Raw genomic sequence first — 55,974 nt, forward strand, 5'->3', positions numbered from 1 at the left:
TGAAGGAGGCCGGTGTGGTATCCAAGCGACCCGACCTCCCAAATCTAAAGATTGAAAAGCGAGGGAAGTAGCGCGGACACTCCCATGCTGACCTGACCGAAGGCACGCCCAAAATGTAGACGTCTGCTTTGCCTTCTCAAGCTAGGAGTGTGCAGGCGGCGCTTGCGACAACCACAAAGCGGACTGCTGGGGCCGGAAGAAGCTGTCGTATTTCCGCCCCGGTGCGATCCGATACTTCACAACTTTTTCACTTTCCAATTGGGGGGCCATAGCAAATGAACGAAGAGACCGGCGTTCAGAAGTTGGTGCGCACGCTGCGTGCTCGAGCACCTGATGACGCAGCTGAATTGCTCGCTAGAGAGTCTCCCGAGTTCATCCGCGACACACTAAAGCTGTTGCCGGACGGGCACGCCCGTAAGGTGGCCGAGCATTTGCCACTGCATATGCGGCCCATCAGCTCTCATGACGGTGAGATGGGTTTCGCGATCCCCGAGTCGCTCGTCGACGTGATGGACCCGATCCCCGCCAGCGTTCCTGTCGGGACGACGGTTGCTGCCGCGGTGGAAGCTGTCAGAGGCGCCCAGGTGCCGACCGAGCTCACTTATCTCTACGTCACGGACGAGGGCAATAGACTGGTTGGGCTGGCGGTCCTGCGCGATCTGATGCTGAGCGAACCCGATGCGATTGTCGATCACATCATGCTGCCCAGGCCGTTCGCTCTTGATGTCGGTCTCTCTTTGAGTAACGCATGCAAAGCGGCGGTACGGCGTCACTATCCTGTCTATCCGGTGGTGGATGCGGAGAACCGGCTGCTCGGGCAGGTTCGCGGCTGGCGATTGTTCGAGCAGCAAATCATCGAGATTTCCGCCCAGTCTGGACAGATGGTAGGCCTCCAGAAGGAGGAGCGCTCTTTTACGCCGCTGTTTTCAGCCTTCCTGAAGCGTCATCCGTGGCTGCAGTTGAATCTCCTGACGGCCTTCATGGCCGCATTCGTGGTCAGTTCGTTCACAGGCACGATCGAGAAGATCGTCGCTCTGGCGGCGTTTCTCCCAGTCTTGGCCGGGCAGAGCGGAAACACCGGCTGCCAGGCACTGGCTATGACGCTGCGTGGCCTTGCCCTGGGGGATGTGGACAAACGACCGAAGCTGCACTTGGTGATGAGAGAGGGCGCGCTCGCGGCCGCCAACGGCGCGCTCGTCGGCGTTGTTGCGGCTGCGGCGATGTGGTTCTATGCCTCGAGGCAACCGGCGTCGGCGGCGCAGGCGCCGATGCTGGCACTTGTGATCCTGCTTGCCATGTCCGGATCGTGCCTCATGTCCGGCATCTCCGGCGTGCTGATCCCGTTGGGCCTGCGCCGGGTAGGCGCCGATCCGGCGGTCGCCTCGGCGATCTTCCTCACCACCGTGACCGATATTGTAGGCATGGGCCTGATGTTGGGGCTGGCAACCATGCTCGTGCTCTAGACTAGCAAGCTGCGTGCGGTGACGCGTCCCTGGGAGTTGGGGCAATGAGCTGACCTCGCGTTCAAAGAAATTGCAAGACCCGGGCCGAATCGCACACGCGTCGTGAGAAGCACCTTCCGGCAGCTCTCCGGCCTCTTGCGAAACGCGACGGAAGGCCTTTGGAAAAGCCGTGGGTGACCTTGAAGCCTGGTGACCAGATACGCAGAATCGCCCACCCAATATTAATCTTGTCGGCTGTGCGATCCACTACTGATGAGATTTGAGTTTGTTAAGCCTTGGGCCAAATACTTCAATCACGTGCAGCAATGTCGAGAAGAGTTTTTGACAATCAGCGCATCCGAAATAGGAATAAACCCGATATCTTGTTGCGCAGCTGCAACAGCTGCTGAGGACTCGCATAAGTCCGGCGACCGTTCAGTCGCCTTTTTCTTGCAGTCGTGCTAAATCTCTCGCACTAGTCGGGTTTGGGGGTGGGTTCTCGGCATGCAATCTTCGTTTCGAACGATCTTCGGCGTCGCCGCAGCGCTGCTTTGTGCCGGCGTGTTGCCGGCCGGCGCACAAGGTCTTTTTGGGGCCTATGACGATGCGTTTGCGGCCCGCATCGCCAGTCCGGCCGACAACGGAACGCTCGCCCAATTCGTCACGGTTGCGGTCAATGCTGGGCAATACGATCAGGCGATCTCCTCGATCGAGCAGTATCTGATCCAATACCCGCGCGATGCGCGCGCCCGGCTTGCGGCCAGCCGGTTGTATTATCATGTAGGGTCCTATGAATTGGCCCGGCGGCAGGTGCAGTACGGCATCGAAGTCGGAGGTCTGACCGCAAGTGAGCAACAGGAAGCTGTTCGCCTGCTCGCCCGCATCGAGCGCGCGTTGCGTGGCGTCACCTGGGAACTCGCCCTGACCGGCGGCGTATTCAGCGCATTCACCGATTTTGAGCCAGGCGGGGCGCAGGACGACGACAGCTTCGTCTCGCCTTACGGGCAGGCGGAAGGTTTTGTGCGGTGGGACCTCGGCACGCCAAGTGCCGACGCGCTCGTTCTTTCGGGGTCGTTGACCGCGACAGAGCGTCTCTTCACGGAAGACCTGTCGGTTCCGGGTGGCGAGAAGACTTTTATCCACGGCAACGCAGCGATTACCTGGGACAAGGGACTGCCCAACAGCGGGATCGATTCGCTGCGCCTGCTGCTTTCCGCGTTCACCGTTACGGATCGTTTCGACAGCGATATTTACGAAACCGGTATCGGCCTCAGTGGACGTTTCGTCGTTCGCCCGACGGTCGAGACGACGCTCTTCGCCGGTGGCGGCTACATCGATCTAAGCGCCTCGCAAGGCGTTTTCGCGGATAGCAGGGTCTTCTATGAGGCAGGCGGCAGCTACCGCTTCCGCAATGGCCAGGCGCTCGGCTTGCGCTTTGTCGGCTCGAATGACTTCGCTTCCGGATCGGGCGAAATCAGCCGCAGCTATACGGGCGAGGTCCGCTATGGCGGCCTGTTGATGAACGTATCGGATTTTTTCGCATGGTCGCACCAGATCGCCTTATCGGCCGGCCACAGCGACACTCCCGATCTGTCCGTCGGCATCGGCACAAATATCAAGAGCGACTTCTGGCGCATTGCCTCGGAAAGCGATTTTCAGCTGACGGAAGCGCAGAAGATCAGCGTCGATCTCGCCTACCGCAAAACCAACTTCGCCCTCGCCAACCGCGACCGAAAATCGTTCGAAATGCTCATGAGCTATACGTTGACGCTCAATTGAAAGAGGCCGCGATGAGGTATCATCAGATCGTCATTTTTATCGCCTGCCTCGCCTTCGCGGCACCATCCGCTGCTGAGACGGTCGGGTCGATGACGGCCTATCAGACCATCATCGTCCGCAATAACGGCGGGACGATGAACGTTGGCGCCGGCGTCGAACTCGGCGACCAGTTGCGCAGCAATCCCACCGGTCTCGGAATGCTGGTGTTCCGGGATGAATCGAGCGCCAAGATTGGTCCAAACACCAGCCTGACCATCGATGAGTTCGTCTACAATCCGGGCTCTGGGTCGGGAAAGATCGACATCGGGATGAACAGCGGCCTGGCCCGTTTTTATGGCGGCCAGGTTTCGAAAGGGGGCGTCATGCAGGTTGCGACGCCGCACATGGTGCTCGGAGCGAGAGGCGGCATCATCGAAGTGCTGGTGGCAGCCGGCCAGACCGTCGGCATATTGCGCGCCGGCCGCATGACCTGCACGATCAATGGCAAACGGCTGGTCATCACGAACCCGGGCTACGCCTGCACGTCGGACGATGGCAAGCTTCTGGCCGGCTACGGCGGCATCGACGCCTTCCCGATCTTGGACAGTATCGACCGGATAGCGGGAACCGGCCTGCCGGGCGCACCGGGTCCTGGGTTGGACGTAAGCGCAATTTGTGCGTCGGCTCTAGGCTCCTCGATCAAAGTCTGCGGGTCCAGGGACGGCGCACTGCCAGGAGTGGTCATGGAATTCCCTGACAGCCCAACGCCACCTGCGGGCAGCGGGGGCCGGCGGGGCGAGTGTGAGGGTGAGGGTTGCTGCTACTACTACAACTGCGATTAGGCCTGGCTGCACGAGATGAGCCACTCGGTCGGTAGGCGCTGGGCTGATTGGCGGCAAGCCGGCAGGCGCAAAATATCCGGCCTTTTGGTCGTGCTCCTGCTGCTCGCTTGCCATTTGGCTTTTGACGGGCCGTTGTCGCGCCTGCGTGAGCGGACGTACGACTTTTATCAGTTTCTCGCCCCACGCCAGGCGACGAGCAATCCTGTCGTGATCGTCTCGATAGACGACGACAGCCTCAAGGCACATGGGCGATGGCCCTGGAACCGTGGCCTCTTGGCGGATCTGGTCGATGGCATCACGCAATCCGGCGCGGCGGTGGTCGGGCTTGCGCTGGTACTCCCCGAGGCTGACACCTCGCCTGAGGGCATGGCCGGAGACAAGCGCCTGGCAGCGGCGCTGTCCAAAAATCGAACGGCGCTTGCCGTCAGCCTGGGCAATGAAGCGACGGTTTCAGAAGCAGAACCCAAAGCCGGCTGGTCGATCGTCGGGCAAGTACCCGATACACTTCCCGGCTTCACCGGTCTTACCGGGTCGCTTGCCGAATTCTCGAACGCCGCCGCAGGCCTCGGCGTGATTCGCACCTTGCCCGATCCCGACGGCGTACTGCGCCATGTGCCGCTGCTCTGGCTTCGCAATACCCCTCAACGCGCGCAGCTGTGGCCGTCTTTCGCACTCGAGCTCCTGCGCCTTTACGCTGGACAGGACGGTTACACAGCCCGGATGAATGCAGCCGGGTTCGACGCACTCAGGATGGCAGGCGCCATTGTGCCGCTCGAGCCGGAGGGGAGCATCCGCCTCTGGGAAACCGCCACGGACACGCCTCGCCTGTCTGCCAGCACTATCCTTTCGGGCCATGGCGATCCGCGGCTGCGGGACGCCATCGCCATTGTCGACCTGTCGGCTGTGGGCCTGACGCAGTACCTGCCCACGCCGACGAGTCCAGCGCGACCAGGAGCGGAGATCCACGCCGATGCGATCGGCCAGATGCTTGCCGGGCGCTTCCTGGCAGAGCCAGCGCACGCGCGTATGCTCGAGCGGCTCTGGTTTCTCCTCAGTGCCCTCGTTTTCATCGGGGTTTCCGGAGTGCTCGCCGGGCGTGTCGTGCTTGGCGCCATCTCCCTGGCGCTGCTGGCCCTCACGCCGTTCGTGTTCGGCGCTCTCGAGTACAGCCTGCAGGGTGCACTCTATGACCCGCTGCAGCCGGCGCTTGCAACCATCATGGTTGCGGGCTTCGAAGGCTATGTCCTCTACAGGCGCAGCGAGCAGCGCCGGTCCACCCTGACGCGACAGTTCTCCCAATATCTGTCGCCCTCCGTGGTGCAGCGCCTCGCAAGCTCGGACACCGAGGCAATCCTGTCCGGCGAGAAGCGCGAGATCACAATTTTGATCAGCGACATACGTGGCTTCACGACCATGAGCGAACAGCTCGACACCCAAGAGATCGCCAAGGTGGTCAACCATTTCCTCGGCATTGCGACCGATGAGATCCTCAAGCGCGACGGCACCATCGACAAGTTCATGGGCGATGCGGTGCTGGCCTTCTGGAACGCACCGCTAGATCAACCCGATCATCGTGAGCGTGCGCTCGACGCGGGCCTGGCCCTTATCGAGCGGGTGAGGCGCGAAGACGCCGCCTTCACCGCGGATGGCCATCGCTCCATCGAAATCGGCGTCGCCATCGAGACCGGCATCTGCTCGGTAGGCAATTTCGGCTCCGAACGGCGCTTCGATTACACCGCGATCGGCTCCCCCGTGAACCGCGCGGCACGGCTCGAATCGACGACCAAGAAGCTGGGCATCCCCCTGGTGCTTGGACCCGGCTTTGCGGCAGCAGCATCGATGCCGGTCGTCCAGGCGGGCGCCTTTGAGCTCCAGGGTTTCAAGGGCGAGGTGCCGGTTTTCACCGTTCCGGAGATGCAAGCTGCTCAACAAGGTATGAGCCGCGAAGTAGAGAGCCAACGTGGTGAGCAATCTGGCGCCCCCGCCATGGTGGTTGGTTCGCCGCCATCCGTGCAAATGGCGCCGCTTGACCTGACACCCCGAACCCGGAGCATCCGCTGATCGGATCCAGCGGATCGCAAGATGCAATTGTCACGGGCACAGACGGACATCTTGTTTCGGCGACCATCGAGGGATGCGACGGCTTGCGTCACTCGTCCTTGAAAGTCACCTTCATATGTTTGTGCACCATTGAGGCGAGGTCCTCGGCATCCCAGTTCGTTAGCCTGATGCAGCCGTGAGAGAAGGTCTTCCCGATCTTGCCGGGTTCGGGCGTGCCGTGAATGCCGTAGCTTTCGATGGAGAGGTCGATCCAGATTGATCCCACGGGATTGTTAGGGCCGGCAGCAATGGTGAAGGGCCGCTTGGTTTTGACTCCCTTGAATGCAAAATCGGGATCGTAGTGATAGGTCGGGTTGTGCACCACCCTTTGGATCTCTGCCTGCCCACTTGGTGCCGGCTTCTCGTCGCTCCCGATCGAGGCAGGGTAGACGGCAAACGCTTTATTGGAGGGGTCGAGCACGCGCACCTGATGAGCGCCTTTGTCGACTTCGACGCCGGCAATGGTGGCGGGAGGTTCACCCCGGCCAACATCTGGTACCAGCAGCGTGGTTCCAGCTTTCCTGAATCCGGTGCCTGGGTTTAGCCTCCTGAGCAATGGTTCGCTCACATGGAAGCGCTCCGCCAGCTTCTCGATCGAGTCGTGATAGCCAAGCCTTCTCAGGCGAGCCATCCTCTCCATGCGCCCCGGAATGCGTTTGGTGAAGGGGCCGCGTACATCTTTGCGGGTCAGTTCATAGGTGACCAGAGCTGGGCTGGTGGAGGTTGCCATCAGCTTGTCCCAAGTCGCCTGGGTGAGCTTGCCATCTGGCGCCAGTCCGTTCGACGCCTGGAAGGCCTTGACCGCCTTGGCGAAGTTCTCTCCAAGGCGGCCGTCGATGAGCCCCGGTGAGAAGCGCGCACGATCCAAAAAAATTTGCGCCTTCAGCACGGCAGGATCGAGCCCTTTCGGACCGCCGGCGGAGAATTGCGCCTGATTTACCGCGGCTAGATCCAGCTTGGCCGCCTCCGTCCCGCCGCATGCGAAGGCGAGTGCAATGGCGAGGAGGAGAAGGAGCCTGATCATCGATGTCACTCCTTACGTTAAATCGCACCTGATCTGTCTCTATGACGCGCTGTGGCAGATCTGGTTCCATTCGCCGGTAGGAGGATCATAGGCAACCAGCCTTACGCCGCCGACCGGTCCGCGACGTTCGATGCCCATGCCTTGCCCCTCACGAGAGGCGTTGCTGGCCGCGCAGATCGGCAGTGTAAAAATGGTCTGGCCATCTTGACGTGAGCTTCTACCTTCAAAACTGCCCAATTACCTGGACCGGCAGTCAAATGGTCTCAGGGCAGCAATGAGGAGATGCGCTGGGAACCCGGCTCGTCGGGCGGGTATTCTATTGATCTTCGGTTTCGACAGATCCATGTTCCGTCGTCACTGTGATCGCGTTGTCGCCCGCGATTGCCCTAGCGTATTCGAAGCGCTCCAACTTCTGTTCTGCCGACAGGCCTTTGAACATCGCGGTGGCCGAGTTCGTGATTTTGAAGTCGCCGCAACTCGGACAGCGAAACTCCCGGATGTCGCCAACTGTCTCCGAATTAACGAGTGCCTGCTCATCTGTGATAGGGCAAATTGCGGCCATCCAAGCCATCGTGGTCCTCCGTCCTAAGGCCGTCCTCGATTACCCAAAAGGCATCGTCGAGTGCAAAATCCATTTCTGCCGACGCTCACCCCACCTGGAGTACTCCACTGAGTAGATTGCGCTCTCCACTCTCCAACCCGGAATGTGGATTAAAGCCAGTTCCTCGGCGAGCGATTTGCTGGTGAGCGGTAGGCGCTCTCGCTCTGGAGCCTCTCCCAAACGATCGGAGATGTTCATGTAGCGTCGGGCAGGACCGAAGGGCCGGAACGTGGCGTTTTCATCTCTTCGGCAATCACCAGTAGCGCCTCCAGAGCGACGGCGATCCCCGACATCACCGTACTTATGTCTGCGCTGCCGCCGAGCGTCGAAAGTTCGGCCGCTCGCGTTTGCATGCTTTGGCTCAGCTCTTGTAACTTCAGGCGCAGCTCGTCATCCATGTATGTTCTCCAAGCTTGACGCTGGAGGAACGCGCCTGCTTACAACCCGTTCCGCCGGTGGCCGCAGAGAACCAGAGACACCGCAGATGCTACAACTCGCGCTGTGGCGGCGCTTAGGATGGGCGGTGGATTGAGCCTCAGCGACTGACCGTCGGCAAATAGCGGATGCTTCAGTCTCGAAAAGGTGCTGGACGGCTCGATATGCACCGCCCCTTGGCCCTGGGTGCTGGTCCCATGCACAGTAAGGCCGTGCAAGTGCGCGCGGCCTCTGGGCTCAACATTCCAGTCGTCATGGTCCAAAGTTGTCCCAAGGCGGGTTCTCACCAAAGTGGGCGGCGAGAAGCGTTACGAAGCTTTGAACTTTGGCGGAAAGATGCCTTCTTGACGGGTACATCGCGTATATCGACCGGCTTACCGGCTTGAACTGGGGCATCACTGTCTCCAGCTGGCCCGAACGAATGGCTTCTCCAACAAGGAAAGTGGGGCAAAGTACTATGCCTGCTCCACCCAGCGCCGCATCGCGCAGGAGCTGCCCGTTCGTTGCCGTCATCCGTGCAGTGATTTTTACCGCCACTTCCCCCTTTGGTCCGTCGAACCGCCATTTTCCGCGGCTGGCGCGCAACGCGTAGTCCAGACAATCATGGTCGTGGAGATCCGACGGCTTTGTGGGACGCCCGCGTCTGTCCAGATAGTCGCGCGAAGCGCAGACCACCTCGCGTGAGGGCGCGATTCGGCGAGCAACCAGATTGGAAACCGTGAGTGGAGCGATGCGTACCGCGACATCCAAGCCCTCTTCCACGATATCAACCACACGGTCGTCCAACACCAACTCAACCGACACCTCCGGATAGACCGCGAGATATTCTGCAACGACTCTCCCAAGGTGCATCGCGCCGAAGGAGATCGGCGCGCTGACACGCAGTGAGCCGGTCGGACGTGTCTTGCTCTCGGCCGCGCTCGTACGAACTTCCTCGACATCCTCGATTATGCGCAGACTGCGCTCGTAGACGGAGGCGCCGACCTCTGTCAGGCTGATGCGCCGGGTCGTCCGGTTGAGAAGGCGTGCGCCAAGCCACTCTTCCAGCATTTGGACATGCTTGCTCACGGCCGCTGGCGATACTCGCATCCGCTTGGCCGCTCCAGCGAAGCTGCCTTCACCGACGACGTTGGCAAACACGGTCATGCTGGTCAGCCGGTCCAACTGCAATCACCTCTTTCATTCACGTTTCGTGAATTCACCATCCATATTTCCCTCCATTATCAATCCACGGTGGACAGATTATCTGAAGCCAGGCCGGGATCAATTGCCCGATCCGTCTCTCTAACATTTGCCCGAAACGTCGGCGTCGAGTGCCTTCTTGCGGGCTGGAGGTGATCATGTCTCTGACCAAAGCAGCCCTTCAGGAGAAACAGGGAGCCACTGTTCGCATGTGGCTCTCCGTGCTCACCGTATCGCTGGGTATTTTTTCGATGATCACTGCGGAGCAACTCCCTGTGGGGCTGATTCCGGCAATTTCTTCCGAGTTGAATGTCTCTATTGGGAGTGGCGGTCTCACGGTGACGATACCCGGCGTAATTGCGGCGTTCGCTTCTATCGGTTTGCCGTTGGCAGTGGGGAGGCTCGACCGGCGTATTCTGATGGCGGGCCTGCTCGCGGCAATGGCTGCGGCGAGCGTGATTTCAGCGCTTGCAACGAACTTTCCCGTTCTGCTCGCGTCCAGGCTGCTCGTCGGGATCACCATCGGTGGCTTTTGGGCGATAGCCGGGAGCATCGCAGTACGCCTTGTTCCTGGACCGTCCGTGCCGCGCGCCATGACTATTGTCTTCGGCGGTGTAAGTGCCGCTGCGGTGCTGGGCGTGCCGGCCGGCACGATCATCGGTGATCTAGTCGGCTGGCGCGGCGCGTTCTGGTCTCTCGCCGGTCTGAGCTTTGCCATACTGCTCGCCGCCCTGCTTGTGCTTCCGAAGCTGGAGGCGGCGCAGCCTGTGGAGGTGAAAGCCCTGCGTGCGCAATTGCGCAATCCCGCCCTTCTGGCGGGCGTGGTTGCGACCGCACTGCTGGTGGCTGCTCACTACGGTGCCTACACCTTCGTGAGCCCGGTGTTGCTGGAGGTCTCGGGCGTCACTGCAGGGAGCATAGGCTGGCTACTGTTGGGGTATGGCATTCTCGGAATGATTGGCAACGCCGTCGCAGGCGTCTGGGCCGCCAAATCCGTCGGTCGCACATTGGCCTGCATCGTCATTGGGCTCGGCGCCACGCTGGCTCTCTTCCCTTTGCTCGGGGTCACGCCGCTCACAGGAACCATCCTGCTGCTGGTGTGGGGCTTCGCGTATGGCGCGGCGCCCATCACGCTGCAGACGTGGGTGCTGAGTGCAGCACCAGAAAGCGCGGAGACCGCGACGGCCATCTACTGCTTCACTTTCAATCTTGCCATCTCCGTGGGTACCCTAGCGACCAGTCAGATCGTCGACACGATGGGCGTGAACAGGGTCCTCTGGGTCGACTCCGCCATCATCCTGCTGGTGCTGCTGCCGGTGTGCCGCGCACCCATGCTTAACCGGAACATCGGAAACTCGTAGACAGCAAGCCATCCTGTGCCGCCATCTGTCTATGATGCTGTGTAGGTTGAAGTAGACCTTCGTTCCTCTGTCTTGAAAGTCACGCGCGTCACATCAAACGCGGTTCCGCCGCACCGTGCGGGTGCCGATGCTTTGCGCCCCCGGAGGACAACTGGCTACTTGAAAAAGGACTTGATCCCCTCGTCGATATGTGTGCTGATATGAGATCGATCTCATGCCGCGCTCTCAATTGCTGTTTCTCTACGGGAGCGCGCTCTGGGAAGCATATGTCTGAATGACGATGAAGAGGGAGGTTCAAGTGAGGAAATTGATCGCGTGGCTGGCCTTGGCCACTACCACGCTCGCGTTCGCGTCTGCGGCGTCGGCGGGTGAAACCATCGACCGGGTTACCTCGAAGAAGGCAATGGTGGTCGCCACAAACAGCGGTTGGCCGCCGCAGAGTTTCCTCGACGACAGTAATCAGTTGGTCGGCTTCGATATCGACGTCTCGAAGGAGATCGCAAGGCGCCTCGGTGTGGAGGTCAGTTTCGACACGCCGGACTGGGCGACGATGACGGGCGGCCATTGGCAGGGACGCTACGATCTGGGTGTCGGCTCGGTGACGCCGACCAAAGCGCGGGCCAAGGTGATCGATTTCGAAGGCATCTATTATTATAGCCCCTACGTTTACGTGGTTCACAAGGACAGCCCGGCCAAATCGGTCGCCGACCTGAACGGTAAGATCATCGGCGTCGAGACCGCCACCACGTCGGAGGATTTCATCCGCAGACAACTCGAGATCGATGCTCCCGGCCTGCCGCCCATCGAATACAAGCTGGAGCCAGGTGAGATCAGGACTTTCGCCGACTCAATGCTGCCGTTCGACGATTTGAGGCTTGGCGACGGCGTGCGCCTCAACGCGGTCATCGCACCAGAACAGACGGCTCAGAACGCGATAAAGAACGGCTACCCGTTGCGTGTCCTGGAAGGCGGCTATGCCTTCCGTGAGCCGCTGGTGGTGATCGCGGAAAAAGGTGATGCCGAGTGGAATGCCAAGATCGGCGGCATTCTCGACGAGATGAAGAAGGACGGTACCCTCGCGAAACTGACCACCAAGTGGTACGGCAAGGATTACAGCGCCGACTGAGGAGCGTCGTGGATAAAGCTTGAGCGGGATGCATTCAATTGAACATCCCGCTCCATCTGTTTTGTTTCAGCCGCATTTCCACGACACCGGGCGGCTCCGCCTGCCTGCAAAATGCTCTAGTGCCGCCACCTCATCATATTGATCATGACATGTCCTGACACCTATTACCGACGCACGCTTGCCGACAACACCATCAGACCGCCGCTGAGCGGCGTTTCCGAGTGCGAGACAGTCGTTGTCGGCGGCGGACTGGCCGGCCTGACAACGGCGTTGCAGCTGGCTCGCGCCGGCCAGCAGGTCGTCGTGCTTGAGGCGCAGCGGATAGGATTCGGCGCTTCCGGTCGCAATGGCGGCTTCGTCAATCCCGGTTTCGCCACCGGCACCGACAACATCGCCGCGATGGCCGGCGTCGACGCGGCACAAAAACTGCACCGCCTGTCCATCGAAGGCGTCGACTTCGTGCGGCAGACGATCCGCGATCTCGACATCAAGGCGGCAGAGCCGCGCTCCGGTATATTGAGCGTGCTTCGCCACGATGGTGGCGCCGCGCTCAAGGCATATGCCGAGCAACTGGCGCGGGATTTCGACTATCGGCTCGACTATCTCGATCGCGACCAGGTGCGAGCGGTGCTGCATTCGGATCGCTACCACCAAGGCCTGCGCGATCCCAGCGCCTTCCACATGCATCCGCTTAACTATCTGCGCGCCGTTGCTGGCGAGATCGAGCGGCTGGGCGGCAGGATATACGAGAGAACGGCTGCCGTTGAAGCCAACCTTGACGGCGCCGAAAAGATCTTGCGTACCGACAGCGGCGAAGTGCGCGCCCGCCAGGCCGTAGTTGCCACCGGCGGATATACGGGGCCACTGGTCGGTCGGCTGCAGCGGGCATTCCTGCCGATCGCCACTTACGTTATGGTGAGCGAGGAGGCGCCTGACCTCATCGCCAAGTCGATTACGACGACCGACGCCGTCGGCGATAACCGTCGCGCAGGCGATTATTACCGTGTTGTCGAAGACGGCAGGCGGCTGCTCTGGGGAGGGCGCATCACCACCCGGGCAGCCTCATCGGGCGTGTTGGCGAGGCAATTGCGCCGTGAGATGGTCACCACTTATCCGCAGCTCGAACACCTCAAGACCGAACTCGCCTGGTCCGGGCTCATGTCTTATGCCCGGCACATGATGCCCCAGATAGGCCCGTTGCAGCCGGGCGTCTGGTACCTCACGGCTTTTGGTGGCCATGGCATCAACACCACGGCGATCGCCGGCAAGTTGATCGCCGAAGCCATACTGGGACAATCGGACCGCTACCGGCTGTTCACACCCTTCGGCCTTGCCTGGGCGGGCGGCCCGGCTGGACTTGCGGTTGCGCAACTCACCTACTGGAAGCTGCAGGCGCAGGATTGGTGGCGCGAGCGGGCCCGCTGACCGCAGGGAGATCGAAGACGTGATCGGCCGACTATTGCTCAACCACCCGGACGCGGCGCGCCGCGTTGGCGTGTTCTTCGTGCTCGCCGCCATCGCCGCCGGCCTGTATGGGCTCGGCATCAAAGCCAGTTGGCTCGGCAAGCTCGTTCCGTGGTCCGTCGAGTGGCTCGCCGCCAACCCGGACGTCGGGCGGGCGGTCTCGGCGGTGCTGATCGCATTGATCTTGGTGGCGAACTGGAACGCGCTGCGGTATCTCAGCCGCAAACAGCAGATTGTGGCAGTCTGGATAGAGCTGTTCGTGTTGCTAATGTTGTTTTTCTATTCCTTCGACTTGTCCTTCGCGTTCATCGCCAAGAAGATCGGCTTCCTCGTCTCGAAGGGTGTGGTGACGACCCTCTACATTTCGGCCATTTCGATCGCCATTGCCACCCTCATCGCCTTCGTTGGCGCCATCGCCAAACTTTCCCGCAACGGCGTGGTCTATGGCTTGGCGACCTTCTATACCTCTCTGTTTCGTGGCTTGCCGTTGCTGATGCAGATCTACATCATCTATCTCGGCCTGCCGCAGATTGGCTATGTGATCGGCGCCGTGCCGGCCGGTATCATGGCGCTGTCGCTCTGCTACGGCGCGTACATGACCGAGATCTTCCGGGCCGGCATCGAAAGCATCTCGCGCGGCCAGACCGAGGGTGCTACGGCACTCGGCCTTAGCGCTAACCAGACGATGTTCCTGGTGATCCTGCCGCAGGCGATGCGGGTCATCGTGCCGCCAACCGGCAACCAGTTCATTGCGATGCTGAAGGATTCTTCGCTGGTCTCGGTGGTCGGGGTCTGGGAGATCATGTATCTCGCACGCACGCAGGGCCAGACCGAGTTCCGCCACATCGAGATGCTCATCACCGCCTCGATGATCTATTGGCTGCTCTCGATGGGGCTCGAGTTCCTGCAGTCGCGGATCGAGGACCGGTTCGGGCGCTCACTCAAGCGCTGATCGTCATCCGTGATTTTCGCCAAAGCGAGTTGCACAGCACCGCAACAGCCAGCTTCGGAGAGCAGCTGCAGATTGTACGCCACAGCACGCCGTTCGGCGACGCCGTCAAGGGTGAATCAACCCGGTATTTCATCGGCTTAGCCCGATCGGAGGGCAGAATAGAGCAAGTGCTGGACGAGCATGGTCGTTGGCCGACTGCCCGGCAACTTCGACCGATTGCTGGATTTCACCCGCGCCGACAAATCGATAAAATCAACGACTTTAACATGTCCTCCGGGCCAACCATTATCGCTATGTATCGATGGTAGCCGAGTTCGCCACGTGGTTCGCCAATAGGTTTGTCAGGCAGTGGTTTGCGCGTTACCAGCCGCACGACTCGGTCCATGCCCTGCACAGCCAAACGCACCGGCGAGGTTCCCGGGAATGAAGCTCGGCATGGTGTTTCGTTCCTTTGAAGTGGGCGTGTTTGGGGGAAGACCGTAGTCGGCGTGTTCGCGCCCGGTGGAATTTTCGAAGAGTTGTTTCCAACGGCGGGAACGAACCAAACTTCCATGCATTTAGCTCTGGCTTCGTTCATTCACTCTTTCTTCTGGGAGCTGGACCATTGTCATCCGGAGGCTATCTCTTGGCCGACCAACAAACCAATGACGTTTCCATCGTTGATCTGATACCTGCCCTGCGGGCTTTCGCGCGCACCTTCTGCCGCGTTCCAGACGATGCCGACGATCTGGTGCAGGAAACGTTGACCAAAGGGCTCGCCAACATCGACAAGTTCGAACCCGGTACACGCATGAAGTCGTGGCTCTTCACCATCATGCGCAACACCTACTACACGCGGATCAAGATCGCTGCACGGGAAGCGCCAGGCCTTCTCGACTGCGCGTCTTCGAGACCGATTTCGGAAGCTACCCAGGAATGGACCGTTCAGAGCAAGGAAGTTCACGGCGCCATCCAAAAGCTGCCCGAACATCAGCGCGAGGTGCTGATGCTGATCGGCGTTTTAGGAGTGGGCTACGAGGAAACCGCCGAAATCTGCGGCTGCGCGGTAGGGACGGTCAAGAGCCGGCTGAACCGTGCCCGCGCCAACATCCTTGAGCTACTCGGGGAGAGCTCGTTGCAGACATTGATAGAAAGGCGAAATCAGCTGTCGGATGGTCAGCTCGATATAGAGGTCGACAGCCGCAGATAATCAGCTCTTCACGTCTCGCCGATGCTTCCCGACGAGAGCATTTTGCAATTCGATCGCCAGCTTGGATAGGCGGTCTGGTATCTTTTCCTGCTCTATGGCGGCCAGCAGGGAAGCAATCTCCCGATCCACTGCCATCTCGACAAGCAGATCCGTGGTATCGTCGCTCGAATGAGACATCACGTTCTCTTGATAGCATCCCTAGATCCAAGTCTGGTGGATGAGCGCTCGGCACTACAAGGCGTTGTCGGCCGCTGAGAGGCTCACCGGCGGCCCTTGCACAGTTTTTCCTCCGTGCCGCGGCAAGACGCGGCGCGGTGGCGTCAGTCCTTCAGCAACCGGTTTGCGGCGTGATCCTGAAATTGATCGGACTTGGTTCGATTGCCGTCCAGCCCGCGCTCTCGGCCATGCTGCTTCCTGTCGCGGTTGGACAAAACCGCGTTTTCCTCGATCTTGTCCTTGTCCAAGGTGGTCATTGCGCCGGCGCCGGCACCTTTGCCTTGGCTGCCTTGGCCGAAATGCTTTTTGCCGCCGGATGCCATGATCTCCTCCTTCGAATCCAGGACACCGATCGGTGCCGACGCCCGAACCGGCATCGCGCTGTAATGTTCCGTCTCACCCAGCAAGCAGGAAGGCGTCGCCATCCCATGACCGAAACGGCTTCTCGCCGTCGATGACGACCCGCAATTGGTGAGCTTGCGCAAGACGGCCGATGTCGGCCCGGTCCAAAGAAAGCGATCCGCGATAAGAATAGTTCAGCAATGCGAGCCGGCCCGGCCGTTTGAGAACGCGCGCAATTTCATCGAAAAGCCGCTCAGCCATGCCGGCCAGGACCAGGTAGGGAAAGCTGTCGACCGCCAACACGCAATCGAAACTGTCGTCGTCGAAGTCGGCCAGATCGAGACCGGAGGTTTGGCGCAGTTCGACATTGCCGAGCGTTGCGCATTGCTCGGAGGCGACAGAGATCATCCGCGACGATATGTCGATGCCGACCATCCGCTTGAAGGAATTGAACAGCGCGCGCTCGAAACGTCCGATGCCGCAACCGATGTCGAGAATGTCTCGTTCAATTCCGGTGAATTCTCGCGCCTCGAGCCATTCAACGATTTCGTCGGTCATGGCTGTCAGCCGCTCGTCATCGCCAAGGGATCCTAACTGGACACTTGCGGCTGTCGAAATTGCTGCCGCGGCATCAAAACTCGAGGCCAGCCGCGTGACGACGGCGATATCCGTCTCGCCGTTACCGCGTTCATGCCGAACGGCGCCGCCTGTCGCTCGCAAAGTGGCAAGGACGCCCGGTTTGTGGCGCAGCAGTCCAGCGACCTTTCGCAGTCTTTCAGCATCGCCGGTATCCGCCGGACGGACTTTCAGCACGACCTCCGCCAATTCCGCCGCTTCAATTGTGGGCGGCAGGTGAAGCGCCAGCCTGACGAGAACAGCTTCGGCGCAGGCACCATCGGCCATGCAATCTTCGACCGCCCGTCTGACCGATGTCCGGCGCTGCGCGTGCACACTCATGACATCAACTCCGCGTCCAGATCCTCCGCATCGTCCACCTGTCAACGGCGCCCCAGCCGTATTTGTAGGGCTCCTGGCCGCGCAGGAAGTCGAACTCGCGCGCATCCTCGCGGATCGACTCCGCGATCGCGTGGCCGATCAGGATCGCCCCTGGGCTCTCCTCGGCATAAGCAGGATCGAGGCCGCCGAGATAGGCATAGGCGCGGCCGCGGTGGTGAAATCCGTAATAGGCGGCGACAGTCGTGCCATCGATCGCGAGCAACCAGCATCGGACCAGACCGTGAGCATCGAGCAAGGGAAGTGAAAGCTCATGGAAGTGCTGCACGGCGGGGTCGGCCAATACACCACCTCCATGTCCAACCCAGCGTGCATGGTGCAGGCGGATCAATTGATTCAGGAAGTTCTGGTGATCACCCCGAGCTGACGCCAACGCGAGCCGGCCGCGTCTGGACGCCGCTTGGCGCGCCCGGCGCAACTGGCGCCTGCGCCGAGCGGGAACGCAGCCGGCCAACGTTTCGTCGCCGGCAACAGCAAGCACGGGGCAGGCTGCATGAATTACCGGCCTCTCGACCGTTAAACCGGGATGCGCGATCGTAAGACCGGCACTGTTTTGCGGCAGATCAGACAAGATCCATTGTGACCACCCGACCGAGCAGATCGTTTCGGCAATTGTGGACACGACCGCCGCCTCGATATCCTGGACAGCCAGGATGTCCAGATAATCGCTGAGCGAAATGCCGACCGGAAGCAGCTTCGAACCGGCCGTTCCATGCTCGAGATAGAGTGGCGCCAGCCCGACCAGATCGCCGCCACGCCAGACCGCGACTGTCGCCAGTTCACCGGGTGCGAATGCGCGCCACCATGGCACCAGCCAGGCGGGGGATTGGAACGGCGTCGCAGAGGAACTCTGCTCCCACAGTTTCCACCAGTGCGGCGTCAAGGCATCGAATTTTACGGGGTCATCGATGATTTCGCTGCGCAACACTGCTTTTCTCACGGTGCCGCAGCGAAGCGCCGGCAATCTGTGCCAAGTTGTGCCAGCGCCTGATAGGCAGCCATATACGACGAGATCATCCGTTCCAGCGAAAACCGCCGTCGCGCCTCCACCCGGCACGCCTCGGCGTCCAGGCTGGGCGCCGCAAGAATGGCTTGGGCCATCTCGTCGACTGTGTTGACGAGAAAGCCCGTCCTGCCGTGCTCGATGACATCCGCAAGCGCACCATTCGGGAATGCGACCACCGGGGTACCGCAGGCGAGGGCCTCCATGGCGACAAGCGAGCTTGTCTCGGCGGCGAGGCTTGGAATGACCAGACAGCGGGCTGCGTTGAGAAAGCGCCTCTTGGCGTTAAAACCGAGCGGGCCCAGGAAGCGGCGGCGAGCATCAAGACGGGATTGGACCTCGTCGCGAAAGTAGCGCGTATGTGTTTCGTAGGGATAGACCTTGCCGCCGATGACCAGGGGCACGCGCGCCTGTTTGGCCGCGTCCAGGGCCAGGTGAATGCCCTTTTCCGGGCAGACCCGGCTGAGAACCAGGGCAAAGTCTCGCTTCGGCTGCACCAGGCTCAGTGCTTCGATGTCAACGCCGTTGGGAATCGGCGCCACCAGTCTGGCCCCTGGTGGCGCCGTTTGCTGCTGGGTGGGCGAGACCGCATGGAGCCACAGGTCGTCGCGCGTCGGTCGCAGAGCCTCGGCCGGATACCAGTCCAAGGGCAGGTGGAGGCTCACCAGGGTCGGACCATCGTCGGGCAGATAGGCATGAAAATCGATGCCGTGCAGATGAACCACATCGATCGGCCATCGGGCGCGGGCAGCGGCGATCGCTTTGCGATGAGCCTGCTGCGCGCGGCTCTTCGCCGCCTCGTCGAGCACGCCGTTTTCAGCCGGTATTTCCACAAGGGTACCGCTCGCGCTGGAGCCGCGGCAGCCAATGACGATAGAGCGGTGGCCGGCGCGAACCAGCTCCCGATCGAGCATCGACAGAACCTGTTCGGCACCGCCGACAGCATCGGGTCCGACGGGTGCGAGAGGGTAGGCGACATTGAGGACAGTGAGCGCCGCGGCTGGTTGCGCCTCGGTCCCGTATGCCGCACCACCTGCCGATGATGCCGCTAATTCGTCCAATGTGTCAGGCGTCTGATGCATTGGCAGCATGACACTTTCACGCTGCCGAGGCCCGCCGCGTCGGGAGCGAAGCGGACGTCATGCCGGGCGCATAGCGGCGGATCATGGTTGCGCAGAATTCCGCGAACTCCTCCGGCGCCAGTGGCGGGCTGGTGTGGTGGGGCATCATTCCGCGATGCTGCGGTGTAAAGCAAAAGGTGACCGTCACGTCGAAATCGGCGAGTGCCTCCATCTGCCGGTCGAACCAGTCCAGCGCGTTCGGCCGGAAGCTGTCTGCCCAGGAAAGCCCCGTGCGCATATTGGTGACGCCCAGCCGCTTCATCCAGGCGACGGCATCGTCCAGCCGGGGGTCCTCGAAATGAAACCACTGCACCAGCCCCATTGCGGGCGTGTAGCGCAGGAACTCCTCCAGCGCAGGTTTTGGCGTACCGTCCTGGCGCAGCAGCCCCATGTGGAAATGTCGATAGTAAGAAGAGCCCTCCGCCTCGCGATGCCGCGTCGTTGCTTCCCATTCGCGCGGAAGATCGTAGAGGCTGTACCACTGGATGCGTGGTGCGTTGCCAATCAGCAACTCGGCGGTGCGCTTGAGCCCCCAAACCTGGATTTCTTCCGCGCCGAAGGTCGATACGCCGACTTCGCTGACCCAGATGGGAAGGTTGGTGACGGTCGCGATCTCGCCGATCTTCTGTGGCCATTCGTGGATCTGCCACAGGTTCCAGTCGAGCGGAAAGCCGTGCACGGCGACGGCATCGACATGGTCCAGCACGCTGAATTCCTTCATGCGGGTGATAAAGCCCGGATCTATCGGCGAGATGCCACCGAGTACTTTCGTCAAAGACGGGTTCTCCGACGCGATTGCGTCAGCCGACAAGATCGCCATCCTGGCAAAGCGGCTCCAATCGGGATCGAGCTCTGGGTCCCAATGCGATTTGTTGTTGGGCTCGTTCCAGATCATGGCGGCTTCAATCATGGAGCTGTCCTTTCGAGGGGTAGATGGCGCCGCCGCCGGCCGGGTCCCCGGCTGCGCGGCAGAAATAGACCTCCTGCTCGGGGTGCAGAACGATCTCGAAACCGGCGCTGCGCAGCATCGCTTCGGTGCAGGCGCGGTTTGGAATCCACCAGTTGGTGGGATCGTCGGCATAGCGGTGCTCGATGAAATGCAGCTTGGGAAACTGCGGCTGGTCGAACAGGTCATGCGTCCAGAAATGATAGTTTTCCTCCAACTCGGGCAGATCCGCGCTGCCGCGCTGCATGGACTGGAAGATCATCAGGTCACGGGCGACATGTTCGCGGATCAGGTCGAGCGCGAGCAAGGGGTGGCGCAAATGGTAAAGCACCCCCATGAACAGCACGACATCGAACGTCTCGCGCAGCGAGCCGACGTCGTAGACCGAAAGCTTCTGGAATTCGATCTCGCAATCGGCAACCTCGGCGGCAAAGCGAGCCTGCGCCAGGTAGGCGTCATCGAAATCGATGCCGAGGACACGGTCAGCACCTCGCCGTTTCATCTCGATGGAGTAAAATCCTGCATTGCAGCCGATATCGAGTACGGCCTTGCCCCTCAGATCAGCGGGAATGGCATTGGCAAATTTGCGCCATTTGATCAGCGGGTAGTTGCCCAGAAAATGGTTGGGAGCGGTTTGGACGCCGGCAAGTTCCATGTTGTGGAACCATGGGCCGAGCGCATCGATGCGGCGGCGGATTTCGGCATGGGAATGCAGCATGGCTCAGGCTCCTTCGCCAGGAACGACGGGTACATGCGACTGCGCGCCGGGCATGATCATGGTGGGCCGGCGCTGCGCGGATGAGGCGTCGTTTTCAAGCAACCGCAGAGCTGTTCGATAGCCGTTGAAAGTGCCGACATCGACATAGTCCGACCCAGCCCTGACACCAAAAGCTGTACCGCCGGCCGCAATATAGGCGTTGACCAATGTGCCGATATATTCGTCACTGCGCTCGCGCTCACGCCAGAGTGCCGCAAGCTGATGCAGGATATGGCCCGGCATCTTGAACGCACCCCAAACCCAGTTCGTGGTGGCATCCTGTCGTTTGACCTGGATTTCGATCACGCGCTCGTGGACGTCGGTGACGACGGCGTCGAAGAATTCCGGCTGATCCACCGGGAAAAGCAGAAATGAGAGCTGATCGTCGGGCAAATGGCGGAAACCGTCCTCGGGAAACCAGATCGTATCGGGAAGGCCGACCAGGACGACCTCGTCGGGCGCGACGAGGGGCGCCGCCCGGAAGATCGCATCGCACAGACCGACGGGGTTCGGCTGCACCACGAAGAGAGCCGCCGCGTCACCGTAGCCGGCGGCGTAGTATTCAAGGATGTCGGATTTGCCCGATCCGATGATGAAGCAAATCTTGTCGACGCCGGCCTGCACCATGCGCCGTACCAGATACTCGCTCACGGCGCATGGACGCTCGGTCTGTCCATCGATCCGGCTACCGACCGGCAGCAGCTCTTTCGAGAAGCCGAGCGGCTGAATGCGGCTGCCGCGCCCGGCAGCGGGTACGATGCCCAACATCAGACCGCTTCCCTCATCGGTTCGCCGGGAGATCTTTGAAAGGCCTCGTTCAGGATGCGATCCAGTTCCGCCGCGCGCCGTGCGGAAGTGTGTTCGCCCAAGACCCGGTCGCGGGCACGCCTTCGAATGCCGTCGAGCTCGCGCTCCGGCAATCGCAATGCGGCGACCACATCATCGGTGTCATGCGCCAACAAGATTTCGCGGCCGGGTTCGAAAAATTCGGCCAGGCCCGGCCATGCATCGGTGACGATGGCAGCCCCACACGCGGCCGCTTCGAAGAGCCGTCCCGACGGGCACCAGCCCTTTTGCGCCATCGCCTCTCGGGTGACGTTCAGTGTCAGGCGAGATGATGAGAAGAAAGCCGGATGGTCGGCTGGCGGAAGATGCCTGACAAAGAAGATGTTGTCGCTCCATGGGAATTCCTGCGGATATTGCGCGCCGCCAATGATGAAGCGGTGGTCAGGCAGGCGCGCGGCCGGGCGGACCAGCAGCTTTTCGACGCCGGCCTGGCGATCCGCCGCGTAAGTTCCGAGATAGGACAGATCACCGGCGAATTCGGCCCGCTTCTCTGCCGGCCGGTGTTGGTCGGGATCGACATGCCCATAGAGAGGTACCACGTGACGCGCGCCTAAAACCGACTTAAGCGCCTCGATCGCAGAGCCGCCGGTGTAACTCAAAACGAGGTCGAAATCCGCAAGACCCTCAGGTCCGAAATAGGGCGGACGCTCGCCTTGCTCGATGCGGGCAAGCGTGACCGGAGTGTCGAGATCGTAGAAGACACGCAATCCGCGACCTGTCTGCTGCGCCAGCCGCGAGGCCTCCACGGCGTCGGCACAGTAGGAGGTAACGACGACGACATCCGCTTGCTTCATTGCCCGCTCCGCAACGCGACGGATGTCTTCCCAGTCCGGATAAATGACGACGTTGCCGCCATCGAGCCGATCGAGATCACGCGTCCCGGCATAGTAGGGGGTATCGCGTTCGAAGAAGGTGATGGACCATCCCAGCCGACCCAGGGCGCGGATCAGTCCGCGCCAGAGCGTGGCATGGCCGTTGCCCCATGATGATGTAACGGTGAGACCGAAAATGACCATCTGCATCCGGAAAGTCCTCGTCAGGCAGCTTCGTTCATTCGCAGGAGCTTGGAGCCCCAGTCACCCGACACGATCGTCGTGATCGAGGCTGGATCGATGTCGAAGCGGAAGCAGTCGCCGACCGGCAAGCCAAGCACCTTGCAGACGGCGGCCTTGATGACGTCGGCGTGGCTGACCAGGGCGACACACTGGTTCGGATGCCGCTCGCGCACTGCGTTCATCAGTGCGACGATCCGCTCCTGGACATCCAGCATGGTCTCGCCGCTCGGTGTCCTGGCCTCCTGCCGCTGGTCGTTCCACGCCCGCCAGCCGGCATCGCCATTCAACTCGTCGAAAGTCTTTCCCGACCAATCGCCGAAATCGATCTCGTCGAGTTCGGCGCAGATCGCGATTTCGCCGACGCCGCAGGCAAGCGCGATCGGCACGGCCGTCTCTTGCGTACGCTCACGCGGGCTGCACAAGATGGCTTCAATCGGCTCCCGGGCCATGCGGCCACCAAGATGCGCGGCCTGCGCCTTCCCAGCCTCGCCAAGGCAAACGCCGTCCATCCGTCCTGCAAGATAGGAGCCGACATTGTCGTGCGCTGCATGACGGATCAAAAAGAACGTTGTCGTCATTCCGCGGCATCCAGCAAAGGCTCGTCCTTGCCGGCGATGAAAGCGAGCGTGCGCTGCCGCGCTTCGGCGTCGGTGAACTGTTCGGGAGGCGACTTCATGAAATAGCTGCAGGGGCCGGTCAGTGCTCCCGCTATGCCGCGATCGAGCGCAAGCTTGGCGCAGCGTATCGCATCGATCACCACGCCGGCTGAATTTGGAGAATCCCAGACTTCCAGCTTGAGCTCGGCGTTGAGCGGCACGCCGCCGAAGGTCGTCCCTTCCACCCGGATATAGGCCCATTTGCGATCGGTCAGCCACGGTACGTGGTCGCTGGGTCCGACATGAATATTGCCCGGCTCCAGGGGAACATCGAACTGGCTGGCCACGGACTGGGTCTTGGAAATCTTCTTTGATTCCAGCCGCTCGCGTTCCAGCATGTTGAGGAAGTCGGTGTTGCCGCCGAAATTCAGCTGATAAGTGCGATCGATGCGCACACCGCGCTCGCGGAAGAGATTTGCCAGCAGGCGGTGAACGATGGTCGCCCCGACCTGGCTCTTGATATCATCGCCGACCAGCGGCAGCCCTCGCTGCTCGAAGCGCCGGCGCCATTCCGGACGTGAGGCGATGAAAACGGGTATGCAGTTGACGAAGGCGCAGCCGGCCTCAAGCGCGCATTCGGCGTAGAAGCGCGTCGCCTCCTCGGAGCCCACCGGCAGGTAAGAGACCAGCACGTCGGCGCCGCTGTTGCGCAGGATTTCGCTGACGTCGGCAACCGGCTCCGGCGCCTCCTCGATTTCGTCGCGCAAGTATTTTCCGATGCCGTCAAGTGTCGGTCCGCGCTCGACGCGAACGCCGTTTGCCGCCGCATCGGCAAAGCGGAACGTGTTGTTCGGGGCGGCGTAGATTGCTTCAGCGACGTCGAGGCCAACCTTGCTCCTGGCGACGTCGAATGCGCAGACAATCTCGATGTCGTCGACATGGTAGCCGCCGAGGTCGGCATGCATCAGCCCTGGGATTGGTTCGTTGCTCTTTGCGTGACGATAATAAGAGAGGCCCTGCACCAGGGAGGATGCGCAATTGCCGACCCCGACGATACCGACACGAACCTTTTTCGATCCCACGAAACTGCCGCCCTATGCTGTTCAAAGGTAAGTTCCTGCCGCCGAACCACCAGCGTGCCGGAATGTTCCTTGGCCTGCCGAAAAATTGCGCAAGACAGCATGGATCGAAGCAGCGCTCGCTGCGTTGCCGCAAGGCAAAGCATTGGAAAACCGATCGATGATCGTTTACGGCGACCAGAAGCGGAGGCAGAGCGCAGAACGGCTTCGCGAAGCTGCCAGCGAGATTGCTCAAAGTCTGGACCGCATGGCTCGTGGCCTCCGACGCCATGCCGCGCTGGTCGGGCTATTCATCAGCGTATCGGAACTGGTTCGCGCGCTTGCCGATGTCGATTTCGAGACCAGCGGCATCGACATCTTTTCGCCGCGGCAACAGCAAGGCGCCAGATTGCTGGTTGGTCTTGCGGCAGAGGTCGCGAAGTCGTGGCGAAGCGGTTTCGCCGTAGGCGGTGGCATCGACCCGGGACTTCTCCAACTGCTGGACGGGTTGGATTGCGAGGCTGAGGTTCTGACCGGTTCGGCCGAGGGTTACGCGCACTACACGCTTTATCCCGAAAGCTATTTGGGCGCGGCGCAGGAGTCAGGTCTCGATGCGAACACATGCGTGATCGGCATCCGCAGCATCGGCCTGGGGCTTGCCGCCATAGTGGCTGCCGCGATTGGCGCGCCGGCGCCATTCAGCGTTCGTCCGGTCGGCCATCCTTTCCGCAGGCACATCAATGCCGATCCGCGCTCGATCGCTTCCTGGAAGAACAATCCATCGGCACGCTTCGCCGTTGTAGACGAAGGTCCCGGTCTGTCCGGCAGTTCGATGCACGCCGTCGTCGCGTGGCTGCGGGAACTGGGTATTGGTATGGACCGCATTCACCTGTTTCCCAGCCATCCTGGCAACCCGGGCATCGAAGCGTCACGGGAGGCCAGGGAGACATGGTCGCGCTGTCCGAAACATGTGGCGACGGCGCTCGAATGCACCTTCCCCGAAAGCTCGAACATTCCCACGCTGCGCGACTGGGTGGCCGAGGCGGTCGGCAGCCCCGAATTACGCCTGACCGAACTGTCTGGTGGCGAATGGAGGAGCGTCCACTACGTCGACGAAAAGCATTGGCCGCCGAGCCCGCGCGGCATCGAGCGGCGCAAATTCCTGGCGTCCGCGGGGTGTGGTCGCTGGCTCGTCAAATTCGCCGGCCTCGGCGAAGCCGGACGGCATAAGAAACGAGCCGCGGAAATGTTGGGGAAAGCCGGGTTGGGATCGCAAGTGGTCGGGCTTTGCCACGGCTTTCTGGTTGAACGGTGGATTGACGGCACCACGATGGACCAGGCGCCGCTGCCCAGAGGAAGGCTGGTCGCGGAGTTGACGCGCTATCTAACCTGGCGGGCGCTCAATCTCCGAACCTGCGAACCGGGTGCATCATTGCTCGCACTCGCGGAAATGGCTGTTTCCAATACATCTGAAGCCCTGGGCGAGAACCGAGCGGCGACGTTGCGCCGTTGGCTCTCGAAAAAAACCCCTACGCATGTTCTGCAGCCGGTGGAAATCGACGGAAAGCTTCACGCGTGGGAGTTTCTCGTTTGTGCCGATGGCACGGTGGTCAAGACAGATGCCGTCGACCATTGCCGGGCACACGATTTGATTGGCTGCCAACCGATAGAGTGGGACATTGCCGGCGCCTGTGTCGAATATGGACTGTCCGACAGCGATGTGACGACATTGGTCGAGGGGATGGGGCTCGATATTGACAATGGCCACATCGATTTTTTCGAACCCTGCTATTTGGCGTTCCAAATCGGGCTCTGGAGCACGGCTGCGCAATCCGAAAATGGCCAGGAAAAAGCAAGGCTGGCCGCGACGGCAGGCCGATACAGGGCGGGGCTGATACGATTCCTGGACGAATCTCAGGTGTAACGTTTCGATCAATCCAGCCTTCGCAGCATGTCTGCTTCCTGCTCAAGAATAGCGGCCACTTCCTCGCGCTGCAGATGCGTCATCATCAAGCTGACGCAGCACTCGAGATAGGTAATGGAGGAGCGCCGCAGATAGGCAGCCGCCTCGCGTTCGGCAATCTTGTCGACATCCTTCGCGGGTCGCTTGGGTTGCATGAGGATGATCCTCCGTATCGGGTCCCTCCCGCCAAACTACAAGGTTGGATGGATGTTCCGCACGATCTCCGGGCAGGTCCGGCCGCGGCCCACGTCATGCAGGAAGGTTCTGCAGCCCGCCTGCGGGTCTCCTTTTGGCAAGGCCTGTCATCTGATCGCCGATGCCGGTGCCTTCGAGCGCCGCGAAATAATCGATCGTCAGCTTGAGCCCTTCGTTGAGCGGCACTCTCGGCGACCAGCCGAGCAGCGTTTTCGCACGCGAAATATCAGGCTGCCTGCGCCGAGGATCGTCTTGCGGCAGGGGCAGAAATTTCAGATCCGACTTGGTGCCGGTCATCGCCTTCACCAATGCCGCCAGTCGCACGATGGTGAATTCTCCGGGATTGCCCAGATTGACCGGCTTGCCCGGATTGGGGCCGATGTTCATCAGGCGCATCAATCCATCAATCAGGTCGGAGACATAGCAGAAGGATCGCGTCTGCTGGCCGTCGCCGAATATCGTCAGCGGACGCTTCTCGAGCGCCTGCATGATCAAATTCGAGACGATGCGACCGTCGGCCGGATCCATTCTCGGACCGTAGGTGTTGAAGATGCGCGCGACGCGGACGTCGGCCTTGCCGGCCCTTAGATAGTCGAAGCAAAGCGTTTCGGCGGTGCGCTTGCCCTCGTCGTAGCAGGCGCGTGGGCCGGTGCAGTTCACATGACCGACGTAATCTTCCCTTTGCGGGTGTTGTTCCGGATCGCCATACACTTCGCTCGTCGAGGCCTGCAGCAGTCGCGCGTCATTGCGGACAGCGAGTTCGAGCAGGTTGAGGGTTCCGATCACGCAGGTACGCGTGGTGTGTATCGGGTCGGCCTGATAACGCGGCGGTGAGGCGGCGCAGGCCAGGTTGAAGATGTGATCCACGGGCTCGCCGAGATCCAGTGGCCGGCAGATGTCCTGCTCGATCAACCGGAAACCCGGCCGGTCCATGATCGAGATGATGTTTTCCATGCGCCCGGTCAGAAAATTGTCGACGCAGATCACGCGCCAGCCGTTGCGGAGCAATACTTCGCAAAGATGCGAACCGAGGAAACCCGCGCCGCCGGCAACAAGCACCGTCTTTGCCCTGTGCGCCTTTCTTGTCTGTCGCATCGCTGTTTTCTCCTGTCTGCCGTTCATGCTGCACTTCCAATGTCGAGATCGAGGGCCGTCGCCCTTGGTTGGGTCAGCGCCGCCACGAATTCGCGAGCCCTGGCCCCACCGGTGTGGGAAGCGAGGACGAGTTTGCGAGCCCGGCCGGCCATGGCCAGGCGTGCGCGCTCGGACTCGCCAACGAGGATATCGATGACTTCGTCCGTCTCCGCGGCGGTGTGGATCGCCGATGCGGGAAAGAAGCTGTCGAGCCCTGGCCAGTGGTCGCTGACGATGGGCGTGCCGCAAGCCGCCGCTTCGAACAGGCGCACGCTGGGCGACCATCCTGCGGTGATCATGGAACTGCGTGTGACATTCAGCGTGTAGCGCTGACGGCTATAGAACGCGGCGTGATCGGCTGGCGGCAAATGTTCGATGCGTTCGACATTGTCCGGCCAGATGATGTCGGATGGATATTGGGAGCCGGCCACGACGAAACGGAGGTTCGGCATATGCCGTGCGGGCTCGAGCAGCAGAGCGTTCAGCGTTGTCTGCCGGTCCATGCTGTAGGTGCCGAGATAGCCGAGATCCCAGCGGATCGGATCTCCTGTCGGGTGATGCCGTTCTGGATCGACCGAACAATAGAGAGGTTCGGCATGGCGCGCGCCGAAGTCTTGCGCCAGATGGTTGAGCGTTGGTCCGCCGGTGAAGGAGAAATAGACATCGAAATACGGAATTTGCCGCGAACTCAGATAATCGCAATCGTCGGCTGAAAGCTTGGCCAGGGTCACCGGGGTGTCGATGTCGTAAAAGCAGAGCTGCCCCTTGCAGAGCGAGGCGACGATGTCGATGACCTGGCGTCCTTCTGGAACAAAGGATCCGATGACGATGATGTCGGCCTGCTCCAGGCACTGTGCGTAGTCGCGTTGCAGCTCCGCAGTGGTTTCGTAGTAGCGCAAGGCGCAGAACTCCGGATCGCGCAGATCGCGGTGATTGGCGTACCACGGCACGTTGCGCTCCAGAAAAGTCACCCGGTGACCGAGTCCGTGCAAGCCTTTCAAAAGACCCCGGAAAGTCGTGGCGTGGCCGTTTCCCCAGGATGAGGACAGCGACAGGCCGAGAAAGACGATGTCCAGTTTCTTGGTCATTCCGCTGCCTCCACGGCCCCGTGCTCGAAATGACGTTTGAAGACGGCATCCGCCACATCCGCCCGAAGCGCGTAGGTATGGTCCGCCAGCACGCGGTGAAGTGCGGCTTGGCCGATTGCCTTGGCCCGCCCGGGGGTCAGCGAGCGCATTATTTCGGCGACATCGCCGCCGTCACGCGCGACCAGGATCTCCTCGCCTGGTTTCAGGAACAGTTCCACGCCCAGCCATGCATCCGTGATGAGACAGGCGCCCGCGCCGGCCGCCTCGAACACTCGCGTGGCCGGTGAAAAACCGTTGGCGGCCATGCTGTCGCGGCTGATGTTCAACACGGCTTTTGGGGTGACATTGAAGGCGTTGTGATCGCGGGTGCCGACATGGCCGAGCCAGCCTACATTGGTGGGGAGCGGCTTGTCGCCCCAACCCGAGCCTCCGAGCAGGAAACGCTGTTTCGGCAGCTGGCTGGCGGGATCGAGGAAAAACGATTCGACACGCGCTTCACGGTCCGGCAGCCGGTTTCCGAGGAACGCCAGGTCGCAGGCAAAACGCGATTTGCTGACGACCGGATGGTGCGTTTCGGGATCGAGCGCATTGTAGATGGGCACGCACTCATTGGCGCCCATGGCACGATAGGCCCAGACAACGGGATCGCCGCCACCATAGGTCAGCACGAGGTCGATCTCCTGCAGTGCACGATGGAGCGGGTGGTCCGGCTCGTCGCGCAACTGGGCAAGCGTGGCTGGCGCATCCACGTCCCAGAATACGACAAGCGCGTCGCTGCGGGCGTGGTCGAGAACGGCGCGAAGCAGCGCCTCGTCTTCGAAACCGACGCCACTCGCCTTGACGACGATGTCGGCGCCGGCGGCACGTGCCGCGACCTGCATCAGCGCATGCTGGGTCGCTTCATAAACGACGACAGTGCACCAGTCGGGAGCTTCGATGTCGCGGTTCTTCTGCCGGTCGTAGACATCGGGTTCGTAGAACGTGATCTCGTAACCCAATTGCGAAAGTGCCTTGAGCAAACCGCGATAGTACGTCGCGGCACCGTTCCAGTAGGACGACAAAAGGCTCGATCCATAGAATGCGATCTTCATGCGACGGCTTCCTTTGCGGCTGTCGGGACGGCGGTGTGTCGGTTCGCGCATTGCGTGAGCACGCCGAGCAACTCGTCGACGCGGTGGCGGCAGGTGTGCCGCGAGCGGATGGTCTCGAGACCCGAGGTCACCAGGGAGGCCGCAAAGTCCTCGTCGGACAACACCGTCCGAAGCTGTTGCCGCATTTGCGAGCCATTCTCGGCAAACAGGAAGTCGACACCGGGCCTGAAAAGCTGCTCGACATCGGACCATGGCGCTGAAATCAGCGGAATGCCGCAGGCGAGTGCCTCGAACATGCGGATCGTCGGGATTCCGGGCAACCTCTCGCGATAGGGGCGCCGTGGAACGTGAACGGTGACACGATGCGCGGCGAAGGCCTTCGGCACGTCGGCATTGGCGATCCACCCCTCATAGCGCAGTCCTGCGGTGGCCAGATCCGCAAGTGCGGTCTTGGGGTAGCGTACGCCGTGAACAGCGGCATCAAGGCCGAGATCGTGCACCGGCTCGATCAGAAACTCCTTGAGTTCGGCGGTCCGCTCATCATCGCCCCAGTTGCCGATCCAGACCAGATCGGAGGTGGGGTGGATCTCCGGGTGCGGCTTGAACAGGCGATCGTCCGCCGCTTCATGCCAAGTGAAGACGCGCTTGCCCCAGCCGGCGCGCAGATAGCTCTCGCGCAAGGTTTCGCCAAAGGCGAGAACGCCGTCATAGTGCTCCAGCCGGAGCGCCGAGAGTGCCTCGGTCGCAGACACGGCCCGGTGGTGGGTGTCGTGAAAAAGAAGGATGAAGTTGCCGCCGGCGGCCCGGGCACGGCCAATACGTGCGACAAGCTCCGGATCCGTCCACTCATGAACGATCACAACGTCGGCCTCGGCAATCCAGGCTTCGTGATCAAATCCGGCGTCGTAGGTCACCGGCATCAGTTCGGGAAAATCCTTGCGGAAGCGTTCGATGGCGAACGACCCCTTCTCAGCCAGCAGATTCGACCGGCTCCAGCCATTCGCCGGCTCCAGCGCAATAGTCTGATGCCGGCGCTGGACCAGCTCTCGCATGACGCCGCGCAGGAAATGGGCATTGCCATGGTTCCAGTCGGAAACGACCGAGTGGGTGTAAAACACAAAGCGCATGATCAGCGCTCCGCCATCGCTAAGGCCGCTTTGTCGTAGACGCCGCGCATAGCCGCTGTCTGCTTTGTCAGCCTAAACCTGCGGCTGCGTCGGATGGCTGCCTGGCCAAGCTCTCGCCGGAGCTCGGCATCGCTGGAGAGACGGTTGAGGCAGGCAGCGAGATCGTGCGGATCGCGCGCGTCAAAGAATATCGCGGCCCCGTCCCATAGTTCGCGATAGGTGGCGATATCGGAAAGCACCAGGGGCGTAGCCGACATGGCGGCTTCCAGCGCGGCCAGGCCGAATGGCTCGTAGAGCGATGGCGATACGAAAATACCCGCGCGAGCCATCAACGAACGCACCTCATCGGACGGCACTGCTCCCAGAGGAACAGCATGGCTGAAGCTGACATGCTCGCCGTTTGGGCCGTTCGTCGAACCGGCGGCAAACAGAGGCCATCGCGTCAGGGACGCCGCCTGATCGACCACCGCCGCATTTTTGCCCTCGTCCCACCAGCGGGCAGCGGCGAAGACGAGCGGTTGATGCTTTTCGGCCTTCGGCAGAGGACGGGCACCATTTGTGACCACACTCAAGCGCGCGATCGGGCCGTAGCAGGTCTCTAGCATGTCGGCATGGCTGCGGCTCGGCGCGATGACCGCGTCGGCCCGATCCATGCCGCGTCTGTTGCGCTCCTTCTGCCAGGCCCATGCCCCATCCGCCGCCTGTCCTCTGACCGCATGGAACCAGGTCGTCACGCAGGAATGGGAGACCACCACGACCGGGCATGGCGCGTCGAATCCCGCCGCCTGCGAAGGCGCGTTGAAATGGACAAGGTCGATGGCGTGGTCGCGCATGGGCGCATGCAACTCCCGCGGCAGCGCGTCGAGATCACCGCCGTTGCGGGTCATCCAATCCGGCGGCGTGTTCAGCCAGATCAGCTTCGCGAAAGCCTCCGCCTCGTCGGCCTGCTGCCTGGACGGTGGCGGACCGAGGCCGGCAAGCACCACGCTATCGCCGCCGTTGACAAGTTCCCTGGCCAGGTCGAGCGCATAGCGCCACACGCCGCCCACGGCGTCGACCGTCATCAGGATGCGCCGCGAGCGCGGCGTCAGTGTCCGCAACATGTCGCCTCCAGTTCCGCCAGCGGACGCGGGCGCCTTTCCTGGATGTCGCTGAACTTCTGGAATGATGCGAGATAGTGATCATGGGCGCGCTCCCAGGCGAGGTCGTCGGGTTCGCCCCAAAGCTCGCGATAGCTTGGCGAACTCGGATATGGATAAAGCGGTACGGGTTCATTGGCCCACACGCCGTTGTCGATCAGGTGCGTTCGCCAGTAGTCCACAAGGGCAGGGTCATCCTCGACGACGCCGATCAGATTGGCCTGTACGAACGGAACGTGACGCCTGGCATTGACGAGCAGCGCGGCAAGTTCCTCGGTACCCAGCCGGCAGCGTTTCGCCAGCATCGCACGACCTTCCACGGTCAGGCTTTCGAGGCCGGCCTCGATGGAGACACAGCCAGCCGCACCGAGCAGTTCCAGCAGCTCGGGCTTCCAAAGGTCGATGCGGGTCTGCACACCGAACTTCACGTCGCGATGGATCAACGCTTCCAGCAGCGCTTTTTGCGGCAGGAAGATTTCATCGATGAAATAAATGTAGCCGACCCCCTGGGCAATCAGCCCATCGATTTCCGCTATGACAGCCTCGTGGTTTCGGCGGCGATAGGCATCGCGGAAATCGATCTTGGCGCAGAAGCTGCAATTGTAGGGGCAGCCGCGCGATGCTTCGACCTCCGCGCCGAACCCAACCTGCTTGTCATCGAACCTGTGATGGTGATGCGAATGGGCTGCGATCCAGTCTGATGGCCATTGGAGTGGCGGATGATCGACAAACGAGCTGGCGTGGACGCCGCCGTTCAAAACCACCTTGGCGTCGCGCAGGTAAGCGGTCGAGGGGACCGCGCTCCAGTCGTCGCGCCGGGCAAGTTCCGCGACGATTTCCTCGCATTCGCCGCGCACAACAATGTCGACGCCAAGCTTGCGCAAGGTTGGCGCGGGCGTAGCCGAGCCATGCGGCCCGACCGCGACTGTGCGTCCACCGCGCCCGGCGAGACGGTTGAGGAAATCGGCCGGCACGCGCAACTCGGGTGGTGCGCAGCGCCAGAACAGATAAGTCGGGGCGGTACTGACGACCGTCATTGCAGGCGCGAAATCAGCCACACGCTCGGAGAGGTCCGAGTTGTCGAGCTTCTGCAATTGCCCATCCAGCATCAACACCTCATGGCCGGCTGTTTCGAGGAGGGATTTCGAATAGCCGAGTTCCAGCGGGAGATGTGGTTGGCGGCAGCCGAAATAGATGCTGTCGTCATAGGTCCAGAACGGGTTTACCAGGGCGATTTTCATGCGACGTACCTCACGACTTCGGGGCGAGGCTGGAGCCGGTGTTGTTGCAGCCAGTCTGCGAGATCGCGAATGCCTTCGCGCCATGAAACACGAGCTTTCCAGCCAAGCATCGCTTTGATCTTGCGGGTGTCGGCGACGAAGAAGGGCTGATCGCCGGTGCGTTCGCCATCATGGCGGATCGAAAGCTCATGGCCGGTCAAGCTACGGATCTCGCTCAACAGCATGCGCAGGCTGATCGCATTATCGGGGCCGCCGCCAAGATTGAATGCCTGGCCTTTGGTCGTCTCGATACGATCGAGCGTGGCCCTGTAGGCGGCGACCGCATCGGAGACATGCAGTATATCGCGCACTTGTCTGCCGTCGCCGTAAATGGTGATTGGACGTCCCGTCAGCGCACTCAGCAGGAAGTGCGCGACCCAGCCTTGATCCTCGGTTCCGAACTGGCGCGGCCCGTAGATGCAGCTCATCCGCAGCACCGCCGTGGGCATGCCGTAGGATTTGGCATAGTCGAGCACATATTGGTCCGCCGCGCCTTTGGAGCAGCCATAGGGCGTGCAGAAATCCAGGCCGTGGGTCTCGTCGATGCCATTCGCTTGGATGATGCCGTCGCAAGGCAGGTAACGATCGCCGTCCTCGCGCACCGCGACGTCGGGCAGGCTGCCATAGACCTTGTTGGTGCTGGCGAAGACCACCGGAACAAACTCACTGCTCAGCCGCGCCGCCTCGAGGACATTGAACGTTCCCCGAAGGTTGATGTCGAAATCCTCGTCCGGTTGGACCAGGCTCGTTGTGACGGCGGTTTGCGCGGCCAGGTGGAAGATCGCCTTGGAACTCTTCAGAACGGGCGCAAGCGCGTTGGCGTCGCGCACGTCAATCGTTTCGACCATGAGGCGGCTTCCGTGTTTCTGCGCCAGCCATTCAAGGTTCTGTTCGACGCCGGGGCGGCTGAGATTGTCGATCACCAGCACCGGCTCGCCATCCGACAACAGGCTGTCGGCCAGGTTCGATCCTATGAAGCCGCTGCCGCCGACAATGGCGACGGGCGCGTCGCGTCGATTGCGCGTATTCATGACACCAGCCCACGTTCTTCAAGCTCGCGTTTCATGTCGGCGCCGCGGTCGATGGCGGACGAGTTGCGCACCCAGGAAACGAAATCGGCGAGCGAATTCTCCAGTTGTTGCCTCGGCTCGAAACCGAGCAGCTCACGGGCCTTGGAAATATCGGCGAAGCAGTTGCGGATATCCCCGGAGCGCGCCTTGCCGAGCAACTCTGGCGAGCGGTCCGGCGTTCCCATGGCCTCGGCAAGTACCCGCGCGACGTCGCTGATAGCATAGGCTCGGCCGCTGCCGATGTTGATGACGTGACCCCTTGCCTGGCGTTGCTGCAGCGCAAGACGAAAGGCGCGGGCGACGTCATCCACATGGACGAAATCGCGTTTCTGTTCGCCATCCTCGAAGATCATTGGCCGTTGGCCGTTGGCGAGACGCGAAGCAAAATTGGCCAACACGCCGGTATAGGGGTTCGACAACGCCTGGCCGGCGCCGAAGACGTTGAACAGGCGCAGCGCGACCGCATCAATGCCATAGGCTTCGCCGAAGATCAGCACGGCGCGTTCCTGGGCGTATTTCGTCAGCGCATAGATAGAGGCGAGATCGACCGGCTTTTCCTCGTCCGTCGGCAGGGGGGAGAGGGGCTCGCCTTCCGGCGACAGCGGATTCCACTGCCCGTTTTTGATGTCGCTCGCCTTGCGCCGGGCATTGTCGATGCGCCGGTCGTCCGATGTAGCATAGAGGCCCTCGCCATAGACACTCATCGATGAGGCGACGACAATGCGCTCGACTGGATGTTTGATCAGCGCCTCGAGCAGCGTCGCGGTGCCGAGATCGTTGGTGCCGACATAGCGCGCGATCTCGTACATCGACTGTCCGACGCCGACTTCCGCGGCCAGATGAATGACCGCGTCAACGCCTTCCAGCGCCTTGGCGACCGCCTCCCGGTCCCGAATGTCGCCCTTGATCAGCTCGGCCCCGGCGGGAAGGGCGACTGTTTCGCCTGCGTGCACCTGCTCCAGCAGCACATCCAAAATGCGAACCGAATAATCCTGCTCGATGAGTTCCTGGGCGACATGCCGGCCGATGAAGCCGCAGCCCCCTGTAACCAATATCCGTTTCACGACCACTCCTCAGACAGGTAATTTTGGCGACTCAGACAGGTAATCTTGGCGACCCGAACTTTTCGGCAAAAGGTTTGTTCCCTTGGCTTCAACAAAGTTCCTTTGGCCGGCTTCGTTCGGAAGCAGCCACATCGCGCTCGCCGCGCCGTGCCGGAACATTGCCGCCCTTGTGCTGTTAGGACGCCGGCAGCCCCGACGATGCCCGATGTTGGCAACGCCGATGATCAAAGGAGATTTCAATGTCCCAGTCGCAAACGACCACCAATCACGACGAAATCCGCAAATGGGCGGAGGAGCGGGATGGACGGCCGGCAGTGGTTCGCACCAAAGGCGCGGGCGGCATCCTGCGGATCGACTTCGGCAAACCCGAGGAAGCATTCGAGCCGGTCGAATGGGATGAGTTCTTCCGCATATTCGACGAGAACGATCTGGCCTTTCTTTACCAGTCCAAGACTGGTGACGGACAAACCAGCCGTTTCAACAAGTTCGTCGAGCGCAACCAGAAGGGCGAATGACGCACTTCGAGCCGGCCGATTTGCCTGACCTGGTTCTCGGGCAAATTTTTCTGGATGCGGTAGAACAATAGAGGGCTCCGATCCTTCGGTCGCTGAACCACAGCCGCAGCAAGGATCGAAGGCCTGAGCAGAATCGGAGCCCTGAGCGCAGGAGGAGAAGTGATGCGAAGGGCGACGACGAACTGCTGCCCGAGGCCGTTGAGTTCGGCCTTATCACGGAGAACCTTGAATGAAGCGAAACCGGGCGGGAAGAGAGATCAACGCCGGGCGCCGTAACGCCGAGTTGGAGCGAGGATTAGCAGGGTGGTGGTTTTGGCGGCAACGGCCGGATAGGCGCCAAAAGCTGGAAACCCTCTACTCCCCCTGCCGTGAAACCAAAACGCCGCTCATCAGTCGTCCTGCTGCCTGCGGTGGCGGTGTTTTTCGATCTCCTCGGGCTCTTCATCGTCGATCCGCGTGATGTTCGAGGCATTGTGGTCTGATCGCAGGATCTCATCCAGTTTGGCGTGAATGGCCTGAGTGTCGCGGTGCTCGGCACGCTGGATGAACAGCGTCATGGCCCACGTAAACAAGGTAGCCGCTCCATGCCAGTCCAGGGTCTGTCGCTCGAAGATCATCCAAAGGATTGCGTAGACCAACAGGATCAGGAATGCCGCGGGGCGGGAGGTTAATGTGCCGATTGAGGTAAGCACGCCGGTGACGGGATGATTGGCCATGCGAAAGAACTCGCGGCAGTGACCGTGGTTCCCGACCGCAGTGCATCGCGCCGGCACGAGCCAGCTAGGCGCGACGGATGAATTCACGGCGCAGTGCTTGCCGGTCGCAGCTACAACGATGACCACTCGATTGCCGGGCGCGCAATCATCAGCCAGAAAATGGCGAGCACGGCGCCGAAAGCTGGGAAGCCGAAGACAAACCAGCGTCTGAACAGCTGATGGTAGCGCTCGGGAGGAGGTTGGTTGGAGAGTGCGGCCTGTGTGGCTAGATTTCGCATCTCGATCTGCATCCACACGACAGGCAGCCAGAACAGGCCCGTTAAGATGTAGAGCAGGATCGAGAGAACGATCCATCCTTCGGACAGCGAATACCCCGCAACCCTAGCGAGGCCCAGTCCGGTCAGAGGTTGTGCGACAACGGCCGTAGCCGTGAACAGGAAATCAGCCAGCACGACAATGCGGGCGACGGCTGCGATCGTCGCGGCATTCCCGGTCCGGTGTGCCAAAAGCATGAAAAAAGCAATGCCGGCACCAGTTCCGAGCAGCACAGCAGCGCCGATCACGTGCAGGTATTTAAGCACGAAGTACATCATCAGCGTTCCTCCAGAATGGCCAGCGCTGCAAAATGCAGAACGAGGATCGGGAGGATTTTGATCAGCGGCCCGAGTGGCTCAAGCCAAAGATCCGGCCGCAGAATGCTCCCAGCGGTCGCATAGAAAAGCGATACCGCGATTGCGCCGAAAAGACCAAGCCGGCTGGTTGGGCGCCAGGCGATAAGCGCCCCGACGGCGATGTCAGCCAGCGCGCCGGCGACTACCGCCGGTTCGGCCAAGGGGCCGGCAGCAGTGCCAATCAGCAAGTCAACTCCGCTGCGCCAGCCGGCGGTGAGGGAAATGATGCCGGTCATGATCCAGAAGAGCGGCAAGACGACAAAGAGCGCCGGCTTGACAAAGTAAAGACCGGCGAACCATCGCTCCTGCACGGTCGCAGGATTTAAACGCAGTGCAGATGCAAGACTTGATGGTTGAATGCCGGTCGCCGTCATCCACGGCTGGGGATCGCCGACAGCGCCACGGGCAATCTCTTTTGCTGCATTGCTGCGCATCGGCGGGCGCCAGCCCAGCTGAGCCGCGGCATCCCCGAACCTGTACAAGATAGCTGCGGCCCAATTCGGCAAGATGAACTCCCGAGCACTGCTCCATCCGAACCAGCGGCGATAGCGACCCACGACCTCGCTCATCGAAAGTGCCTCGGGCCCAGCCAGGTCCAGCGTGAGGTGCGATGGGCTGCCGGGTTTGAGGAAGAACAGGACGGTGGAGATGACGTCATCGAGTTGAACGACTTGGAGACGGCCCGTGTCGGGCATCAATGGCAAGAGCGGCAAAGCTGCGAGGCCGCGAAACAGTGCACTTGCGCCGAAGGCCGGCCTTCCCAGCACTACGGAGGGGCGCAGGATGACCCAGTCAAGGCTACGTGCCATCAGTGCTTCATCGCCAGCGAGCTTGCTGGCGGAAAAGGCGGACGGCTGCTGGCGATCGACCCCGATGGCAGAAAAGTGGATCACCTTGTTCACACCTGCTTGCTCACACGCGGTGAAGAGAGCCGAGGCGCCGGTAGAATGGACATGCCGGGTGTTTTCCCGGGCACTATCCTGGAGGACGCCGGCGCAGTTTACGACGGCGTCCGCACCGGCGAGATAGGGGGTCCAGTCCTGAGGTCGCAAGGCCCGCGCCATATCCAGGGAAACGGTTGGGATCTCCGGGTGGACGCCAGTGTCTGCGTGGTGAAGCACGCGGACCACTTCATGTCTCTCGCCGGCCAGGCGCGCGCAAAGCGCGGCTCCAATCAGACCTGACGCGCCGGTGACGAGAATTTTCATTCCTTCCTCCAGCCGTTCACCGGCGCGTGCCCTTCCACCAACCCAGCGGCTGCGCCTGAGAGAACTCTAGCAAAGACGAAGTCAGCAGTCTCACGCCGGGTGGAACAAGTTCCGGGCATCAACGCAGCCAAAGATGAGCCGGTAGGGTGCGTTCGCATCTGTAGGTCAACTTCGCCGGAATTTCGTCGCCGGCTCGGCGCAATCGCGGAGGTCGTTATGAATGTGAGTTGCAGCCTTGGCGGCGTCTCCGAACGCAACAGCAATTTGATTGAGCCCCTCGGCCACGTCGCCAATGGCATAGAGTCCTGGCGTTGAAGTCTCAAGGTGTCGGTTGACCAGGACATAGCCTTCTGCGTCACAGTTAGCCCCCAGAGCAACCGCGAGTTCGGAGCGTACGTCGCTGCCCATCGAAGGGTACACCACATCGATGTTGCGCATCGGGGCGCCCTCGGCCATGACGACATCGAACCCGGTTCGTCGAGGGATCAGGTCATCGACAGCGTCCCAGATTTCAACTCCGCCTGCCAAGGCGGCGCCGCGGGCAGCTTCGGAAACATCATCCTGGTTATTGGCGAGCAAGGCGACCTGACTGCCATATCCCTTCAGGAACAGAGCCTCCCTGACGGCGAGATGCTCCGGACCAACAACGCCGATGCGGCTACCCCGGGCCTCATATGCATCGCAAACCGGGCACAGTCTGACAATGCCGGTTGCGATCGCCTCCTCCAGTCTTTCAATGGGAGGTGCCTTGTCCACAATGCCCGTTGCCAGAATCACGCGCCTTGCTTGGACAATCCCGCAGGTGGTCGTCAGGACAAAAAAACCCTCGCGTTTTTCGGCGTGGCCTACGCAACCATGGACAAGGCTCGCGCCGTACAGCTGTGCCTGGGCTCGTAGGCGGCCGAGCAGTTCTTCCCCGCTGATGCCGTCGGGGAAGCCGGGACAGTTGCGGGATTTTGGGATGAGCTTGGCACGCGCATGCCCCGCATCGAGCGAGATCACCGAACGCAGAAACCTGGCTAAATACATGGCTGCAGCGAGCCCCGCGGGGCCGCCGCCGACGATGGCAACGTCAAAAACTTGTTCGCCCGAAAAACTTGGTTCGCCCGAAAAGCTTGGCATAGGGCCTAACTTCAACTCAACAAGCTTGTTCCACAGGGTCGAAATGGACGCAATCAGGATGCACACTGCGCGATAAGAGTGAACTCCAATCGAGTCGTGAAGAGAAAGGCCACTGCCTCATCAAGCTGCAAAAACCTCGTGGCTCCCAACGCTGTGAGTACAGCGCCACTGGGAAAGTGAATGCATCATGGAACTTCGGCTCATCGTCGCGCTTAGTTTGGCGAAAGGGTGGTCTGAGATGAGCGCGACCAGAGAGTTTTTTCAAAACTGGCTACAGGAGAATGTCGGCACACTTCCTGGTCGAGAGGAAGTCAGCGTCGCGGTGCTCGCTCAGCAATTCGAGCAAGATGCCGAGGTGGCTGGTTATGGGCGTGAAGTAAGGGAGGACGAACTCGGAAACATCGAAGATGCTATCGTGCAAGCGATCGAGAACGCCGGGTCCGGGGTGCAGAGCCCGAGCTCCGAAAAGAGCGATCCGGCACCTGTAATGGACGCGTTGGAGGTCGATGATGCCAAGAGCGGACCGTAGCCCCTGACACCTTCTTCTGTTCGCCTGAACAAGCCCCCCGGGCTGCTATACGAGCTGAAAAACGGACCTTAGGTGCTTCCCGTTAGTTCCATGCACCATTGAGGAACATTCCTGCCGCCACGGCGTTAGGAAAGTTCCTTCACACCCGGTGCGCCCGTGCTGACTGCTACCCTTCCAGGCGAATGGCTGACCCGGCATGATCAGGGTCACATCTCGCGGCGGGCCGCTCTTGCGGGTATTTGTTGCTGGCTATTGGGTGCTTCCGCAGAAGCCGCGCCACAGCCATCGCCGCTCGTGCGATTTGGCGTGCTGGGATTTGGCACCGCCGCCTGGGAAGTTGACGTCATGCGGCGACATGCGTTGGACACTGTGCACGGCGTATCAATCGAGGCTCAGCGGCTTGCCGGTACCGAAGCCGGTAAGACCGCATTGCTGGCGGGCAGCGTCGACGTCATCGTTTCGGATTGGGTTTGGGTCATGCGCCAGCGCAGCGAAGGCGCCGATCTGGTCTTCTATCCCTATTCTCGTGCCGTCGGCGCGCTGGAACTGCCGCAAGGCTCGCCCATTCGAACTCTTGCGGACCTCAAGGGCAAAAGGCTGGGGATCGCAGGTGGTCCGCTGGACAAAAGCTGGATCCTGTTGCGCGCGCTCGGCCTCCGTCAGGTGAAGCGCGATCTTGCTGAAGAGGTGGAGCCAGTGTTCGGCGCGCCGCCCTTGTTGGAGCAGGAATTTCTGGCGGGGCGACTGGATGCACTGCTGACGTTCTGGAATTTCGCCGCCCGTCTCGAGTCAGAGGGGGCAAGGCCTCTGCTCAGTGTCGCTCAAATCCTGCAGGGGCTTGGCGTTTCCGTGGACTTGCCGATGCTCGGCTACGTCTTCCATGAAAGCTGGGCGCGGGCCAACCCGATCGCCCTCGAGCGATTCACGAGCGCCACTGCGGCAGCGAAGTCGCTGCTCGAGTCTTCGGACGACGAATGGCGGGTGCTCGCGCCTCAATTGGGCACGGACGATCCTCACCTCCAGGCGGCGCTACGCGCCGCCTATCGTGCCGGAATCCCTCGTCGGTTCGGCAAAGACGAACGTGATGGCGCGGCCCGGTTGTTTGCAATCCTGGCCGAATTGGGCGGCGAGGATCTGGTCGGCAAGGCGACGAGCCTCGATCCTGGTGTCTTCCGGGCCATACCGGCTTGAGCTCGCGCCAATGACCGATGTCCCAGCGTTCCCCATCACAATGCAGCGTTGGCAATCGACTGCGGCATTGCTGACCATGGTGCTCGTCTGGCAGATTGCATCATCGATCGCCGCCGATCGCCTGTTTCCTGGTCCGGTCCAGGTTGTTTCGGTTCTCCTGCACGAAGTGGTTCGGGGCGAGCTGCCATACCATTTGGGCATCTCGCTTGCGCGCGTCGTGGCAAGCCTCGGGTCGGCAATCGTCATCGGCGCGGCCCTTGGCTACGCGGCAGGCCGCTCGCACAGAGCCGACATATGGATGAGGCCTTGGATCGTGTTACTCCTCAACATGCCGGCGCTGATCACGGTCATTGTAATTTATATCTGGCTTGGTCTTGCCGAGACTGCGCTTGTCCTTGCGGTCGCGCTCAACAAGATCCCCAATGTCGTGGTGACTATTCGTGAAGGCGCCAGCCGGCTGGACAAGGACTTTGCCGAAATGGCTGAGCTCTATCGCTTCGGGCGTGCTGCAAAGCTGCGGCATGTCGTGCTGCCGCAATTGGCGCCGTTCTTTCTCGTCACCCTGCGCAGCGGGCTGGCATTGACGTGGAAGATCGTGTTGCTCGCCGAACTGCTCGGCCGCTCCAACGGCGTCGGGTTCCAGCTACAGGTCTATTTTCAGAACTTCGACGTCACCCACATCCTTGCCTATGCGATCAGCTTCGGCGTTGTGATGCTTGCCATAGAGTATGGACTGCTTGTGCCGTTGGAACGTCGTCTGTTCGCCTGGCGACGCTGATGCTGAGGATCAGGATCGAGGACAAGACTTTCCCCGGTGACGACGGCCAGCGCCGGACGATCTTTCGCGCGCTGTCGCTTGATATAGCCGACGGACAGGTCTGCGTCCTGACCGGCCCTTCCGGTGTCGGCAAGTCGACGCTGCTGTCGATCGTTTCGGGCGTCGACCGCGAATTTCGCGGCAGCGTGAGCGGACGACCGCTTCCGATAGGCATGCTGTTCCAGACACCGAGGCTGCTGCCCTGGCTCACCGCCTTGCGCAATGTAGAGCTGGCCATCCCGGATCGCGCGCCCGATGCGGCCCGGTGGCTTGCCGCTGTCGGTCTGAAAGGCAATGAGAAGAGCTATCCGCAGCGACTCTCGGGCGGTATGGCGCGGCGCGTAGCGCTTGCCCGGGCGCTCGCCATGGAGCCTGCGCTACTCCTCCTCGACGAGCCATTCGCTTCACTCGACGAGGCGACCGCGCAAGCCATGCGCTGCCTGCTGCAGGATTGTTTCGCCAGTCGGCGGACTACCACGCTGCTGGTTACGCATGATCTCGCATATGCCTCGTCGCTGGGTGATCGGGTTATTGTCCTGGAGGGATCGCCGGCGCGCATCGTGCGCGATGTCGCAATCTCTGGTGGCGATGAAGCGGGATCGTCGCGGTTTGGGCTGGGGGCGACACAATGAGACTGTTGCTGGGCCTTCTCTTTCTTTTGCTGATCACCGGCCCTGGCGCCACCGAGCAACAGACGATGGTGATCGGGTATATCGGCCAGGAGCGCAAACCGGCTCTGCCCCTTGGACCCCTTGATGAAGCCGTCACCGATGACGGCCTGCAAGGCGCAAGGCTCGGCATTGCCGACGACGAAAGCACCGGCCGGTTTCTTGGGCAGAAATTTCGGCTGGAGGAAAGAATATTGAAACCAACCGAAACGCCGGACGACGCGGTAAGACAATTCGCCGATGCCGGCATCGCCTTTGTCGTCGCCGATCTCGACGCCAGTCAGCTTCTACAGGCCAGTGCCGCGCCCGGTGCCGAGCAGATGACGTTGCTCAACAGCCGGGCGCCGGACGACGTGCTTCGCCAGCAGGACTGCCGTGGGAACGTGCTGCACACGATCCCGAGCCGCGCCATGCTCGCCGACGGGCTGGCGCAATATCTCGCCTGGAAGCGCTGGCAGCGTTGGTTCCTGCTTGTGGGGCCGCATTCGCAGGATCAGGCGATGGCTGCGGCCTTTCGACGGGCGGCGGCTCGCTTCGGAGCCGAGATCACGATCGACCAGCCGTGGACATTCAGGCCCGCCAACGGACGTGCCGATACAGGGCATGTCACGCTGCAGACCGAAATACCCGCGGTCACGCAGGTCAGCGACTATGATGTGCTCGTGGTCGCCGACGTGGCGGATGAATTCGGCGCCTATCTGGAGGGCCGCACCGCGCTGCCGAGAATCGTCGCCGGCACGCAAGGGCTGGTCGCCACAGGCTGGAGCGCTGTCAGCGAGGAATGGGGCGCCACGCAACTGCAGGACCGTTTCCACAGGCAGGCAGGGCGCTGGATGTTGCCCAGCGACTACGCGGCCTGGCTCGCTGTGCGCAGTATCGGCGAAGCGGCGACGCGCCTGCACAGTCTCGATCCCGCGGCAATCGGCAGATATATACGCGGCGACGCGTTTCTTCTCGCTGGCTTCAAGGGGCAGGGGCTTAGTTTCCGTCCCTGGGACGGACAGATGCGCCAGCCCATTTTGATCGCCGGGCCTCGCCTCTTGATTTCCAGCTCACCGCAACCGGGCTTCCTGCATCAGCGCACGCCGCTCGACACGCTGGGCATAGACCTGGAGGAGAGCACATGCAAGTTCTGATGACGCTGTTGTTGGCGGCGTTCGCTCTTGCTGCTCCCGCCGCCGCCGAGACCATCTACGTTTCCAATGAGCAGGATAATACCGTCGCGGTCGTCGACGGCGTGACAATGACTTTGCTGGCGACGATCGATGTCGGCCGCCGTCCGCGCGGGCTGGCACTGTCGATCGACAACAAGATGCTGTTCGTCGCGGAAGGCGACGACAACCGCATCGACGTGGTCGACGTCGCGAAGCGGCGGGTCGTCGGGGAATTGCCTTCGGGAGCCGATCCGGAATTCTTCGCAGTCCATCCCGATGGCAAGCGGCTGTTCGTCGCCAACGAGAATGACAATCTGGTGTCGGTGGTGGACATCGCCGCGGCCAAGGTCATCGGCACCGTGGATGTCGGCGTCGAACCGGAAGGAATGGCGGCCAGCGCCGACGGCCGCTATGTCGCCTGCACTTCGGAGACCACCAGCATGGTGCATCTGATCGACGCAGGCACGCTTGAACTCGTCGACAATCTGCTGGTCGATACCCGGCCGCGCGCGGCTTTATTCTCGCCGGACGGTAAGCAATTCTGGGTGTCCTCGGAGATCCGGGGCACCGTCACCGTCTTCGACACGGCAACGCGCGCGCAGACCGGCAAAGTCGAGTTCGAGGTGCCGGGTATACGACGCGAGGGTGTGCAGGCGGTCGGCATGGCGACGTCCCGCGATGGCACGACGGTCTATGTGGCGCTCGGCCCCGCCAACAGGATTGCGGAAGTCGATGTTAAAACGCTGACGGTCCGTCGGCTCTACCTTGTTGGTCAACGACCCTGGCACGTTGCGCTCTCCGGCGACCAGAAGCGCCTGGTCAGCGCAAACGGGAATTCCGGCGATATTTCGTTTATCGATCTGGAAAACCAGGAGGTGGTGAAATCGCTGCCGGTGGGGCGGGGACCGTGGGGCGTCGTGATCGGGCCATGAACGCCTTGTCGGTCGAGAATCTGGGCCATAGTTTCGGAAGCCGGCGGGTTCTCGACGGCGTCTCCTTCTCTGTGGCCCAAGGCAGGATGTGCATCTTGCTAGGCCGCAACGGCGCCGGCAAGACAACGCTGTTCTCGCTGATCACCGGTCTTTATCACGCCCGCTCCGGCTCGGTGCATGTCTTCGACCAGGCGATGGATGTCAACCCGTCCGCCGCGTTGGCGCAGATGGGCGTCGTCTTCCAGTTGCCGACCCTCGATCTCGATCTGACAGCCGGCGAGAACCTGCGTTACCACGCGGCCTTGCATGGCCTTAGCCAGGCCTTGAGCAAGGAGCGCTCCATCCACGAACTCGGCCGGCTGGATGTGCTGGACAGGATCGACGATCCTGCCCGAGCGCTTTCCGGGGGGCAGCGTCGCCGTGTCGAGATAGCACGCGCTCTGATGCATAGCCCACGCCTTTTGCTGCTGGACGAGCCGACCACCGGGCTCGACGTGCCGGGCCGCCACGCGCTCGAGCGGCACGTGCGGGAGCTTTGCCGCCAGCGCGGCATTGCCGTCCTGTGGGCAACACATTTTCTGGAGGAACTAACGGCGGATGACGATGTGGTGGTGCTGCATCGAGGCACAATCCGGTGGGCCGGCCGCGCCGATCGGCTGGCTGCCGATCTCGGTGTGGCGAGCACGGGCGAGGCCTTCGCGTCGCTGACGGAGTCCGAATGAAAACGTCTCACGCAGTGCGCGCGCTCAACGGCATCCTGCGCAGGGAGATGCTGCGCACGTTGCGGCAACGCGGCCGGCTGCTCTCGGCGATGGTACGGCCGCTGGTCTGGCTGGCAATCTTTGCCGCTGGCTTCCGCTCCGTTCTCGGTCTGTCGATCACGCCACCCTACCAGACCTATGTTCTCTATGACGTGTATGTGGTGCCTGGGCTAGCGGCCATGATGCTGCTCTTCCATGCCATGGCAAGTTCGCTGGCCATGGTCTACGATCGCGAGATGGGCAGCATGCGCCTGTTGCTGACCGCACCATTGCCGCGCTGGTACCTGCTTGCGGCGCGCCTGCTGGCCAGCGTGATCGTCGGCGTGCCGCTGGTCTACTTGTTTCTGTTGATCGCGCGTTTCTGGGATGTGCGGCCGCCCGTTTTCGGCTACGTCGCGGTATTTCCGGCGCTCGTGCTGGCGGGCCTCATGCTTGGCGCGTTCGGACTGCTTGTCTCCTCGGTTTCGACACAGATGGAGAACTTTGCCGGTGTCATGAATTTCGTCATCTTTCCGGTGTTCTTTGCCTCGACGGCGCTCTATCCGCTGTGGCGGCTTGCCGAGGCGGGACCGGTGCTGGCAACAATCGCCGCCTGGAACCCGTTCAGCTCGGCGGTCGAGCTGATACGCTTCGCGCTCTATCTGCGGTTCGATCCTGTCGCGGCGGTTGTGGTCCTTGGCTGCCTCATCGCCTTCTTCCTCGCGGCGGTCATCGGCTATGACCCCGGCCGGGGCTTGTGGTCCCGGCGCGGCGGCGAGGGATGAATTACCTCAACGCATAGAGATAAGCGGCGATGTCCCGCGCCTGTTCATCGGTGATCCTCGTCGACGGCATGGCCGTGTGCGGATTGACTTCCCTCGCCGAGCGTATCCAGCGGATCATGTTCTCCGGATTGTTTGCCAGCAGGCCACCGATAAAGACCCTGTCGGCAAGGCCACCGTCCAGGCGGGGTCCGACCTGGCCTTGCGCACCCGGCACGCCGGGTATCGTATGGCAGCCGGAGCAGCCATTCGCCGTCATGATCGGAATGGCGCGAGCGCCTACGCCCCCGGTCGCCGCATCCGACTCGTGCCGGACACGGTCGCGCCGGTCGGACCACAAGGTCGCCGCTGCCACAGCCGCGGTCAGCAGCAGGATTGCGGCAAGGGCGCCCCCGATCAGCCTACCCAGGTCGGAGCGCATGTGTTGCCTCCCTGGTTGCGCTGCTGCTTATCCAGAGGCCGGCGAGCAGCAGGGCGGCGCCGCCATAGATCAAGCCGGCCGGAACCCACATTACCAATCCGGCGAGCTGCTGGTCCTCGATCGCGGTCATTCCCCACAATGCCGCGCCGGCGCCATTCTCCGGATACCAGAGTTTGGGCGACATCAGCAGCAGGACACCGAGCAGGCCGGTATGGAGCGAGGTGAAGAAAAGATGCATGACGGAGTTGCCATAGGTCTGCTGTCGACCGGGGCGCGGTAGGAGCGCCCACCAGAACAGCAAGGCTGTGCCGAGGAAGCTCGCATGCTGGGCATAATGAAGAAAGCCCTGCTGGAGCGCTGCCTGGAACAACGCCGGAATGTGCCAGATCCAGATGGCGACGCCGTGAATGATCGTCGCGTTGAGGGGACGGATCACCAGGGCCCAAACGGATTGCAGCGTCTTTGCGCGCATGAGCTTGCCCGTCCCGCGGCGAAGTGCGGCCGGCAAGGACCAGAGCAGGACTGCGCCTGGGCAAGCGGCGACAAGGAGGGGCGCCGCCACCGCCATAAGCAGTTCATGCTCGATCATATGGGCGGCAAACACCCGCTCGCCGAGCGCATGGATGGGGCTGACCAGTGCTGCCGTCAGCACGCCCCAACCGGCGGCGAAAAACAACGCCTGCCGCATCCGCTCGGGACGGCCTCGGCTGCTGCGGCGCCACAACCGAGTCGCTCCGATGGTATAAAGGAAGGCAATCGCGGCCAGCGGAAACGTGATGGGAAATGCGAGCGTCCATCCGGCCTCGGGCGCGCCGGCGCCGTAGCAGATCGAGGTCGAGAAGAACGCGTCGAAGCTCATCGCAGGCACTCGTCGAGAATGAGAGCCGCGCTGCCTTGCATGATGATGACGAGGGCAAACAGCAATGCCGCAAGCATGCCGAGATCGGCGACGAACTGCTCGGTGCTGCGCGTGCGCTCAGGCTTGAAGGCGGCGCCGCCCTGCCGCTTCGCCCGCCATGACAAGGCACCGCCGAGCAGCGAAAGCACGGCGAGCACCAGTGCCACGGGAAGCACCACCGGCACCTGGCGGTTGCACTGCCATGGTACGAGTGCGTAGTTCAGCTGCGTCGAGATTGCCCAAGCCATCGGCCCCGACAGAAGACCACCCCAGGACGTTCCCATTTTCAACGCACGCATCAGCCTAGCCTCGGCATCCAGTAGATGAGCAGATAGATCGGGATCCAGGTCAGCACCACGAAATCCCAATAGAAGACATTGTCGCCGACATCGCCGAAGCGCCGGCCGCTATAGCCATGGCGTGTGAACATCAGCACCGTCAAAACGATGGTGTCGCCGACATCGGTGATCAGGTGTGTGGTATGCAGCCCGAGCAGCACCCAGAGCATTGAACCATAGGCGTTCGTGTCCCAGTAGATGTTCAGCGCCGGGAATTCGAACCAGCGCACGACAAGCGGGGCCAGACCGAGCAGCGACATCACCACCAGCCCGATCCGCACCGGCACGATCGCGCATTGCTTGGCATGGCCGTGGAGGATGTGATTCGGCACCACGCTGATAATGAACAGGATGGTGACGATCGTTCCGGGCCAATGGTTGGGGTGCGGGGCGCTTAGACGCCAGTTGGGCCACAAAGTGGCGAGATAGAGATAAGCGCCGGCGGCCAACGCAAAGCCCATGCCTTCCAGCGCCATGAAGCCGAGCGTTCCCCACCAGGTCGGGCTGCGCGGACCATGTCCAAAGGTTGGGAGGTCCGAAAGATCCAAGCTGGGACGCTCACTCATCCCTCATCCTCCGGGTCGTCCTTGGGCCAGAACCAGCCGATCAAGGTGATGGCGATCGGCGCGGCGCCCCAGACGATCGCCCAGGGCGTGAAGATCGAATAGACAAACGTACCGCCGACAGCGATTGCCGCCAGCAGCGGCCAGATCGACGGTGTCGCCGATTTCTCGCGAATGTCGGGGTGGGCTTCCGCCACGGTTGAGATCAACAGCTCACGGACATCGACGCGGAGACCGGTCGCCACAGGCAGCGCCTCCCGTTCGGCCCAGAGCGGCTCGACATGCGTGACAATCGGTATCCGCGCGAAATTATAGCTTGGCGGCGGCGAAGGCGTCGCCCATTCGAGCGTACCGGCATCCCAGGGATTGTTTCCGGCCAGCGCGCCCTTCAACGCGCCGTGTACAAGATTGAAAGTGAACAGTACGAAGCTGAGGAAAAAGAGCACCGCGCCAGCGCTGATGAACAGGTTGATGTTGCCCCAGCCAAGCTCGGCCGGATAGGTGTAGACCCTTCGTGGCATGCCCCAGAGCCCGACGAGATGCATTGGAAAAAAAGCTGCGTTGAAGCCGATGAAAGCCAGCCAGAAATGCCAGCGCCCGAGACGCTCGCTCATCATGCGGCCGCTGATCTTGGGGAACCAGAAATAGGCCGCGCCCAGCAGCGGGAAGACCGAACCGCCGATCAGCACGTAATGGAAATGGGCGACGACGAAATAGGTGTCGTGCACCTGGAGGTCCAGCGGCACCGAAGCGAGCATGACGCCGGTGAGGCCGCCGATGACGAAGATGAAAAAGAAGCCGAACACGAACAGCAGCGGCGTGCGGATCACCGGCCTGCCGTCCCACAAGGTCGCCAGCCAGCAGAAGATCTGAACGCCATTGGGGATGGCGATCAGCATGCTCGACGCGGTGAAGAAGCTGGCGCCGAGCTTGGGTAGCCCCGTCGCGAACATGTGATGGACCCAGAGGCCGAACGAAAGGAAACCGACGGCGATCAGCGACAAGACCAGCCCGAGATGCCCGAACACGGGACGCCGGGCGAAGACCGGGATGATCGCGGAGACCATGCCCGTCGCCGGCAGGAAGATGATGTAGACCTCGGGATGGCCAAAGAACCAGAACAGATGCTGGAAGAGCAGTGCGTCGCCGCCCTCGGCGGGGTTGAAGATATGTGTGCCGACCAGCCGGTCGAGGATCAGGAAGGTCGAGGTGATCATCACCGCGGGCATGGCGAAGACGACGACGAAGGAGGTAACCAGCATTGCCCAGACGTAGAGCGGAATCCTGTCCAGCGACATGCCGGGGGCTCGCTGCTTGAACACGGTGACGATGGTTGCCACCGCGACGGCCAGTGAGGAAACTTCTGTATAAGTGATCATCTGGGCCCAGACGTCGGCCCGCTTGCCCGGCGCGAATTCGGGGCCTGACAGCGGCACATAAGCAAACCAGCCGACGTCGGGCGCCATGTTGAGCGCGAAAGACACCCAGGCGAATATGCCGCCCGAAACATAGATCCAGTAGCTGAACGCGTTCAGGCGGGGAAAGGCGATGTTGCGGCTGCCGACCATCAGCGGGACGAGATAGATGCCTGTCGCCTGCACGATGGGCACGGCGAACAGGAACATCATGGTCACACCATGCATCGTGAACAGCTGGTTGTAGAGGTCCGGGCCGATCAGACCGCGCTGCGGCCCTGAGAGCTGGATGCGCATGGCGACAGCGTTGAGCCCGCCCAGGCACAGAAACACGAAGGCGGTGATCAGATAGCGCCGTGCGACGACCTTGTGGTCGACGCTCGACAGCGCGCCGATGATGCCGGGGGGCGTGCGCCATGTCCGCGCCAGCCAGCGATCCAGGCTGGTATCGTCCATGCCGGTGTCGCGCGGTCCGTCATGCTCGGGTGCGACGTCGCCCGCGGTAGAGGTTTCACGCACCGGCGGCAGGTCGCGTTCGCTTGTGAGGTCCGCGCTGCTCATTTAAGCGCCTCGAGGTAGGCGACCATGGCGTTGAGTTCGTCGCCGCTGAGCTCCACCACCGGCATGTGGGATCCGGGCTTGATGCCCTGTGGGTCGGCTATCCAGGCGGCGAGATTGCCGCGGCTCATTGTCAATGTCCCGGCGGCAAGCGTCTGCCGGCTGGCTATATGGGTGAGGTCAGGGGCGACCGTTCCTCCGGCAGGCGTGCCGCCTATTCTGTGACACATCACGCAAGGGCGCTTCAGAAACAGATCCTGGCCGGCCTTGGCTTCGTCCCCCGTCGGAGTAGCGGCCGGCTGCAACTGGTCGTTCCACCAGGCGTCGAACTTCGCACGCGGCTCGGCGATGATGAAGGTGCCCATGTTTGCGTGCTGCGCCCCGCAGAACTCGGCGCATTGACCTCGGTAAACACCAGGCTTGTCTGCCTTGAGGTCGAGCACGTTCATGTGGCCGGGAATGAGGTCGAGCTTGCCCGAAAGGCTCGGGATCCAGAAGGAATGGATGACGTCGGTCGAGGTCAGAAGAAGCCGCACCGGCTCCCCGGCGGGGATATGGATCTCGTTCGCCGTGGTCAGGATGCGGCTTGGCGTGGCATCCTCATAGCGCACCTCCCACCACCATTGATGGCCGGTGACCCGAATGGTCAGTGCGGCATCCGAGCCGATCGCGGCGAGCGTCCTGTTGGCGAAGAAGCTCAGCAAGGTCAGTCCGATCAGGACAATGGCGGTCAACCCGACGGCGGTCATCACCGCGCGCAGCTTCCGGTCGTCGGCGCCGGCCTTGATCGCGAGCGGCTCCGCCTGCGCGCGCGACCGCATCATCAAGGGCACGACGAGGGCGATCATCACCAGCACCCACACCACGGCGCAGAGCGCGGTGAAGAACCAGATCAGCCATGCCAGTTCGCTCGCCGCGGGACCTTTCGGGTCGAGGGCGGATTGCCAGCCCGCGCATCCCTGGAGCAACAGAGCGCCGGCGGTGGCGAACGCCATCGAGACGAGACGTTTCACGGCGACTTCCCCAGCGTGGCCGCGTCGGGCATGCGGTTTTCCGACGGATGCGCCATCATGTCGTCATTGCGTTGCGGCGCGGCGGAAGACGGCGCGTTGCCGCTCAGCGAGCGCACGAAAGCCGCAAGCTCCCAGATCTGGTCGTCGGGAATCTTGTCGCGGAAGCTCGGCATGCCGTTTGGCCGACCGTCGCGGATCGTGGCATGGATGCTTTCGATCGAGCTGCCATAGAGCCACTTCTGGTCCATCAGGGCCGGCCCCATGCCGCCGCCGCCATTGGCGTGGCATCCCGAACAGTTGAACCAGCCGAAAAGCCGTTTCCCTTCGCTCATATGGAAGGCGTTGGCCTCGAAGCTCGCCGCCTTGTTATCGCTGGCGGGGGGGCGCTGTCCGCCGGGCTCCAGCGTGGTCACAGGCGTCGGCTGCTCGCCCGATCCGAGCGCCGATTGCGGGCGCGTGTCACGTTCCTCGCGCTGGCAGGCAGCGAGCGCCAGGACTGGAAACAGGAGCATGGCCACAACGGCTCTCATCGCACCGGGCTCCCCGAGGCATCGAGGCGCGGCACGCCATACTGTGACAGCAAGGTATCTATCTCGACCTTGTGCCTGGACAGGGCGCCATTGACATCGCCGCGCAGCGCATCGTCTTCGCGGCGGACGCCCATCGAGATGTCGTAGATCATCGGCAGTTGCGGTCCGTCGATGCGGGGCGCAACCGGCGTGATGCGGAGCGGCACCTTCTGCCTGGCGGCGAAGTAGCCGGCGAGGGGGCCCCAGACCACGGCAAGGTCGATCTCGCCACTCGCCACCGCTTCGACGATGCGCGCCGGCGGGTTGGGGGCGGAATAATCGCCATAGACCGGATAGCCAACGAGGTGCCCGACGATACCGCGGCGGCCAAGCGCCTGGACCGGAGGCGAATTGGCGCCATCGTCGCCGATGAGCTGAACACCGATCCGCATGTCGCGCAGCCGCGGATCATTGAACGATGCTACGTCGGGGCCGTCCCTGCGGGTGACGAAGACATAGGACGATCGGTAGTAGGGCGTGGTGGTGCGCAGCATTTCGAGGTTGCTCGGCGTGCCCGGCACGAGATCGCACAGGCCCGCCTTCAGCGTGTTGCGGATGAAGCCGCGACGCTGCGCCCACCAGGTATAGGTCAGCTTGGCGCCGAGATCGGACGCAACGATTTCGGCGATCCTGTTCTCGAAGCCCTGACCTGCCGCGTTGGAGAACGGCAGGTTGTTCGGATCGGCGCAGACCCTCAGCTCACGTGCGTCGGCTGTGGCCGTCAAGAACACGAAGGCGATCGCGGCCATGCCGATCGCCAGCCGTTGACACCCCTTTCGCGCCGGACCTACGGTCAAGTACAATCCATCAAGGCAGCCGGAACACATAAAGCGTGCCTCCCGAGGTTGTCGCGTTCTTCAGATCTTTCATGGCATTGACGAAACCGAGCGCGGCGGTGGCGTCACGCGGGTCAAGATCGCCCGATACAATGGCGCCGGCCCAGCCGCCGACACCTGAGAGGATGGCGACATATTGGTGCCCGTCGGGACCGCGATAGGTGATGGGCTGGCCGATGATCCCGGACGAGGTCTTGAACTGCCAAAGCAGGTCTCCGGTCTTGGCGCTGACCGCCTTGAACCAGCCTTCCATCGTGCCATAGAAGACAACGTCGCCGGCGGTCACCACCGCGCCGCTCCACACCGGGAAATTCTCCTTGAGGCTCCAGGCGGGTTTCTCCGCGGCGATGTCCCAGGCGGTGAAGGCGCCGCGATTACCGCCGGGCCCTGGTATCATGCGGACGTTCATGCCCACATAGGGCGTGCCGGCGATGTAGTTCACCTCGACGCCTTCTTCATCCATGCACAGATTGTTGTGCGGGATGTAGAGCAGGCCGGTCTTCGGCGAGAACGCGGAAGGCTGCCAGTCCTTGAGGCCCGACGCCGTCGGACAGATATCGCGAACGACCTTGCCGGTGCCGGTCTTCTTGTCCGGGTTTACGATCAGCCGACCGGTTTTCAGATCCACACCTTTGCTGGAGTTGACCGGACCAAACGGTTTTGCCGACAGCACCTCGCCGGTTGTCCGGTCGAGGATGTAGAGATAGCCGTTGCGCTCCGGCCGGATCAGCACCTTGCGCGGCTTGCCCTGCCAGGTCATGTCGAGCAGGATCTGCTCGTTGATGCCGTCATAATCGTGAAGGTCATGCGGGCTCCACTGATAGAACCATTTCGCCGCGCCGGTGTCGGGATCGCGCGCGAAAATGCCAGACGTCCACTTGTTGTCGCCCGGCCGCAAATCCGGATTCCATGGTCCGGGATTGCCGGTGCCGTGGAAGATCAGGTTCAGATCGGGATCATAGGAAATCCAGCCCCACATGTTGCCGCCGCCGATCTTCCAGGCTTCCGGCGGCCACGTCGTGACGCCAAGATCCTTGCCTTTGTCCATGTCGTAGTGCGGCTTGAAGTCCGATCCGATCAGCACGTCCTTGTCCGGCCCGGTGCTATAGGCGATCCAGACGACATGACCGTCGCCGGCGTCGAGCGCCTTTACCCAGCCGCGAACGCCCATCTCGCCGCCGGAATTGCCGACCAGCACTTTGCCCTTCACCACAAGCGGCGCCATGGTGATGGTCTCGCCGATGTTGATGTTGCCGACATGAGTGTTCCAGATCGGCATGCCCGTGTTCGCATCAAGGGCAATCGTGTGGCCGTCCAGCGTATTGAAAAAGATGCGCCCGTCGGCGAATGCCACCCCTCGGTTGACGACGTCGCAGCAGGCCACCCCCTGTGCCGCCGGCTCGGGATTGGGTTCGTACTTCCACTTCATCGGGGCGCCGGGCTTGGAGAGATCGAGCGCATAGACGAAGTTGGGAAAGGGCGTCACGATATACATGGTGTTGCCGACGACCAGCGGCGCTGCTTCCTGGCCCTTGTTCACGCCTGTCGAGAACGTGAACGCGACCTGCAGGTTCTTGACGTTGCCTTCATTGATCTCGGAGAGTTCGCTGAAGCGCGTCGACGCGTAGTTCTTGGCCGGCATCGTCCATTGGCCGTCATCGGGTGGCGAAGCTGCGGCTGGCGGTACGATCGCTGGTGTTTTAGGAGGCTCGGACGCAGCGCCCAGAAGCAGCAGGCAGGCGAGCAGCGTCACCAGAAGGATAGCGCCAAAGGAATTCCCGGCAGCCAATTTGCGGGTATGGCGTTCTACGTCAACGCGCGTTAATGCCAATTGCGGCATAGCTTTCATTTATTGATCGAGCCTCCCACGCCGGCGCCAAGTTCGGCGGCGATGTCGGCCTCCGTTCCGGCACAAAGCGGATGGCCCCAGCCCGAAGCGCTTTTGCCGCCGGGGTCCAGATCGTAGACAATGGCATCCTTGCGATTTGGATTGACGCCTGCCGGGACCTTGTCGAAGCCGAGCGCCGCGCGGATACGCCAGGCGACATTGTGATCGGCGCATGAGGAATCGCCTGAAACGCCGAGGCCGCCGACAATGCTCTTGCCGTCGTAGAGGGCAAGCCCGCCGCCAAACACCACGACGCCTCCGATCGGCTTGCCGACGAGCGGGTCGCCGGCGCTTCCGAACGTTTTGGGATCGCCCGTATAGGCCGCGGCCTGGTTGACGGGATTGGTCTCCTGCAGGCCAAATAGCGGCCCGCCCGGCTGCACCCCCGCATAGAGATTGGCCGTAGAGAGGGCCATCTGAGCCAGGCTGAGACCGTTGGCCGTGTTGGCTTTCTCCGCTGCTATGAGCCGACTTCCCGGCCATTGCGAGTCGGGGGTGGGGCCGCTGAACGCAATCGCGCAGACAGTGCCGTCACGGGCAACGATGGCTGCCCATTCGTTGGTTTCAAAGCCGCCATTGGCTGGTCCGCCGCTTGCCTTCACGTTGGCTTTGAGGGCTGCAAGCAGCTTATCGTGATCGGCCGGACAGGGCTCCTGCGCCATGGCATCGTGCCCGTGGAACAGGCCACCCATCAGCAACAGCAGGCCAAAAAGAGGTACGAAAAGCTGCGAGCGATACATTGTCCTGGCATTTGTTTACATAACAAGGACCACCCCGGCAGACCGCAGAATGCGAGGATACGTCCAGTGCGTCAGTGCCTAACTCGCGTAATGCTTCTATGTTCCTGCT

General features: G+C 61.9%; 57 protein-coding genes. 19 read left to right on the forward strand and 38 right to left on the reverse strand.

The features are described 5' to 3' along the window. Positions 1–275 precede the first annotated feature (275 nt). The 4 genes from NKI15_RS07625 to NKI15_RS07640 all read left to right on the forward strand — a co-directional run bounded on the left by NKI15_RS07625 (position 276) and on the right by NKI15_RS07640 (position 6,103). Positions 276–1,463, forward strand: coding sequence for a magnesium transporter (locus NKI15_RS07625; protein ID WP_023707691.1), 1,188 nt, complete (start codon positions 276–278; stop codon positions 1,461–1,463). Positions 1,464–2,003: 540 nt separating this feature from the next. Next, the gene (locus tag NKI15_RS07630) at positions 2,004–3,221 is read left to right on the forward strand and encodes a tetratricopeptide repeat protein (RefSeq protein ID WP_198020998.1); all 1,218 of its coding nucleotides are present in this window, start codon (positions 2,004–2,006) and stop codon (positions 3,219–3,221) included. Positions 3,222–3,232: 11 nt separating this feature from the next. After that, on the forward strand, positions 3,233–4,042 hold the full coding sequence (locus NKI15_RS07635) for a FecR family protein (protein WP_023748040.1): 810 nt from the start codon (positions 3,233–3,235) through the stop codon (positions 4,040–4,042). A gap of 15 nt (positions 4,043–4,057) precedes the next feature. Then, positions 4,058–6,103 carry a CHASE2 domain-containing protein gene (locus NKI15_RS07640; RefSeq protein WP_352885964.1) on the forward strand — a complete coding sequence of 682 codons (2,046 nt, stop codon included), beginning with the start codon at positions 4,058–4,060 and terminating at the stop codon, positions 6,101–6,103. 88 nt (positions 6,104–6,191) lie between these two features. Here NKI15_RS07640 and NKI15_RS07645 read toward each other — a convergent pair whose 3' ends face one another. From NKI15_RS07645 to NKI15_RS07660, 4 genes are all read right to left on the reverse strand, one after another. Beyond that, on the reverse strand, positions 6,192–7,166 hold the full coding sequence (locus tag NKI15_RS07645; RefSeq protein WP_352885965.1) for a L,D-transpeptidase family protein: 975 nt from the start codon (positions 7,164–7,166) through the stop codon (positions 6,192–6,194). A gap of 316 nt (positions 7,167–7,482) precedes the next feature. Then, complete coding sequence (locus tag NKI15_RS07650; RefSeq protein WP_352885966.1) at positions 7,483–7,737, reverse strand: hypothetical protein; 255 nt, start codon at positions 7,735–7,737, stop codon at positions 7,483–7,485. Positions 7,738–7,961: 224 nt separating this feature from the next. Continuing rightward, positions 7,962–8,165, reverse strand: coding sequence for a hypothetical protein (locus NKI15_RS07655; protein WP_023667962.1), 204 nt, complete (start codon positions 8,163–8,165; stop codon positions 7,962–7,964). Between the two features lie 289 nt (positions 8,166–8,454). Further along, on the reverse strand, positions 8,455–9,366 hold the full coding sequence (locus NKI15_RS07660) for a LysR family transcriptional regulator (RefSeq protein ID WP_352885967.1): 912 nt from the start codon (positions 9,364–9,366) through the stop codon (positions 8,455–8,457). A 176-nt stretch (positions 9,367–9,542) separates the two neighbouring features. Between NKI15_RS07660 and NKI15_RS07665 the strand changes: the two genes are divergently transcribed. The 5 genes from NKI15_RS07665 to NKI15_RS07685 all read left to right on the forward strand — a co-directional run bounded on the left by NKI15_RS07665 (position 9,543) and on the right by NKI15_RS07685 (position 15,476). Further along, positions 9,543–10,745 (forward strand): MFS transporter, encoded by a 1,203-nt coding sequence (locus NKI15_RS07665; protein ID WP_023712240.1) that lies wholly within the window; start codon positions 9,543–9,545, stop codon positions 10,743–10,745. Positions 10,746–11,043: 298 nt separating this feature from the next. After that, entirely contained in the window at positions 11,044–11,871 is an 828-nt protein-coding gene (locus NKI15_RS07670) for a transporter substrate-binding domain-containing protein (RefSeq protein ID WP_023736090.1), read from the forward strand. A 144-nt stretch (positions 11,872–12,015) separates the two neighbouring features. Continuing rightward, positions 12,016–13,296, forward strand: coding sequence for an NAD(P)/FAD-dependent oxidoreductase (locus tag NKI15_RS07675; RefSeq protein WP_023667966.1), 1,281 nt, complete (start codon positions 12,016–12,018; stop codon positions 13,294–13,296). A gap of 19 nt (positions 13,297–13,315) precedes the next feature. Continuing rightward, positions 13,316–14,287 carry an amino acid ABC transporter permease gene (locus NKI15_RS07680; protein ID WP_023712239.1) on the forward strand — a complete coding sequence of 324 codons (972 nt, stop codon included), beginning with the start codon at positions 13,316–13,318 and terminating at the stop codon, positions 14,285–14,287. A gap of 625 nt (positions 14,288–14,912) precedes the next feature. Then, positions 14,913–15,476, forward strand: coding sequence for a sigma-70 family RNA polymerase sigma factor (locus tag NKI15_RS07685; RefSeq protein ID WP_023667968.1), 564 nt, complete (start codon positions 14,913–14,915; stop codon positions 15,474–15,476). Here the strand turns inward: NKI15_RS07685 and NKI15_RS07690 are convergent, their stop codons facing one another. The 11 genes from NKI15_RS07690 to NKI15_RS07740 all read right to left on the reverse strand — a co-directional run bounded on the left by NKI15_RS07690 (position 15,477) and on the right by NKI15_RS07740 (position 24,454). Beyond that, complete coding sequence (locus tag NKI15_RS07690; RefSeq protein WP_023712238.1) at positions 15,477–15,653, reverse strand: hypothetical protein; 177 nt, start codon at positions 15,651–15,653, stop codon at positions 15,477–15,479. 143 nt (positions 15,654–15,796) lie between these two features. After that, positions 15,797–16,015: a hypothetical protein gene (locus NKI15_RS07695; RefSeq protein WP_023741848.1), complete on the reverse strand. Its 219-nt coding sequence runs from the start codon at positions 16,013–16,015 to the stop codon at positions 15,797–15,799. A 73-nt stretch (positions 16,016–16,088) separates the two neighbouring features. After that, positions 16,089–16,991 carry a class I SAM-dependent methyltransferase gene (locus NKI15_RS07700; protein WP_352513843.1) on the reverse strand — a complete coding sequence of 301 codons (903 nt, stop codon included), beginning with the start codon at positions 16,989–16,991 and terminating at the stop codon, positions 16,089–16,091. Positions 16,992–16,995: 4 nt separating this feature from the next. Continuing rightward, positions 16,996–17,976, reverse strand: coding sequence for a GNAT family N-acetyltransferase (locus NKI15_RS07705; protein ID WP_023696375.1), 981 nt, complete (start codon positions 17,974–17,976; stop codon positions 16,996–16,998). A gap of 8 nt (positions 17,977–17,984) precedes the next feature. Beyond that, positions 17,985–19,142: a glycosyltransferase gene (locus tag NKI15_RS07710; protein ID WP_023744465.1), complete on the reverse strand. Its 1,158-nt coding sequence runs from the start codon at positions 19,140–19,142 to the stop codon at positions 17,985–17,987. 7 nt (positions 19,143–19,149) lie between these two features. Beyond that, positions 19,150–20,082 (reverse strand): glycoside hydrolase 5 family protein, encoded by a 933-nt coding sequence (locus NKI15_RS07715; protein ID WP_352513842.1) that lies wholly within the window; start codon positions 20,080–20,082, stop codon positions 19,150–19,152. Beyond that, on the reverse strand, positions 20,075–20,836 hold the full coding sequence (locus NKI15_RS07720) for a TIGR04290 family methyltransferase (RefSeq protein ID WP_023667975.1): 762 nt from the start codon (positions 20,834–20,836) through the stop codon (positions 20,075–20,077). Before NKI15_RS07720 ends, NKI15_RS07715 begins: the two co-directional genes overlap by 8 nt. Before the next feature lie 3 nt (positions 20,837–20,839). Continuing rightward, positions 20,840–21,643 carry a sugar phosphate nucleotidyltransferase gene (locus NKI15_RS07725; RefSeq protein WP_023704592.1) on the reverse strand — a complete coding sequence of 268 codons (804 nt, stop codon included), beginning with the start codon at positions 21,641–21,643 and terminating at the stop codon, positions 20,840–20,842. Continuing rightward, the gene (locus tag NKI15_RS07730) at positions 21,643–22,743 is read right to left on the reverse strand and encodes a CgeB family protein (protein ID WP_023699986.1); all 1,101 of its coding nucleotides are present in this window, start codon (positions 22,741–22,743) and stop codon (positions 21,643–21,645) included. Before NKI15_RS07730 ends, NKI15_RS07725 begins: the two co-directional genes overlap by 1 nt. Positions 22,744–22,757: 14 nt before the next feature. Continuing rightward, positions 22,758–23,354: a histidine phosphatase family protein gene (locus NKI15_RS07735; protein ID WP_023667978.1), complete on the reverse strand. Its 597-nt coding sequence runs from the start codon at positions 23,352–23,354 to the stop codon at positions 22,758–22,760. Beyond that, on the reverse strand, positions 23,351–24,454 hold the full coding sequence (locus NKI15_RS07740; protein ID WP_023681094.1) for an inositol-3-phosphate synthase: 1,104 nt from the start codon (positions 24,452–24,454) through the stop codon (positions 23,351–23,353). The genes NKI15_RS07735 and NKI15_RS07740 overlap by 4 nt, the downstream gene beginning before the upstream one ends. An 85-nt stretch (positions 24,455–24,539) precedes the next feature. On the opposite strand from NKI15_RS07740, the gene NKI15_RS07745 reads away from it, so the two are divergent. Further along, positions 24,540–26,354 (forward strand): hypothetical protein, encoded by a 1,815-nt coding sequence (locus tag NKI15_RS07745; protein ID WP_245271191.1) that lies wholly within the window; start codon positions 24,540–24,542, stop codon positions 26,352–26,354. Between the two features lie 8 nt (positions 26,355–26,362). Here NKI15_RS07745 and NKI15_RS07750 read toward each other — a convergent pair whose 3' ends face one another. From NKI15_RS07750 to NKI15_RS07790, 9 genes are all read right to left on the reverse strand, one after another. Continuing rightward, positions 26,363–26,548: a hypothetical protein gene (locus NKI15_RS07750; RefSeq protein WP_023667982.1), complete on the reverse strand. Its 186-nt coding sequence runs from the start codon at positions 26,546–26,548 to the stop codon at positions 26,363–26,365. Positions 26,549–26,642: 94 nt separating this feature from the next. After that, on the reverse strand, positions 26,643–27,683 hold the full coding sequence (locus NKI15_RS07755) for a UDP-glucuronic acid decarboxylase family protein (protein ID WP_352885971.1): 1,041 nt from the start codon (positions 27,681–27,683) through the stop codon (positions 26,643–26,645). A 23-nt stretch (positions 27,684–27,706) separates the two neighbouring features. Next, complete coding sequence (locus NKI15_RS07760) at positions 27,707–28,810, reverse strand: CgeB family protein (protein ID WP_023725529.1); 1,104 nt, start codon at positions 28,808–28,810, stop codon at positions 27,707–27,709. Further along, on the reverse strand, positions 28,807–29,901 hold the full coding sequence (locus NKI15_RS07765) for a CgeB family protein (RefSeq protein WP_023749966.1): 1,095 nt from the start codon (positions 29,899–29,901) through the stop codon (positions 28,807–28,809). Before NKI15_RS07765 ends, NKI15_RS07760 begins: the two co-directional genes overlap by 4 nt. Then, positions 29,898–31,028, reverse strand: coding sequence for a CgeB family protein (locus NKI15_RS07770; RefSeq protein ID WP_023681098.1), 1,131 nt, complete (start codon positions 31,026–31,028; stop codon positions 29,898–29,900). Before NKI15_RS07770 ends, NKI15_RS07765 begins: the two co-directional genes overlap by 4 nt. Before the next feature lie 2 nt (positions 31,029–31,030). Next, positions 31,031–32,131 carry a glycosyltransferase family 4 protein gene (locus NKI15_RS07775; protein WP_023681099.1) on the reverse strand — a complete coding sequence of 367 codons (1,101 nt, stop codon included), beginning with the start codon at positions 32,129–32,131 and terminating at the stop codon, positions 31,031–31,033. Next, positions 32,116–33,408 (reverse strand): TIGR04295 family B12-binding domain-containing radical SAM protein, encoded by a 1,293-nt coding sequence (locus NKI15_RS07780; RefSeq protein ID WP_023725527.1) that lies wholly within the window; start codon positions 33,406–33,408, stop codon positions 32,116–32,118. Before NKI15_RS07780 ends, NKI15_RS07775 begins: the two co-directional genes overlap by 16 nt. Further along, positions 33,405–34,478: a GDP-mannose 4,6-dehydratase gene (locus NKI15_RS07785; RefSeq protein ID WP_023714670.1), complete on the reverse strand. Its 1,074-nt coding sequence runs from the start codon at positions 34,476–34,478 to the stop codon at positions 33,405–33,407. Before NKI15_RS07785 ends, NKI15_RS07780 begins: the two co-directional genes overlap by 4 nt. Next, positions 34,475–35,581: an NAD-dependent epimerase/dehydratase family protein gene (locus NKI15_RS07790; RefSeq protein WP_023749964.1), complete on the reverse strand. Its 1,107-nt coding sequence runs from the start codon at positions 35,579–35,581 to the stop codon at positions 34,475–34,477. Before NKI15_RS07790 ends, NKI15_RS07785 begins: the two co-directional genes overlap by 4 nt. Positions 35,582–35,820: 239 nt before the next feature. Here NKI15_RS07790 and NKI15_RS07795 point away from each other — a divergent pair, with 239 nt between their 5' ends. After that, entirely contained in the window at positions 35,821–36,096 is a 276-nt protein-coding gene (locus NKI15_RS07795) for a hypothetical protein (RefSeq protein ID WP_023667991.1), read from the forward strand. A 389-nt stretch (positions 36,097–36,485) separates the two neighbouring features. Here the strand turns inward: NKI15_RS07795 and NKI15_RS07800 are convergent, their stop codons facing one another. The 4 genes from NKI15_RS07800 to NKI15_RS07815 form a co-directional block, all read right to left on the reverse strand. Further along, positions 36,486–36,812 (reverse strand): low affinity iron permease family protein, encoded by a 327-nt coding sequence (locus NKI15_RS07800; RefSeq protein ID WP_023681103.1) that lies wholly within the window; start codon positions 36,810–36,812, stop codon positions 36,486–36,488. 110 nt (positions 36,813–36,922) lie between these two features. Then, complete coding sequence (locus NKI15_RS07805; RefSeq protein WP_023681104.1) at positions 36,923–37,405, reverse strand: DUF2269 family protein; 483 nt, start codon at positions 37,403–37,405, stop codon at positions 36,923–36,925. Then, positions 37,405–38,691, reverse strand: a complete 1,287-nt coding sequence (locus NKI15_RS07810) for an SDR family oxidoreductase (protein ID WP_352513840.1) — start codon at positions 38,689–38,691, stop codon at positions 37,405–37,407. Before NKI15_RS07810 ends, NKI15_RS07805 begins: the two co-directional genes overlap by 1 nt. Before the next feature lie 165 nt (positions 38,692–38,856). Next, complete coding sequence (locus NKI15_RS07815) at positions 38,857–39,813, reverse strand: NAD(P)/FAD-dependent oxidoreductase (protein WP_031200197.1); 957 nt, start codon at positions 39,811–39,813, stop codon at positions 38,857–38,859. 187 nt (positions 39,814–40,000) lie between these two features. On the opposite strand from NKI15_RS07815, the gene NKI15_RS07820 reads away from it, so the two are divergent. From NKI15_RS07820 to NKI15_RS07855, 8 genes are all read left to right on the forward strand, one after another. After that, positions 40,001–40,342 carry a DUF768 domain-containing protein gene (locus NKI15_RS07820; protein ID WP_023667997.1) on the forward strand — a complete coding sequence of 114 codons (342 nt, stop codon included), beginning with the start codon at positions 40,001–40,003 and terminating at the stop codon, positions 40,340–40,342. A gap of 156 nt (positions 40,343–40,498) precedes the next feature. Next, positions 40,499–41,533, forward strand: coding sequence for an ABC transporter substrate-binding protein (locus tag NKI15_RS07825; RefSeq protein WP_031243152.1), 1,035 nt, complete (start codon positions 40,499–40,501; stop codon positions 41,531–41,533). A 10-nt stretch (positions 41,534–41,543) separates the two neighbouring features. Further along, positions 41,544–42,311: an ABC transporter permease gene (locus NKI15_RS07830; protein ID WP_023704600.1), complete on the forward strand. Its 768-nt coding sequence runs from the start codon at positions 41,544–41,546 to the stop codon at positions 42,309–42,311. Continuing rightward, on the forward strand, positions 42,311–42,982 hold the full coding sequence (locus tag NKI15_RS07835) for an ABC transporter ATP-binding protein (RefSeq protein WP_031195825.1): 672 nt from the start codon (positions 42,311–42,313) through the stop codon (positions 42,980–42,982). Before NKI15_RS07830 ends, NKI15_RS07835 begins: the two co-directional genes overlap by 1 nt. Continuing rightward, on the forward strand, positions 42,979–44,154 hold the full coding sequence (locus NKI15_RS07840) for a lanthanide ABC transporter ABC transporter substrate-binding protein PedA1 (RefSeq protein ID WP_023704602.1): 1,176 nt from the start codon (positions 42,979–42,981) through the stop codon (positions 44,152–44,154). Before NKI15_RS07835 ends, NKI15_RS07840 begins: the two co-directional genes overlap by 4 nt. After that, positions 44,142–45,104: a PQQ-dependent catabolism-associated beta-propeller protein gene (locus NKI15_RS07845; RefSeq protein ID WP_023704603.1), complete on the forward strand. Its 963-nt coding sequence runs from the start codon at positions 44,142–44,144 to the stop codon at positions 45,102–45,104. The genes NKI15_RS07840 and NKI15_RS07845 overlap by 13 nt, the downstream gene beginning before the upstream one ends. Continuing rightward, positions 45,101–45,826, forward strand: coding sequence for a lanthanide ABC transporter ATP-binding protein PedB/LutE (locus tag NKI15_RS07850; RefSeq protein ID WP_023704604.1), 726 nt, complete (start codon positions 45,101–45,103; stop codon positions 45,824–45,826). Before NKI15_RS07845 ends, NKI15_RS07850 begins: the two co-directional genes overlap by 4 nt. Beyond that, entirely contained in the window at positions 45,823–46,629 is an 807-nt protein-coding gene (locus NKI15_RS07855) for a lanthanide ABC transporter permease protein PedC (protein ID WP_023691435.1), read from the forward strand. The genes NKI15_RS07850 and NKI15_RS07855 overlap by 4 nt, the downstream gene beginning before the upstream one ends. Before the next feature lies 1 nt (position 46,630). Here NKI15_RS07855 and NKI15_RS07860 read toward each other — a convergent pair whose 3' ends face one another. From NKI15_RS07860 to NKI15_RS07905, 10 genes are read right to left on the reverse strand one after another with little or no spacing between them, the layout of a single operon-like run. Next, positions 46,631–47,047, reverse strand: a complete 417-nt coding sequence (locus NKI15_RS07860; RefSeq protein WP_023704605.1) for a c-type cytochrome — start codon at positions 47,045–47,047, stop codon at positions 46,631–46,633. After that, positions 47,028–47,906, reverse strand: a complete 879-nt coding sequence (locus NKI15_RS07865) for a cytochrome c oxidase assembly protein (protein WP_023748049.1) — start codon at positions 47,904–47,906, stop codon at positions 47,028–47,030. Before NKI15_RS07865 ends, NKI15_RS07860 begins: the two co-directional genes overlap by 20 nt. Continuing rightward, positions 47,903–48,244, reverse strand: a complete 342-nt coding sequence (locus NKI15_RS07870) for a hypothetical protein (RefSeq protein ID WP_023681115.1) — start codon at positions 48,242–48,244, stop codon at positions 47,903–47,905. Before NKI15_RS07870 ends, NKI15_RS07865 begins: the two co-directional genes overlap by 4 nt. Further along, positions 48,244–48,849: a cytochrome c oxidase subunit 3 gene (locus NKI15_RS07875; RefSeq protein WP_023681116.1), complete on the reverse strand. Its 606-nt coding sequence runs from the start codon at positions 48,847–48,849 to the stop codon at positions 48,244–48,246. The genes NKI15_RS07870 and NKI15_RS07875 overlap by 1 nt, the downstream gene beginning before the upstream one ends. Continuing rightward, positions 48,846–50,822 carry a cytochrome c oxidase subunit I gene (ctaD, locus tag NKI15_RS07880; RefSeq protein WP_023749961.1) on the reverse strand — a complete coding sequence of 659 codons (1,977 nt, stop codon included), beginning with the start codon at positions 50,820–50,822 and terminating at the stop codon, positions 48,846–48,848. Before ctaD ends, NKI15_RS07875 begins: the two co-directional genes overlap by 4 nt. Beyond that, the gene (coxB, locus tag NKI15_RS07885; protein ID WP_023668010.1) at positions 50,819–51,832 is read right to left on the reverse strand and encodes a cytochrome c oxidase subunit II; all 1,014 of its coding nucleotides are present in this window, start codon (positions 51,830–51,832) and stop codon (positions 50,819–50,821) included. The genes ctaD and coxB overlap by 4 nt, the downstream gene beginning before the upstream one ends. Continuing rightward, on the reverse strand, positions 51,829–52,362 hold the full coding sequence (locus NKI15_RS07890; RefSeq protein ID WP_023668011.1) for a c-type cytochrome: 534 nt from the start codon (positions 52,360–52,362) through the stop codon (positions 51,829–51,831). The genes coxB and NKI15_RS07890 overlap by 4 nt, the downstream gene beginning before the upstream one ends. Beyond that, complete coding sequence (locus NKI15_RS07895; RefSeq protein WP_023749960.1) at positions 52,359–53,228, reverse strand: substrate-binding domain-containing protein; 870 nt, start codon at positions 53,226–53,228, stop codon at positions 52,359–52,361. Before NKI15_RS07895 ends, NKI15_RS07890 begins: the two co-directional genes overlap by 4 nt. Continuing rightward, positions 53,209–55,086: a methanol/ethanol family PQQ-dependent dehydrogenase gene (locus NKI15_RS07900; protein ID WP_352513838.1), complete on the reverse strand. Its 1,878-nt coding sequence runs from the start codon at positions 55,084–55,086 to the stop codon at positions 53,209–53,211. The genes NKI15_RS07895 and NKI15_RS07900 overlap by 20 nt, the downstream gene beginning before the upstream one ends. Next, a complete protein-coding gene (locus tag NKI15_RS07905; RefSeq protein WP_023826387.1) occupies positions 55,083–55,865 on the reverse strand; it encodes a heme-binding protein in 783 nt (260 codons plus the stop codon). Before NKI15_RS07905 ends, NKI15_RS07900 begins: the two co-directional genes overlap by 4 nt. Positions 55,866–55,974 lie beyond the last annotated feature (109 nt).

Source organism: Mesorhizobium sp. M0862 (assembly GCF_040319795.1).
GTDB lineage: Bacteria > Pseudomonadota > Alphaproteobacteria > Rhizobiales > Rhizobiaceae > Mesorhizobium.

Bases quoted from the DNA above. Each gene is read 5' to 3' on its own strand.
- NKI15_RS07780 (WP_023725527.1), bottom strand. From the start codon at position 33,408: ATGAAAATCGCCCTGGTAAACCCGTTCTGGACCTATGACGACAGCATC.
- NKI15_RS07715 (WP_352513842.1), bottom strand. From the start codon at position 20,082: ATGATTGAAGCCGCCATGATCTGGAACGAGCCCAACAACAAATCGCAT.
- NKI15_RS07625 (WP_023707691.1), top strand. From the start codon at position 276: ATGAACGAAGAGACCGGCGTTCAGAAGTTGGTGCGCACGCTGCGTGCT.
- NKI15_RS07765 (WP_023749966.1), bottom strand. From the start codon at position 29,901: ATGAAGATCGCATTCTATGGATCGAGCCTTTTGTCGTCCTACTGGAAC.
- NKI15_RS07820 (WP_023667997.1), top strand. From the start codon at position 40,001: ATGGAACTTCGGCTCATCGTCGCGCTTAGTTTGGCGAAAGGGTGGTCT.
- NKI15_RS07785 (WP_023714670.1), bottom strand. From the start codon at position 34,478: ATGAATACGCGCAATCGACGCGACGCGCCCGTCGCCATTGTCGGCGGC.
- NKI15_RS07775 (WP_023681099.1), bottom strand. From the start codon at position 32,131: ATGTTGCGGACACTGACGCCGCGCTCGCGGCGCATCCTGATGACGGTC.
- NKI15_RS07875 (WP_023681116.1), bottom strand. From the start codon at position 48,849: ATGAGTGAGCGTCCCAGCTTGGATCTTTCGGACCTCCCAACCTTTGGA.
- NKI15_RS07895 (WP_023749960.1), bottom strand. From the start codon at position 53,228: ATGTGTTCCGGCTGCCTTGATGGATTGTACTTGACCGTAGGTCCGGCG.
- NKI15_RS07795 (WP_023667991.1), top strand. From the start codon at position 35,821: ATGTCCCAGTCGCAAACGACCACCAATCACGACGAAATCCGCAAATGG.
- NKI15_RS07830 (WP_023704600.1), top strand. From the start codon at position 41,544: ATGACCGATGTCCCAGCGTTCCCCATCACAATGCAGCGTTGGCAATCG.
- NKI15_RS07890 (WP_023668011.1), bottom strand. From the start codon at position 52,362: ATGAGAGCCGTTGTGGCCATGCTCCTGTTTCCAGTCCTGGCGCTCGCT.
- NKI15_RS07755 (WP_352885971.1), bottom strand. From the start codon at position 27,683: ATGCGACAGACAAGAAAGGCGCACAGGGCAAAGACGGTGCTTGTTGCC.
- NKI15_RS07635 (WP_023748040.1), top strand. From the start codon at position 3,233: ATGAGGTATCATCAGATCGTCATTTTTATCGCCTGCCTCGCCTTCGCG.
- NKI15_RS07690 (WP_023712238.1), bottom strand. From the start codon at position 15,653: ATGTCTCATTCGAGCGACGATACCACGGATCTGCTTGTCGAGATGGCA.
- NKI15_RS07655 (WP_023667962.1), bottom strand. From the start codon at position 8,165: ATGGATGACGAGCTGCGCCTGAAGTTACAAGAGCTGAGCCAAAGCATG.
- NKI15_RS07865 (WP_023748049.1), bottom strand. From the start codon at position 47,906: ATGAGCTTCGACGCGTTCTTCTCGACCTCGATCTGCTACGGCGCCGGC.
- NKI15_RS07855 (WP_023691435.1), top strand. From the start codon at position 45,823: ATGAAAACGTCTCACGCAGTGCGCGCGCTCAACGGCATCCTGCGCAGG.
- NKI15_RS07900 (WP_352513838.1), bottom strand. From the start codon at position 55,086: ATGAAAGCTATGCCGCAATTGGCATTAACGCGCGTTGACGTAGAACGC.
- NKI15_RS07665 (WP_023712240.1), top strand. From the start codon at position 9,543: ATGTCTCTGACCAAAGCAGCCCTTCAGGAGAAACAGGGAGCCACTGTT.
- NKI15_RS07860 (WP_023704605.1), bottom strand. From the start codon at position 47,047: ATGCGCTCCGACCTGGGTAGGCTGATCGGGGGCGCCCTTGCCGCAATC.
- ctaD (WP_023749961.1), bottom strand. From the start codon at position 50,822: ATGAGCAGCGCGGACCTCACAAGCGAACGCGACCTGCCGCCGGTGCGT.
- NKI15_RS07845 (WP_023704603.1), top strand. From the start codon at position 44,142: ATGCAAGTTCTGATGACGCTGTTGTTGGCGGCGTTCGCTCTTGCTGCT.
- NKI15_RS07730 (WP_023699986.1), bottom strand. From the start codon at position 22,743: ATGCAGATGGTCATTTTCGGTCTCACCGTTACATCATCATGGGGCAAC.
- NKI15_RS07805 (WP_023681104.1), bottom strand. From the start codon at position 37,405: ATGATGTACTTCGTGCTTAAATACCTGCACGTGATCGGCGCTGCTGTG.
- NKI15_RS07810 (WP_352513840.1), bottom strand. From the start codon at position 38,691: ATGAAAATTCTCGTCACCGGCGCGTCAGGTCTGATTGGAGCCGCGCTT.
- NKI15_RS07905 (WP_023826387.1), bottom strand. From the start codon at position 55,865: ATGTATCGCTCGCAGCTTTTCGTACCTCTTTTTGGCCTGCTGTTGCTG.
- NKI15_RS07645 (WP_352885965.1), bottom strand. From the start codon at position 7,166: ATGATCAGGCTCCTTCTCCTCCTCGCCATTGCACTCGCCTTCGCATGC.
- NKI15_RS07735 (WP_023667978.1), bottom strand. From the start codon at position 23,354: ATGACGACAACGTTCTTTTTGATCCGTCATGCAGCGCACGACAATGTC.
- NKI15_RS07650 (WP_352885966.1), bottom strand. From the start codon at position 7,737: ATGGCTTGGATGGCCGCAATTTGCCCTATCACAGATGAGCAGGCACTC.
- NKI15_RS07770 (WP_023681098.1), bottom strand. From the start codon at position 31,028: ATGCGCTTTGTGTTTTACACCCACTCGGTCGTTTCCGACTGGAACCAT.
- NKI15_RS07840 (WP_023704602.1), top strand. From the start codon at position 42,979: ATGAGACTGTTGCTGGGCCTTCTCTTTCTTTTGCTGATCACCGGCCCT.
- NKI15_RS07725 (WP_023704592.1), bottom strand. From the start codon at position 21,643: ATGTTGGGCATCGTACCCGCTGCCGGGCGCGGCAGCCGCATTCAGCCG.
- NKI15_RS07750 (WP_023667982.1), bottom strand. From the start codon at position 26,548: ATGCAACCCAAGCGACCCGCGAAGGATGTCGACAAGATTGCCGAACGC.
- NKI15_RS07835 (WP_031195825.1), top strand. From the start codon at position 42,311: ATGCTGAGGATCAGGATCGAGGACAAGACTTTCCCCGGTGACGACGGC.
- NKI15_RS07760 (WP_023725529.1), bottom strand. From the start codon at position 28,810: ATGACCAAGAAACTGGACATCGTCTTTCTCGGCCTGTCGCTGTCCTCA.
- NKI15_RS07700 (WP_352513843.1), bottom strand. From the start codon at position 16,991: ATGAGTGTGCACGCGCAGCGCCGGACATCGGTCAGACGGGCGGTCGAA.
- NKI15_RS07675 (WP_023667966.1), top strand. From the start codon at position 12,016: ATGACATGTCCTGACACCTATTACCGACGCACGCTTGCCGACAACACC.
- NKI15_RS07710 (WP_023744465.1), bottom strand. From the start codon at position 19,142: ATGCTGCCAATGCATCAGACGCCTGACACATTGGACGAATTAGCGGCA.
- NKI15_RS07850 (WP_023704604.1), top strand. From the start codon at position 45,101: ATGAACGCCTTGTCGGTCGAGAATCTGGGCCATAGTTTCGGAAGCCGG.
- NKI15_RS07870 (WP_023681115.1), bottom strand. From the start codon at position 48,244: ATGCGTGCGTTGAAAATGGGAACGTCCTGGGGTGGTCTTCTGTCGGGG.
- NKI15_RS07800 (WP_023681103.1), bottom strand. From the start codon at position 36,812: ATGGCCAATCATCCCGTCACCGGCGTGCTTACCTCAATCGGCACATTA.
- NKI15_RS07695 (WP_023741848.1), bottom strand. From the start codon at position 16,015: ATGGCATCCGGCGGCAAAAAGCATTTCGGCCAAGGCAGCCAAGGCAAA.
- NKI15_RS07720 (WP_023667975.1), bottom strand. From the start codon at position 20,836: ATGCTGCATTCCCATGCCGAAATCCGCCGCCGCATCGATGCGCTCGGC.
- NKI15_RS07640 (WP_352885964.1), top strand. From the start codon at position 4,058: ATGAGCCACTCGGTCGGTAGGCGCTGGGCTGATTGGCGGCAAGCCGGC.
- NKI15_RS07815 (WP_031200197.1), bottom strand. From the start codon at position 39,813: ATGCCAAGCTTTTCGGGCGAACCAAGTTTTTCGGGCGAACAAGTTTTT.